The organism is Actinoplanes sp. NPDC004185, assembly GCF_053603475.1.
This window is the reverse complement of the sequence record NZ_JBSGFR010000034.1, coordinates 55012-102759: the sequence shown is the minus strand read 5'-3', so window position 1 is coordinate 102759 and position 47748 is coordinate 55012. Positions and strand designations below refer to the sequence as shown.

Genomic DNA, 47748 nt, shown 5'->3' with positions numbered 1-47748 from the left:
GCGGGCCGGGGTGTTGCGGTGGAGCCGGCGGCGGGCCGGCGTGCGCGCGTCGAGCAGGCGGCGGAGTATCCGCCGGCGAAGAAGAGCAGCCCCAGCGTCTGCAGCAGCCACGTCGCCGGCGCCGCCCCGGGCATCGCGGCCAGCGGGCTCGCGGTCGTCACGCCGTCCGGACCCGGGACCAGACCGGTGACCAGCCAATGCCCGGCGACCACCCCGACGATCGCGTACGCCCGGACCGCGTCGATGGTCCGGTCCCGCGGCGCCGCGCTCATGCCGCACCCGCCGTCGCGGAGTGCGAGGCGGCGGGGTGCAGCACGACGGAAGCCACCGCGGTCAGCGTCGCCGAGCCCGGGCACAGATACCCGTCGTGGCCGCTCACCCCGGCGGTCGGCAACGGCAGCGCGCCGAATGCGGGCGACGAGGGCCGCCGGCCGTGACCCAGGTGGCCCACCCGCAGCTGCGGTATCCGCCGGATCCAGTCGGTGTCCGCGAGCGCCGACCACACCCGGGCCCCGCCCAGTCCGGCCGCCGTGTTCGTGCCCATGCCCGGTGCGCCCAGCGCGACGACGTCGGCGACGCGCGGCAGGTGCGGCGCGGCCAGGCCCACGACCAGCGCGCCGTAGCTGTGGCCGATGAGTGTCACCGCGGCCCGGGCCGGCAGCGCCTGCACGAAGGCGGTCAGCTCCTCGGCGCCGGCCCGGGCGCGCAGATCGCGGGCCGAGTCCAGGGACAGTCCTTCCGGCGGGTCGTAGCCGAGCCAGGCGACGACGGCGACCCTTGTGCCGGGCGCGGTGGCCTTCAGTTCCGCGTACAGCGCGCGGGCCTGGACGGCCGGTGCTCGGCGGGAGACGCCACCCAGGCCGCGGTCGAAGTCGCGCAGCCGGGTGTCGACGCCGGGGACGAGCACCGCGATCCGTTCCGCGCTCGCCAGATCGCCGAGCACCTCGACGGCCCGTCCGTCGCCGCGCGGGTCGAGGGTGAGGAACTGGCGGCCCGAGCGGGCCCACGACGCGTACGGCTCGCCGGCCTGGACGGGTGCGGGGTCCGGCGGTGCCGCCTGCAGCGGCAGGGCCAGGGTCAACAGCAGGAGAGTCAGGGAGATCCGCATGACCTGCACCCTGCGGCGGTGGCCCGGTCCCGGGCGTCACCCCACGGAGCGCACTGCGAGGCCCTACCGGGGTGCTACTCGCCGGCGGCGATCAGACCTGACTCGTACGCGAGGACGACCGCCTGGGCCCGGTCGCGCAGGGTGAGCTTGGCCAGGATGCGGCCCACGTGGGTCTTCACGGTCTGCTCCGCGACCACGAGCTCCGCCGCTATCTCCTGGTTGGACCGGCCGCGGGCGATCAGCCGCAGCACGTCGGTCTCGCGCGGCGTCAGACCGGTCAGCGCCGTGGGCCGCGGTGGCCGGGCCTGGGGCCGGGCCGCGAACTCGGCGATGAGCCGGCGGGTCACTGAGGGCGCCAGCAGGGCCTCACCGGCCGCGACGACCCGGACGGCGTGCACGAGATCCGCCGCGGGGGCGTCCTTGAGCAGGAAGCCGCTGGCCCCGGCGCGCAGGGCCTCGTACACGTAGTCGTCGAGATCGAAGGTGGTCAGGATCAGCACCCGGACCGACGCGCCCGGGGTCAGCAGCCGGCGGGTCGCCTCCAGGCCGTCCATGACCGGCATGCGGACGTCCATGAGCACCACGTCCGGGTCGAGCCGGCGGGCTGCCGCGACCGCCGCGGCGCCGTCCGGGGCGCTGCCGACCACGAGCAGGTCGGGCTGGGCGGCCAGCAGCGCGCCGAAACCCTCGCGGACCATGGCCTGGTCGTCGGCGATCAGGACCCGGATCATTCAGACCTCCGTCAGGGGCAGCCGGGCCGCGACCCGGTAGCCGCCGTCCGGCCCGGGGCCGGCCTCGAGTGTGCCGCCGAGCAGGGCGGACCGTTCGCGCATCCCGACCAGCCCGTGCCCGGGACCGTCGGCCGCGGCGGTCGGCGCCGCGCCCGGGTCGTTGCCGACCTCCACCCACAGGGCGTCGGCGGTGCCGCGGACCGAGACCCGCACCGGGCCGCCGGGCGCGTGCCGGGCCGCGTTGGCCAGGGCTTCCTGGACGATCCTGTACGCCGCCAGCCCGACCGCCTCCGGCACCTCCGCGACGTCGTCCTCGGCCAGGGTGACCTCGACCCCGGCCCGCTGAGCGGTCTCCACCAGCGCCGCCACGTCGGACAGCCCGGGCTGCGGCGTGCGCAACGACTCGTCGGTCTCCGCGCGCAGCACGCCGAGCAGCCGCCGCATGTCGCCCAGCGCCTCCCGGGCGCCCGCCGCGATGGTGCCGAACTCGGCCAGGGCCGGCGCCGGCAGGCCGGTGATCCGGTACGGCGCGGTTTCCGCCTGGACGGCGATCATCGACATGTGGTGGGCCACCACGTCGTGCATCTCCCGGGCGATCCGGGCGCGTTCCTCCAGCACCGCCCGCCGGGCCTGCTCCAGCTCGGTCAGCTCGGCCTGCCGGCTCAGCTCGGCGCGGCTGCGCCGGCGCCGGGACACCAGGTCACCGGCGAGGCCCATCGCCACCAGGAGCATGACGACACTCCACACGTTGTCGCGCGGGGCGAACGCCACCACCGGCACGAGGGTCAGCGCGGTCACCAGGGCGATGACGGCGGACTCCTCGTGGCGCACCAGCGCGGCCAGCACGAACAGGAAGCCGAAGATCTGCACCGGCGACCAGGGCCACGGCTCCTGCGGGGTGGCGCCGAGGATGCCCAGGAACAGCAGGGGATAGGCCAGGCGCCAGGCCAGCAGCGGGCGGCGTACGGCGACCACCACCGGCAGCACCGCCCAGAGCGCCAGGGCGCCGGCGACGAACCGGTGGAGGTCACGGTGGTCGAGCAGGTAGGTGGCGTTCACCACGGCCAGGCCGACCAGGGCGAGCAGGGCCACCGGGACGCCGTACAGCCGGATCCAGGGCCGGCGCGGGGTCCGGGCCGGCGGCTGCCGGCGGTCCGGGCCCAGCAGCACGCGGCGCAGGGGACCGGTCAGTTCCATCCCGGCAGGCTACGGTGACCGGCCCCGGCCCGTCGTGCCCCTGCGGGATGATCTCTGTGTCGTCCTCAGGTATGACAAAGGGGTGGGCTTCGTCCTACCAGCAGGTAACGCCTAGTCTGCGAGCGGTCTGTTCCTCGAGCGAAGGAGTACGCGTGGCCCGCACCGTGTTGGTGACCGGAGGTAACCGCGGCATCGGCCTGGCCATCGCGCGGGCCTTCGCCGAGCAGGGCGACCGGGTCGCCGTCACGCACCGTGGCAGCGGCGCGCCCGAGGGGCTGTTCGGGGTCCAGTGCGACATCACCGACTCGGCCGCCGTCGACGCCGCCTTCACCACCGTGGAGCAGGAGCTGGGCCCGGTCGAGGTGGTGGTGGCCAACGCCGGCATCACCGACGACACGCTGCTGCTGCGGATGAGCGAGGAGCAGTTCAGCCGGGTGCTGGACACCAACCTCACCGGCTCGTTCCGGGTGGCCAAGCGGGCCAGCAGCAAGATGCTGCGGGCCAAGTGGGGCCGGATCATCTTCATCTCCTCGGTCGTCGGCCTGTACGGCGGGCCGGGCCAGGTCAACTACGCGGCCAGCAAGGCCGGGCTGGTCGGCATGGCCCGCTCGATCACCCGTGAGCTGGGCAGCCGTAACATCACGGCGAACGTGGTCGCGCCGGGCTTCATCGACACCGAGATGACCGACGTGCTGTCCGAGTCGCGCAAGGCGGAGATCCTCAAGGCGATCCCCGCCGGACGGCTCGCGGCGCCGGGAGAGGTCGCGCAGGCGGTGACCTTCCTCGCCGGCGACGGCGCGGCGTACATCTCGGGCGCGGTCATCCCGGTCGACGGCGGCCTCGGCATGGGTCACTGAGTTCACCCGCGGCGGAAAACCCAGGTCAAGGGCCACTGAGCTCACCCCGCTCTGCGAAACGGAGAAAACGAAGTGTCTGGACTGCTCGCCGGCAAGCGGCTGCTCATCACCGGCATCATCACCGACGCGTCGATCGCGTTCTCGGTGGCGAAGATCGCCCAGGAGAACGGCGCGACGGTCGTGCTGACCGGCTTCGGCCGCATGTCGCTGGTGGAGCGGATCGCCAAGCGCCTGCCCGAGCCGGCACCGGTCATCGAGCTGGACGTGACCAGCCCGGAGCAGCTCGCCGGCATCGCCGACAAGGTGCGTGAGCACGTCGACGGGCTCGACGGCGTCGTCCACTCGATCGGGTTCGCGCCGCAGAGCTGCCTGGGTGGCGGCTTCCTGGACGCCCCGTGGGAGGACGTCGCCACGGCGCTGCAGGTGTCGACGTACTCCTACAAGTCGCTGGCCACCGCCTGCCTGCCGCTGATGGGCCCGGGTGGCAGCATCGTCGGCCTGACCTTCGACGCGACCAAGGCGTGGCCGGTCTACGACTGGATGGGCGTGGCCAAGGCGGGCCTGGAGTCGGCCTCCCGCTACCTCGCCCTGCACCTGGGCAAGCAGGGCATCCGCAGCAACCTGGTGTCGGCCGGGCCGCTGCGCACGATGGCCGCCAAGTCGATCCCGGGCTTCGAGCAGTTCGAGGAGGCCTGGGCCGAACGCGCGCCGCTGGGCTGGGACCTGAGCGACCAGGAGCCGGCCGCGCGGGCGGTCTGTGCCCTGCTGTCCGACTGGTTCCCGGCCACTACGGGCGAGATCGTGCACGTCGACGGCGGGTACCACGCGCTCGGCGCCTGAGCAGGGGGCGGGGGTGGCTGTGGGCCACCCCGCCGGGCGAGGGAGTATGGAGCGGTGGCGTACGACGCGTTCCTTCTGCTGTCCTTCGGTGGCCCCGAGCACTCCGACGATGTGATGCCGTTCCTGCGCAACGTGACGCGCGGGCGGGGCATCCCCGAGGAACGTCTGGCCGAGGTGGCCGAGCACTACTACCACTTCGGCGGGGTCTCGCCGATCAACCAGCAGTGCCGTGACCTGCTCGCGGCGGTGACGGCGGACTTCCGCGCGCACGGCATCACGCTGCCGACGTACTGGGGCAACCGCAACTGGCAGCCGATGCTGGCCGACACCATGGCGCAGATGCGCGACGACGGCATCACGTCGGCGCTCGGCTTCGCCACCAGCGCGTACGGCGGCTACTCCTCCTGCAAGCAGTACTGGGAGGACATCGCCCAGGCCCGCGCGAAGGTCGGCCCGGGCGCGCCGGCCGTGGCCAAGCTGCGCCAGTTCCACGACCACCCGGGCTTCGTCGCGCCGCACGCCGACGCGGTCACCACCGCCCTGGCCCAGCTCGACCCGGCCCGCCGGGCCAGCACCCGGCTGGTCTTCACCGCCCACTCCATCCCGGCGTCGATGGCCAGGACCGCCGGTCCCGACGGCGGCCGCTACGAGGCCCAGCTGCACGAGACCGCCGCGCTGGTGCACGCCGCCGCCGCGCCGGACCTGCCCTGGGACCTGGTCTGGCAGAGCCGGTCCGGCCCGCCGCAGGTGCCCTGGCTGGAGCCGGACATCAACGACCACCTGACCGCGCTGGCCGCGAAGGACGTCACCGACGTGGTGGTCAGCCCGATCGGCTTCGTCTCGGACCACCTGGAAGTGCTCTGGGACCTGGACAACGAGGCCCGGGACACCGCCGCTGAGCTCGGCCTGGGCTACGCCCGCGCGGCCACTCCCGGCACCGACCCCCGGTTCGTCACGATGGTCCGTGAGCTGGTCGAGGAGCGGACCAACGGTGTCGCCCGGGAACGGCTCGGTACGCTGCCGGTCTGGGACCAGTGCCCGGCCGACTGCTGCCCGCCCCCGCAACGCCGAGGACTGTCATGACCGCCTGCACCGAACCTCGCCGAGCGTTCGTTGCCGACGGCCGTGACGGTGAGGGCCAGAAGGGCATGACGAAGGGAAGCACGGCATGACCGAGCGCAAGGCTGTCGAGAGCTGGCTCACCGACATGGACGGGGTCCTCGTCCACGAGGGCGAGCCGGTCCCGGGTGCGCCCGAGTTCGTCAACCGGATGAAGGAGTCCGGCAAGCCCTTCCTCATCCTCACCAACAACTCCATCTACACCCCTCGTGACCTGCAGGCCCGGCTGGCCCGGATGGGGTTCGACGTGCCCGAGCAGTCGATCTGGACGGCGGCGCTGGCCACCGCGCAGTTCCTGGCCGACCAGCGCCCGGGCGGCACGGCATACGTGATCGGCGAGGCCGGCCTGACCACGGCGATGCACGCCGTCGGTTACGTGCTGACCGACTACGCGCCGGACTACGTGGTGCTCGGCGAGACCCGCACGTACAGCTTCGAGGCGATCACCAAGGCGGTCCGCCTGATCAACGACGGTGCCCGGTTCATCTGCACCAATCCGGACCCGACCGGGCCGTCGAACGAGGGCGCCCTGCCGGCGGCCGGCTCGGTGGCCGCGATGATCTCCAAGGCGACCGGCGTCGACCCGTACTTCGTGGGCAAGCCGAACCCGATGATGATGCGCTCGGCGCTGAACGTGATCGGCGGGCACAGCGAGAGCACGGCGATGATCGGCGACCGGATGGACACCGATGTGCTGTGCGGCCTGGAGGCGGGGCTGGAGACGATCCTGGTGCTGACCGGGATCAGCACGCGGGCGGAGAGCGAGCGCTATCCGTACCGGCCGTCGCGGATCGTGGACAGCGTCGCCGATCTGATCGCCGAGATCTGAGGCTGGGCGCACGGCACGGCCGCTCCCGCGTACGGGAGCGGCCGCGGCCGGCGATCAGCAGGCCGTGGAAGACCGCATCCGGTAGGCCACGATCTTGACGATGCCGCTGGTGACGGCGTGGTTGCCGGCCGTCCAGTCGCTGCCGGCCCGGATCCACTTGCCCTGCGACTCGTTCCACGTCCACCGCTGGGCGCAGTAGCCCGAGCCGATGTAGACGCCGCCGGCGTGCGGCCAGCCGAGGCTGGTGGTGTACGCCCCGGACGGCAGGACCTCGTCGTATCCCGAGGAGCGGTAGTCGTAGAGCACGCCGATGCCGACACTGCTGCCGTTCAGGATGGCTTTGGCTGTGCTGGCCGCCTGCGCGGGCGCGGCGCCGGTCAGGGCGGCTGTGACCGCCAGCAGGGCGGCGATGATGATCTTTCGCATGGGTACGTCCTTGGGGTCGGTGGTGGGCGGTCAGCAGTGGTACGGGTAGATCTGCACGTAGTAGTTGCCGGCCAGCCGGAACCGGTTGGGTCCTCGGAAGTCACCGCCGGCCCGGTTCCAGGTGCCGGGCTCGCCGGTGGCTGAGGTGTACCGCTGGGCGCAGTAGCCGGAGCCGATGTAGACGCCGCCGGCGTGATCCCAGTCGAAGCTGACGTCGGTCCAGGCGCCCGAGGCCAGGATCCGGTCGTAGTTGGACCCGGTCGTCCGCCAGCTCTGCAGCACGCCGATGCCGACCGATCCCGAGTTGTAGATGCCGTAGACGCTGGTCGGGGCGGCCTGCGCGGGGGTCGCGCCGCTCAGGAGGAGCGGGATGGCCAGGGCCGCGGCGACAGCGGCGCCGACGAGACGTTTCACGAACACAGAGAGCTCCTCACGGTGGAAGGTTCCGGGCGCCCTCCATGCTGGACAGTCGGATCGCCGGGTGGAACGTCCATCTGTTCCTGACCAGCGCGTTTCTGTCCCCCGCAGACAGATAAGGGGCTGCTGGCACAATGAACGCCGTCGATTCCCGGGGGAGGACGTCCGTGCCGGAACCGCTGGCGCCATGGTGGAAAGAAGCTCACGACGCCGCTCGGCTGCTGGCCTCGAGCCTCGAGGCGGCAGCCGCGAACGCGACCCGCGACGGCGTGTACGCCCCGCCGCCGGGATCGCCACCGCCACGCCGCCGGCGCCGGCCGGGGTCCCTGCGCCACTTGGCCGAGGTGATCCGCACCGGGCGCCTGGCTCCCGGCGTCTCGGTGGACAAGGACATCGTCGCGGGCGTCCTCGCCGGAGACCTGCGCTACCTCACCCAACCGGTCCTCGTCACCGCGGTCGCGCGGGCGGCCCACCTCATCGCGCGGGTGCCCTTCGACGAGGCCGACGCCGAGCGGCTCACCGTCGCCTGCGCCCATGTCGGCGCTCTCGTGGAGGCCGCGGAGGAGGCCGACCGGCGGGCGCCGAGCCTGCTGCCCGCCTCGCGCGGTGCCGGCATCCCGCAGCGTGCCGAGCCGGCCCGGACCGCCGACGATCCGGAGCTCCGCGACGAGCCGGTCATCATCGACGCCACCTTCACCACCCGCCGTCCGGGGCGCCGCCGGGTCGTGCTGGCCGGCGTCGTCCTGCTGGTCCTGGCGCTCGCCGCGGCCGGGCTGGTCGTCGCCAACCGCGCCGACGAGCCGGCCGGGGAGGCCGCCTGCCGCGCGGACACCGTCGCCGACGACGTCATCGTCGACACACCCCGGTTCTTCGACGACGACCTCGCCACCCGGCTGAGCCCCACGCTGGACTTCGACCAGATGAACGGCTCGGCCCGCTACGCCCGCCACCAGGGCCGCACGTACTACTGGGGCCGGGCCGGCTCGGACGACCACGACCCGCACTCCGGCGGCGCCCGCATCCGCTGGCGGGCCGGGGACGGGCAGTGGCACAACTGCCCGGCGCCGCTGGCGGTGACCGAGCGGGGCTACGTGCACACCCCGGCGGTGGCCACCACCATCGGCGGGCAGCCGGTCACCGTGCAGACCTGCCTGTGGCGCGACACGCCCCGCCGGGAGAACTGCACCCCGGAAATCCGGAACGGCTGACCGGATCTAGGCCTGCGCCCACTGTGGCTCGCCGGCGGTACGGCGGGTCATGACGCGCTCGCGCGGATCCGGGTTGTGGGGATAGGGCTGGCTCTCATCGGTGGGCCGGAAGCCGTGCCGTCGGTAGAGGCGCTCAGCGGTCTCATTGTCAGGCCGCTTCGTCGTGGTCCCTCTCCTTGGCCGGCGAGGAGGCGAAGGCGAGGCGGCGCACCCGGGCCGAAATCCGACTCGGGCGGTGCTGGGCTTCCGCGGCCGGGCTGGGCACAATGCGGGCATGGTTTTGACTGTCGGTAGTGGACCTGTTCACGTTCTGGCGTTGCACGGCTGGTTCGGCTCGGCCCGGGGGTGGGGTGGCCTGCCCGAGCTGATCGACGGCTCGCGCTTCACGTACGCCTTCCCCGAGCTGCGTGGCTACGGCGAGCGCCGGGACGTCCCGGGCGCGTACACGATCGCGGAGGCCGCCGCCGATGTGCTGGCGGTGGCCGACGAGCTCGGCTGGGACCGGTTCTCGCTGGTCGGGCACTCGATGGGCGGCATCGTGGCGCAGCGGGTGCTGGCCGACGCGCCGGACCGGGTCGAGCGGCTGGTCGGCGTCAGCCCGGTGCCCGCGAGTGGCGTGCCCTTCGACGAGCAGGGCTGGGCGCTGTTCAGCGGGGCCGCCGAGTCGCCGGCCAACCGGCGGGCCATCATCGATCTCACCACCGGCAACCGGCTCGCGGGCAGCTGGCTGGACCGGATGGTGCGGGCCTCGCTGGACGGCTCCGACGCCAAGGCTTTCGCCGCGTACCTGCCGGCCTGGGCGCGGACCGACTTCAGCGCCGAGATCGCCGGCAGTCCGGTGCCGGTGCTGGTGATCGCCGGCGAGCACGACCCGGCTCTGGGCGAGGCGGCGATGCGGGGGACCTGGCTGGCCCACTACCCGAACGCCCGGCTGGAGGTGCTGGCCAACGCCGGGCACTACGCCATGGACGAGACCCCGGTGCGCCTGGTCACGCTGCTGGACGCATTCCTGTCAGCAGAGCGGTGAGCACCCGGGTCAGCCGCGGGCCGACCTCGACGACGGCGTGCGCCAGCCGCGGGTCCTCGCGGTAGAGGGCACTGACCTCGGGGCCGGGCGTGGCCATCTGCCACAGCGCCCCGGCCATGCTGGTCGCCGTCGCGATGACGTCGACGCTCTGCTCCTCGGTGAGCCCGAGCAGCGGGTGCAGCTCCGCGCGGATCGCCTCCACCTCGGTGAGGGTGACGAGCTTGAACGCGCGCACTGACTCGAGGGACACGTTGCGCTCCAGGTTGAGCGGGGCCTGGGCGAGCAGGTCGCAGAACATCGGCCGCTCCACCAGGCTGCCGGTCAGCACGCCGGCCACCGCGGCGGGCTGGGGCGGGCACTCCCGCAACGTCGCGCACAACGCCGGCGACCAGTCCCGCCAGCCGGCCGCGGTGAGCTTGAGGAAGATCTGCTCGCGGGTCTCGAAATAGCGCAGCAGGGCGGACTTGTGCATGCCCACCGCCTCGGCGATGTCGGTGAGCGTCACCTGGCGGATGCCGTGCCGGGCGCCGAGCTCGGTCGCGGCGGCCAGGATGGCCGCCTCGCGCTGCTCCTTGGCGGCGGTGGAGCGGGCTCGCTGGAATGAGGTGCTCATCACTGGCCAATCTTAACGCAACCGTGTTTTGTTAAAGCCATGACGCAGACATGGTTCATCACCGGATCCTCCCGCGGACTCGGCCGCGCCCTCGTCGTGGCCGCCCTGGAAGCCGGCGACCAGGTGGTCGCCACCGCCCGCCGGCCCGAGCAGCTGGCCGACCTCACCGACAAGTACGGCGACCGCATCCTCACCCTGCCCCTCGACGTCACCGACGCCGCTCAGGTGGACGCGGCCGTCGCCGCGGCGATCGCCCGCTACGGCCGCCTCGACGTGGTCGTCAACAACGCCGGCTACGCCAACGTGGCGCCCATCGAGACCGGCACCGAGGCCGACTTCCGCACCCAGTTCGAGACCAACTTCTGGGGTGTCTACCACGTCTCCCGGGCGGTCATCGCGCCGCTGCGGGCCCAGGGCGGCGGCACGGTCGTGCAGTTCTCCTCGATCGGCGGCCGGGTCGGCGGCTCGCCCGGCATCGCCAGCTACCAGGCGGCCAAGTTCGCCGTCGACGGCTTCAGCCGGGTGCTCGCCGCCGAGACCGCGCCGTTCGGCATCAAGGTGCTGGTCGTCGAGCCCAGCGGCTTCGCCACCGACTGGGCCGGTTCCTCGATGTCCGTCGACACCATCCCGGCCGGCTACGACGCCACCATCGGGGCCATGCACCGCCGGGTCCGGGCCGGTGCGAGTGGCGCGGCCGGCGATCCCGACCGGGCCGCGGAGATCATCGTGCGGACGGTCAAGAGCGGCGACGCCCCCACCCACCTGCCGCTCGGGGTGAACGCGAGCGAGATGGCGCTGGACTACTCCCGGCGCCAGATCGAGGAGGCGACCGCCTGGCAGGGCGTGAGCCGGTCGGCGGATTTCGGTCAGCCGTACCCGGCGGAGCTGCCGGCCACCCGCGGCTGACGCCGGCCGGTCGTGACGAGGCCCGGGGATATGGCCAATCCCCGGGCCTCTGTTTGCCACCGAATTGCACACACCGGCACTTTTAAGAGCAGGCATCATTCTCACAACAACGGGTTTTGCCTTTAAACTACCGCCGCTCGGAGCGCGGCGGACCGGACTTGAACCGGCATCCGCTGTCCTCGTCCCTGCCCGGTCGATCCGGTGATCGGTGGAGAATGCTGACATTGGAGCGAGAATCTGAGCTTCTGACCGGCTGCCTCTGCCAGTTGGGCTACCCTCGCGTGCTGGTGCGGGGGGCGGGACTCGAACCCGCACCGGGACCGGTGTGATCAGTTTCAGCCTCAGCTGTCAGCTTCACGCCGGAAACTCCGGCGCACCCCCGCGCTCCCACGGGGGAATCAAGGGCGGCTACCCGAACAGATAGCCGAAAACCGCCGCGCCGACCCGCTGGTCGGTCACCTCGGTGTTGTTGGCCTCCTCGCGCGCAAACTTGACCGCGGTCTGCAGTGTCAGCACGCGTTCGAGAATCTCGTTGACCCGCTTGGCCGGCAGCGCGCCCGAGAACTTCACCGTGGTCCAGTAGCCGACGGTGACATCCTCGTAGTACACCTCGACCTGCGCCGGATGCTTGTCGGTGGCCTCGGCCTTGACGTGGTTGCGCGGCACCTTCTTGGTGCGGTTGGTCCGCACCGGCTCGGTGCGCCAGCTGTCCGTGGAGTCGTCGCGCACCCAGGACTCGGCGGCGTCGAGCACCGGCAGCTTCTTGACGAACGTGTGCAGGTCGACGAGCTGCTTCTCCAGGAACAGCAGATACGTCACCGGCACCTGGGCGGCGATGGTCCGCCCGTCGACGACCACGTCGGCGCGCGCCACGCAGTTCGTCAGGTCCTTGGTCGCGGTGACGTCGAACAGCCGGGTCAGGGTGCCGGCGACGTCGCGCAGGATGTCCTCCGCCTTGATCTGCACCCGCGTCGACTCGGCGGGCAGCTGCTCGCCCTCCTCGTCCTTCGGCTGGTACGTCCGGGAGATGCCGGCGAGCGGTCCGGTCTTCTGCACGGCGTGGTGGGCGTCGCTCAGATCGGCGAACGCCTTGCTCTTGACGCCCTTCTCCACGGCGATGATCTGATTCAGCTTCGCCACGATGACCCCTTTCGGCGCCGGAAAGGTAGCACCGGGAGACCGGGCCCGCCGACCGGTTTCCGCCGGACCGCGTCTGGCAGGGTGGTCGCATGGCACTGTCATGGGACGAGTCCTACTTCGGGCAGCTGCGGGCCCTGGCCGGCAACGGCCGCACCCTGATCAGTGTCGGCTCCCGCTGCGTGCTGCGCGACGAGACCGGCCGGGTGCTGCTGGTCCGCCGGGCCGACAACGGGACCTGGGCGCTGCCCGCCGGGATGATGGAGCTCGGCGAGTCGCTGCGCGACTGCGCGGTGCGCGAGGTACGGGAGGAGACCGGCCTGGAGGTCCGCGAGCTCACCCCGTTCGCGGTCTACACCCGGTCCCCGGAGCGGGGTCCCGACATGTACGGGCACACGTACCAGCACATCACCATGACGGCGCGGATCGACGCGTACGAGGGGGAGCTGGTGCGGGCCACGGACGAGACCACGGACGCCGGCTGGTTCCCGCCCGGCGCGCTGCCCGAGCCGTTGCGTGAGGGTGTCCGGCGTACCCTGACCGACCTCGCGGCATTCGAGACTGCGGGCACCTTCACCTTGGAGTGACGACAGTGGGACTGTCCTGGGAAGAGTCGTACATCGGTGGCCTGCGCACGCTCGCGGGCGACGACCGCGTGCTGATCTCGATCGGCGCGCACGGCGTCGTCCGCGACCCGGACGGCCGGATCCTGCTGATCCAGCGCTCCGACGACCGCACCTGGGCCCTGCCCGGCGGCACGATGGAGCTGGGCGAGACCCTGCGCGAGTGCGCGGTCCGGGAGGTACGCGAGGAAGCCGGCCTGGTGGCGCGGGACGTCACCCCGTTCGGCCTCTACACCCGGGCCCGCGACTGGTACCCGAACCCGTACGGGCACAGCTACCAGTACATCTCCCTGATGTGCCGGGTCGACGGCTACGACGGCGAGCTGGAGCGGGTGACCGACGAGAGCGTGGACGCGGGCTGGTTCGCCCCGGAGGCGTTGCCGGAGGGCTCGGGCGGCCTGGTGATCCGGGCCCTGCACGACCTGGCGGCGTTCGAGACGAAGGGCACGTTCGCGCTGGACTGAGCCCGGCCGCTACATGCCCGCGGCGACCTGGGCGAAGTAGCGGTCGGCGACCTGCGTGTGCAGGTCGAAGCCCAGCGCCTGCGGGCTGTGCAGCACCTCCCGGCCCAGGGCCTCCTCGTTGGGCACCACGGGCGGCAGCTCGTCCTCCGAGGACAGCGCCGGGAGCAGGCCGAAGATCAACAGGGTGCCGTCCGGGGCGCTGATCGTGTCGTACAGGCGTACCGTCCCGGGGTCGGTCTGGAGGCCGGCCTCCTCGCGCAGCTCGCGCGACGCCGCCTGCTGCCAGGTCTCGCCCGTCTCGATGAAGCCGCCCGGCAGGGCCAGGGTGTCGCGGGCCGGCGGGATGCCCCGGCGCACGACCAGCAGGCCGCCGCCGACCGGCTGCACCGCGACGGCGACCGGTTTCGGATTCAGGTAGCTGGTCTCGCCGCAGGCGCCGCAGCGGCGCGGCCAGGGCTGCTCCGGCACGAAGCGCGCCCCGCAGAAGGTGCAGTGCGCGTATCTGTCAGGCATGCAGCGGGGCGTTGCAGGCCGCGACCAGCGCCTGCCGGCAGGCCGTGGTCAGCGGGCGCAGCGCCGCGTCGCGCTGCTGCGCCTCGTAGCCGTTCACCGCGCCGCCGGGGGCGTTGTGCTCGGCCAGCGCCAGGACCTGGTCGAGGATGCTGGCCCGGGCGAACAGCCGCCGCGAGCGCGGGTCGAAGCCCGGCGGCAGCGTCGCGGTGCTCTCCGGGCGGCGCAGGGCCTGCAGCGCGCCGGCCAGCTCGGGGCGCCATTGCGCGACATCGAGCCGGGTCAGCTGGGTCGTGGCCTCGGTCAGCGCCGCGGTCAGCTCGATCTCGGCCTCGGCCGAGCCCATCTGGAACGTCGGCTTGAACGCCGGCACCGGGTAGAAGCGCCACAGCACGGTCTCGAACTCCACGCCCGAGCCGGAGGTGTGCCGGCGCAGCTCGGGCACCACCCCGAACGACGGCGTCACCACGGCCTCGCCGGCCAGCAGCGCCGCGCCGGTGAGCTCGCCCGGGCCGGGCAGCCCGCGCGGGTCGCCCGGGGCCGGCAGCACCAGCCGGATGTCGTCGGGGTGCAGCTTGGCGAACGCGGGCAGCGCGTTGCTCAGCGGCACGTCGGTCCACGTGCCGGGGGCATCGGCGACGAGGTGCTCCTCGTCGCCGGCGATCTCGTCGGCCAGCTCGTCGAACGGGACGAGGCCGGCCCGCCAGGCGCGTACCCAGGCCACGAACCGGGTGGACCGGCGGGCCGTGAGTGTCGCCGCATCTGCTGCGGGGGACATGCGAGCAAGGGTACGTGCCGTCCGCCTGGCTTGTCTCGGCCGGAGCGTCGGAAGCGGCGTGTCCGTCCGCAGGGTTTAACGTGCCTGACATGTATGGGGAGGATGTGCTGTCCGGCAACTGGCGGCGCCGCAAGGTGGTGCCCGAGGTGGACGCCGAGCCTGACCTGGTCGTCGAGGACGTCGACTCCGGCTTCTGCGGTGCGGTCGTCGGCTTCGAGCTGGGTGCCGTCGTGCTGGAGGACCGGCGTGGCAAGCGTCGCAATTTTCCGCTGGAGCCGGCCGCGTTCCTGCTGGAGGGCCAGGTCGTGACCCTGCGCCGGCCGGCGGCCCGGGCGGCGCCCCCGGCCCGGCAGCGCACGGCCTCCGGATCGGTCGCGGTCGCGGGGGTACGCGCCCAGGTCGCCAAGGCCAGCCGGATCTGGGTCGAGGGCGTGCACGACGCCGCCCTGGTCGAGCGGATCTGGGGCGACGACCTGCGCATCGAGGGCGTGGTGGTGGAACCGCTGGACGGCATCGACGACCTGGCCGGCGCGGTCCGGGAGTTCCGGCCGGCCCGTGGCCGCCGGGTCGGTGTGCTGGTCGACCACCTCGTCGCCGGGTCCAAGGAGAGCCGGATCGTGGCCGCGGTCACGGACCCCAACGTGCTCATCACCGGGCATCCGTACATCGACGTGTGGCAGGCGGTGAAGCCGGAGCGGGTCGGGCTGAAGGCGTGGCCGGTGATCCCGCCCGGGCAGCCGTGGAAGGAGGGCGTCTGCCGGGCCGTCGGCATCGCCGAGCCGTACGAGATGTGGCGGCGCATCCTCAGCAGCGTGAACAGCTACAAGGACGTGGAGACGCCACTGATCAACGCGATGGAACGGCTCATCGACTTCGTCACCGAGCCGAGCTGAGCAGGGCCTCGGCCAGCGCCGTACGCACGTTGAGCACGCTGCGGCCCCGCCGGTGCGCGACGACCAGCCCGGCCGCCCGCAGGACGCTCAGGTGCTGGGAGACCCCACCGGCGGTCATGCCGGTGCGCCGGGCCAGCTCGGTGGTGGAGCTGGGCGCGTCCAGCTCGAGCAGCAGCCGGGTGCGGCCCCGGCCCAGCACCGCGCCCAGCGCGTCCGTGCTCGGCCGGCGTGGCTCCCACAGCGTGGCGACGCCCCGGGCCGGGTAGGCCAGCTGCGGATCTCGCCGTCCAGCAGCAGCTGGATCCGGGGCCAGTCGGGGGCGACGGCGGTGTGCCAGAACGCCTTTATATCGGTGCACAGGCGGGCCAGGCCGGTGGCGGGGTCGGCGTACAGCTCGCGCACGGCGGGCGGGCGGTGGCCGTACAGGTCGAGGTGCTCACGGACCGCCGCGGCGGGCGTCGCCCGCAGCCGGGCGAGCTCCGCGCCCAGCTCGGGGGTCAGGCCCGCGGGCGGGGGCGTCAGAAAATCCGGCAGGTACGCCGGTTCGCGCGGCACCAGCTCCCACAGCAGCGTTTCACGCGGCACGACGACCCGGCGCACCCAGGGCAGGTGGACCGCGTGGCTCCCCGGATCGCGCAGCACCCGGACCGCGGCGACGACCTCCCACAGGCAGGACACGGCGAAGCGGATGCGTGCCACGGCACCGGCCGACAGCCCGATCGCCACCATGCGGACCCCCGACGTTTCAGCTCCAGCTGAATCATTATCGCGGCCGGCCCGGCCCGCCGACACTGACCGCATGACCGACTTCCGTGACCGGCACGTGCCCGGCAGACCGCTGATCCTCGTCAACGCCTGGGACGCCGCGAGCGCCCGCCTGGTCGAGGCCGCCGGTGCGGCCGCCGTGGCCACCACCAGCGCCGGAGTGGCCTGGAGCCTGGGCGCGCCGGACGGCGACGCCCTGGACGCGTCCGCCGCCGTCGCGGCGGTCGCGCGGATCACCGCGGTGGTGTCGGTGCCGGTGACCGCCGACATCGAGAAGGGGTACGGCGACGTGGCGGAAACGGTACGGCGGATCCACGCCGCGGGTGCCGTGGGCGTCAACATCGAGGACGGCGCCACCGCCGAGCCCGACCGGATCGCCGCCGACGGGATCTTCGTGCCCGGGGTGACCGATCCGGCGACCGTCGCCGCCCTGGTCGACCGGATCGACGCCCCGGTCAACGTGATGGCCGGACCCGGCGCGCCCGGCCCGGCCGAGCTGGCCGCGCTCGGCGTGGCCCGGATCAGCCTGGGCTCGTCGGTCGCCCAGGCCGCGTACGGGCTGGTCGCCCGGGTGGCGGCGGCGGCCCTGGGCGACGGCGGCTACGGCGAGCTGACCGGCGCGGCCGACTACGGGACGCTCAACGCCCTGCTCACGCCAGGTGCATCGGGTCGCGGCTGAACACGAAGGTGGCGATGTCGAGCCGCTCGGCCGCGCCGTCCGGGCCGCGCAGCACGGTCAGCACCTCGCCGGTGTTCATGCCGGCCGTGCCCCGCCAGCGGTCCCGCGACTCCCGGACGAACCGCCACGGCTCCTTCTCCGGCGCGGTCACCTGTCGCATCACCAGAGCCGGGCCGTCGGCGAGCACCTCGTACTCGCGGCCCATCCACCACCAGCGGCCGCACACCTGGGCGACATCGGGATCGGCCGGGGGCGCGGGGCGCCACGGCTCGGCCGGCACCGGCTCGTGGTCCAGCACCGTGGTCAGCACCTCCAGGGCCAGCGCCCGGATGCTGGTGCCGCGCAGGCCGTACGAGTTGGCGAAGGCGATCACGCCGGTGCGGCTGGGCCGGTGCACGGCCAGCTGGGAGTTGTAGCCGGGCATCGAGCCGCCGTGGCCGACGTACACCCGCTCGCCGACGCGCATCAGCTCCGGGCCCAGGCCGTGCCCGGCGGTCCAGGTGTCGTCCTGCATGACCACCGGCGTGCACATCTCGTCGACGGTCTCCCGGCTCAGCACGGCCGGGGCGGGATCGGCCAGGAACGCCGCCCACTTGGCCATGTCGGTCACCGTCGACCAGAGCTGCCCGGCCGGGGCCATCGCGCCCGCGTCCAGCCGGGGCTCCTCGTGCAGGCTGTCGTCCAGCTCGTGCACGACGTAACCGCGGGCGTACGGCTCGACCGGCGCGTACGTGGTCCGCTTCATGCCCAGCGGGTCGAGCACCCGCTTGCCGACCAGGTCGGTCCAGGACTCCCCGGTGACGCGCTGCAGCACCGCACCGAGCAGCCCGTAGGCCAGGTTGGAGTAGTGGTAGGTCCGGAACGGCGGCCCGGCGACCTTGTCGGCCAGCTCGGCCAGCAACTGGTCGACGTCGCCGCCGGCGCTGCGCTCCCACCAGGGCCCGTCCGGCTCGCGTTGCAGGCCGGAGACGTGCCCGAGCAGCTGACGCAGCGTCAGCCCGCCCACCGAGGTGCCCGGCAGGTGCCGGTACAGCAGGTCGTCGAGGGCGAAGAAGCCCTCGTCGCGCAGCTGCATCACCATGGTGGCGGTCAGCGTCTTGGTGATCGAGCCGAGCCGGTACTGGGTCTTGGGGTCGGGCGGCGGGGTCTCCCCGGCGCCGGTGAAATGCAGCAGCGAGCGGTCGCGTACGACCGCCAGCGCCACGGACGGCGCGCGGCCCGCGGACTGCGCGCGGGCGACGATCCCGGTGACGCGTCGGCCGGTTTCCGGCAGCAGGGACACGGTGGGCCTCTCTCGGGCGGGGACGGTCCAAGGTTTAACTGAACGGCGCCGATCTGGCTACGGAAGAACCCGACGTGACGCGACGTCGCCGTGCGAGCGCGGACGTGTCACGATCTGGGTATGGAAAGCGTTCTCTGGATCGTCCTCGCCATCGCCCTCGCGATCGCCGAGGCCTTCACCGCGACTTTCCTCGTCATCTTCTTCGCCGTCGGCGCTCTCGCCGCGGCCGGTGCGGCGGCTCTCGGCGCCCCCGTGCTGCTGCAGGCCATCGTGTTCGCCATCGTCTCCGGTCTCTCCGTCGCCGCGATCCGGCCCATCATCATGCGGCACGCGAAATCCGCCTCGGAGACCGGCGACACGCCCTTCGGCATCGAGGCCATCGAGGGCTCGCAGGCGACGGTGCTCGAGGAGGTGACGGCCGACCACGGGCTCGTGAAGATCGACGGCGAGCTCTGGACGGCGCGCTCCTTCGACGGCGACGAGAAGTACGCGCCCGGCGACCGGGTCCGGGTCATCAAAGTGAAGGGCGCCACGGCGATCGTGTGGCGCGACGAACATCCGAATCTCTGAGCAGACGTCACACATACAAGAGAAAAGAGGACGCCATGGAAGTTGCTATCGGTGTACTCATCTTCGTGATCGCCCTTTTTGCGGTTATCACGCTGGTTCGGTCGGTCCGCATCGTCCCGCAGCAGCGGCACGATGTCGTGGAGCGGCTGGGTAAGTACAAGCGCACCCTGTCCCCGGGGCTCAACCTGCTGGTGCCGTTCATCGACACGGTCCGCACCAAGGTGGACATGCGGGAGAACGTCGTCAGCTTCCCGCCGCAGCCGGTGATCACCTCGGACAACCTGGTGGTCTCGATCGACACGGTGCTCTACTTCAAGGTCGTCGACCCGGTGCGGGCGACGTACGAGATCGCGAACTTCCTCCAGGCCATCGAGCAGCTGACCGTCACCACCCTGCGTAACGTCATCGGCTCGCTCGACCTGGAGCGGGCCCTGACCAGCCGCGAGGAGATCAACCGGCACCTGTCCGGAGTGCTCGACGAGACCACCGGCCGCTGGGGCGTCAAGGTCACCCGGGTCGAGATCAAGGCCATCGAGCCGCCGCCGAGCATCCGCGACTCCATGGAGAAGCAGATGCGCGCCGAGCGGGACCGCCGGGCCGCGATCCTGACCGCCGAGGGTGTCAAGCAGTCGCAGATCCTCACGGCCGAGGGTGACAAGCAGTCCGCGGTGCTGCGGGCCGACGGCGACCGGCAGGCCCGGATCCTGACCGCCGAGGGTCAGGCCAAGGCCATCCGGACGGTGTTCCACGCGATCCACGAGGCCAACCCGAGCCAGAAGGTGCTGGCCTACCAGTACCTGCAGGCCCTGCCGCAGATCGCCAACGGCTCGGCCAACAAGGTCTGGATCGTGCCGACCGAGCTGACCCGGGCCCTGGAGGGCATGGGCGGCGCGCTGGGCGGACTGGCCAACATGGTCGGCGACCTGCCGACGGGCAAGGTCGACGCGGCCGCGGTCGAACGGGAGGCCGCCGAGGCCGCCGAGGAGGCGGCCAAGGAGGCCGCCGCCGTGAACGCCCAGGTCCGTGCGGCCGAGGCGCAGGTCTCCGGCGACAACGGTCCGCGGGGCCTGCCGGCCCCGTCCACGATGCCGCCGTCGGCGGCGCTCGGCGGTGCCGACTACAACGGCGTGGGAGAGCCCGAACGCGCCTGAGGTCCGCCCCGGCGGTGCAAGATCGGAGCGAATAACGCAAAACCCCGCGCCTGTGCGCGGGGTTTTGCCATGCTGACCGAGGATTCCGACCGGTACCCCCGGGCCGCTCGGCTGTGAGCCCACCACGAGGCGGAGCCATGAGCCATGAGCATTAGTCAGAACCAGACTGCCAGTGGACGGCCGCTGCGAGTGGCGCCGGCCTGGGTCGGTGCCGCGGGGCCGGGTGCCGCCGCGGAGCATCACCTGCCGGTGCGCGAAGCCGTCTGGATCTGGTCGGTGCGCCGCTATTCGCGTGTCTCGCTCTGGGCCCTGCCGATCGGGGCGGCCCTCTACGGCTGGTCCACTCTGGGCATCTCCGCCGCGCCCGGACCGCTGCTGCTCAAGCTGGCGGCCGGTTGGTTCTGCGCCATCGCGATGATCGGCCTCGCCGGGCTGCTGGCCGGTTCCCGCACCCGCCGCTCGGCCGTCGCCGGGCTGCTCATCGCCATGGCCGGCTTCATCATGCTGCTGCCGCTGGCCGCGCTGCCGGCCGGCACCGGCCCGGACGGCATCGGCCTCAGCGCCGCCCAGGTGCACACCGCCTCGCTGGTCGCGGCGGCCGTGACCGGCACCGGCTGGCTGCTGCTGGGCTGGGCGGTCTTCCGCTCCAAGCTGGTCAACCCGGCCGACGGCGTGCTGCTGATGCTCGCGGCGGTGTCGATCGGTGCCGGTTCGCACGCGATGCGCCCGCTGCCCACCGTCGGAGCGCTGCTGCTGCTGGCCGCCGGCATGGGCCTGGCCTGGACCGGCTCCCGGCTCATCCCGCCGGCCTGATCCGTCGTACCCCGGTGGCATGCTCGGCTCGAAACCACGACGAGCCGGGGAGTGCACATGGGCAAGGTGGTCGCCGACATCTCGGTGTCGCTCGACGGATATGTGACCGGGCCGGACCCCGGCCCTGACAACGGCCTGGGCCTGGGCGGTGAGGGCCTGCACACCTGGGCCTTCAGCGCCGACCCGGTGGACCGCGAGGTGCTGGCGTCGGCCACCGACGCCACCGGCGCGGTGGTCATGGGCCGCCACCTGTTCGACGTCGTCGACGGCCCGCACGGCTGGAACGACGAGGTCGGCTACGGCGCGGGCCTGGCCGCGGTGCCGCCGGTCCTGGTGGTGACCCGCAGACCACCCGAAACGGTACGGCTGGCCGACCGGTTCACTTTCGTCGTGGACGGCGTGCGCAGCGCGATCAGCACGGCCCGCGCGATGGCCGAGGAACGCGACGTGGTGGTCATGGGCGGCGCCCAGGTCATCCGGGGTGCGCTGGCGGCCGACGCGGTCGACGAGCTGCGCCTGCACCTCTCACCCGTGCTGCTGGGCGGTGGCACGCCGCTGTTCGACGCCGGGGTCAGCCCGCGCACTCTGCGCCAGATCCACGTCCGGGTCTCGCCGCACGCCACCCACCTGACCTACCGGGTCGACTGACGGGCCCTCCCCGGACAGGGTGAACACCAGGCGAGCGCCCTGCTGGTAGGACGAGTCCAGGGTGATCTCACCGCCGTGATGCTCGACGATCTTCTTGCACATGGCCAGGCCGATGCCGGTGCCCGGGTAGCTGTCCCGCGGATGCAGCCGCTGGAAGATGACGAAGATCTTGCCGGCGAACTCGGGATCGATCCCGATGCCGTTGTCCTCGACGGCGAACGTCCAGACGCCGTCGTCGGCCCCGGCGGTGATGTGGATCAGTGGCGCCTGCCCCGGCCGGCGGAATTTGATCGCGTTCCCGATCAGGTTCTGCCAGAGCATGGTCAGGAGCGTGGCGTCGCCGGGGACGATGGGCAGGGTGGGCCGGACGACCCGGGCGCCGCACTCGGCGATGGCCAGAGCAAGGCTCTCCTCCGCCTGCGCGACGGTCTGATTCAGGTCGACCGGTTGGACGGCCTTGTGCACCCGGCCGATGCGGGAGAAGGCGAGCAGGTCGTTGATCAGGCTCTGCATGCGCGACGCGCCGTCGACCGCGAAGCCGATGTACTGCTGGGCCCGCTCGTCGAGCGCGCCGGCGTAGCGCCGCTGCAGCAGCTGACAGAACGAGGCGACCTTGCGGAGCGGCTCCTGCAGGTCGTGCGAGGCGACGTAGGCGAATTGTTCCAGGTCCGCGTTGGACCTCTGCAGTTCCCGTTGCTGCTGTTCGAGCTGTTCACGGGCGAGTTGGCTGGTGACCAGCCCGTCGACCAGGCGCCGCCGCATCGCCTCGACGTCCTGACCGAGCCGGGCCAGGTCGGCGGGGCCTGCGGGGGTGAGGTGGTGGTCGAAGTCTCCTCCGGCGACGCGTCGCACTGCCCGGCTCAGCTGGATCAGCGGCCGGAGCACCACCACGCGCAGCAGGACGGCGATCAGCACGAGGAAGGCGAGCAGGACGGCCGCGAGGAAGACGAAGACACCATTGCGGACCTGGCGTGACTGATCGAGGGCAGCCCGGCCGTCCTGCCTGATCTCGATCAGACGGCGGTCCAGGACGGCGACGCGGGCCCGGACTTCTTCGAAGGCGGTCCTGCTCTGCATCACCACCGTCATGGGCGCCGGCGCGGCGCTGTCCTGATGGCGGGCGATCAGCGGGTCGGCCACGGTGGTGCGCCATCGATGGGCCTGCTCCACGGCATCGGCCAGGTCGGCCAGCGCGCGCGGCTCGGTGCTCAACAGCTGCCGCATCCGGGCGACGGCCGCCTGCTCGGCGGCGATGCCCTGCTGATACGGCTCCAGAAACTGCCTTTGTCCACTCAACAGGTAGCCGCGGACGCCGATCTCCTGGTTGACCAGCGCCGCGCCGAACTCGACCACCGCGGTCCGCGCCGGGGACACCCGATCGCTCAGATGGTTCGAGACCGTCGCCGTGCGCGACAGTGCCTGCGCTCCGACGACCGCGCCGGCGAGCACCAGCACGACCATTGCCACCAGCACCGACGCGAACCATCGCTGGGTGGTCCAGCGCCGGCCGGGCGCTTGAGCGAGGGTCGCGCCGTCGTCGACGTCTGCCACGGCGGTCGGATTCACAGGCGCACGGTACGCGAGGCCCCGTCGTCGTGCCAGGGAGCAAGATCCTCCCGTCGCACCCCCGGCGCATCCGACAAGTTGCGTCGGTTGCTGCGTCGATTGATCGGCGGTATGGTCCGGAGAGTGTCTATGACGCCGCCCGGCGGGCAGCTCTCCGCGACGGACGAGTCGCCCGTGAACGAGGTCCTCAGCATCAGCGGAAGGACGACCATGAACGTGACAGCCGCCACCTCGATGACCGACATGCCCGAGGCCCCGACCGGCCCCGGCGGCCAGCGGGACGTCACCGACGCCGTGCAGCTGGTGCGGGCCATGGCCGTCCTGCCGGCGGACGATCCGGCCAAGGCCCGTCTCCGCGAGCGCGCCATCGAGGCGTGGCTGCCGCTGGCGCAGCATCTCGCCCACCGTTACTACGGCCGAGGCGAGCCCCAGGACGATCTGACGCAGACGGCGACGATCGGTCTGATCAAGGCGATCGACCGGTTCGACCCGGACCGGGGAGTCGACTTCGCCGGCTTCGCCATTCCCACCATTCTGGGCGAGATCAAGCGCCACTTCCGCGACCGCACCTGGTCCATCCGGGTGCCGCGGCGGCTGCAGGAGCTCCGGGCGGCTATCACGACGGCCAACAACACGCTCACCCACACCCTGGGTCGTTCACCGACGGTGGCGGACATCGCCGTCCACCTCGGGATCACCGAGGAATCGGTGTTGGAAGGGCTCGAGGGAGCCATGGCCTACAGCGCCACCAGCCTCGCCACTCCGATCGGCGCCGAGGGAGACCGGGAGCTGGGCGACACGCTCGGCGGCTATGACCACGATCTCGAACTCGTCGACATGCGCCTTGCCCTCGGGCCGGCCCTCGCGTCGCTCGACGCCCGGGATCAGAAGATCGTCGCTCTGCGGTTCTACGGCAACCTGACGCAGGCGCAGATCGCCGAGCAGCTCGGCATCTCGCAGATGCACGTCTCGAGGCTGCTCTCCCGGGCCCTTCTGACGCTCCGCGACCGGATCGACGCCGGCTGACGCGGTCCCCCGGAGAGCCCGCCGGCTCGATACAGGGCCTACAACCGGCGAAACCCCGGCGGGAGCCATGCCGCTCGGGCTGGCTCGACCCGCCGGGGCCGCTGGTCGATCAGGAGGCTCAGTGGTTGTGCGAGTCGGTACGCGGGTCGGTGTCGCTGCTGCGGCTGCCGGCCTTGGCCAGGCCGCGGCTGACCATGTAACCGATGGTGAGCAGAGTGATGTACCACCACGCCTTGTCGGCGGCGAAGATGTCTGTGCCGTCGTTGTTGGCGCGGTCGCCGACCACGTAGGAGGCGATCAGCACGCCCAGAACGGCGGCCACGTAGACGATCAGCTCGGTGGTCTTGAAGGAGGGCTTCGTCTCCTCGCCGTGCGTACGGGTGCGCGCAACGGTCTTGGTGTCATTGGTACCGCGGGTGGACGTCGTCATTGTGACCATTTCCTTAAGCTGTCAGCGTTGCTGTAGGGGGTACCGATGGCGTGATGCCGCCGGTGAACGTGGAGTGCCCCGGGCTCAGGAATTCACACAATAAGTTTTTCGAGCGGGTCCGGTTCGCGGTATCCGCGGGATACTTTTCCTGGTCAGGGCCGGTCACGTTTTGTGGGCCGGTGAATCGGTGCCGCGGTGATTCATTTCCCTTATTGACGTGCGGGTAAAACCGGCGGCCGGGGTGTGCCCCGGAATGGCCACCGCCAAACCACCGCGACCCCACCGACATTGGTCAGAGAAATCCCGGCAGCACGAAAGCAGTCACCGCGATGGCGAACAGGCAGGCGACGACGACAGTCTGACCGACTCGATAGCCGCAGTACTGGTCCGGTGCGGGCGTTGTTGTCTACCGCACTGCGGGAATGGCGGCGACGGCTGCGTGAGCGTCCGGCACCGTGATGGTGACCGTCCGGCCGGTGCGCAGGGTCAGCCGCAGGGCCGGCCCGGAGCGGACCGTGCAGGATGTGCGGCGCGGCGTCCACCAGAAGCCGTAGGCCACGGACCACGGCGACACGTCGATGACCTCGGCGCGGGTGATCTGCTCGATGCGATAGGTGCCGCGCGGCCAGCCGAAGACTCCGAAGCGGACGAAGACGCCGTTCGGTCCGGCCGCCGTCCGGACGCTTCCGGCCGTCAGCACGTTGACCAGTACGGCGGTGGCCGCGACGAGGAGCGGGACCGTCAGGCCGGGCCGGCTGCCGTCTCCGGCGTTGCCCAGGACGATCAGCGGCACCACCAGGGCGGCGCTCAGGATCACCATGGGCCAGTTGGTGACCCGTCCGGTGTAGAGGGAGAACGGGCCGGGCAGTGCGGATGCCGTCACGGGGCACCGTCCTTTCGGTGGGTCAGGTCAGCTGCTCGATGAGGCGGATCAGATCGTTGCGGCCGAGCCCGTGCCGGCGGGCCACCGCCACCAGTTCCTGGGCCGCCTCGGCGACCGGGGCCGGCTCGGTCATGGTCGACGCGACGCGCGCGCCCCGGCCCCGGCGGAACTCCAGCAGGCCGTCGTCCCGCAGCTGCCGGTACGCGGTCAGCACGGTGTTGCGATCCACGGACAGTGCCGACGCCAGCTCGGCCGCCGGTGGTAGCTGCTCACCCACCTTGAGCTCGCCCGAGGCCACGCCCTGGCGGACGCATCGGGCGATCTGGTGCTGCAGCAGCTCCCGCGACGAATGATCGATCAGCCACCTCATAGTGCTAGCATTATCAGCACCATTATTCGGGTGCGTCAAGCCGCTCGCGCACCCAGTCCAGCGTCGCCACACCTTGGGCCCGCTGGAAGTCGCGGACGGTCGGCAGGCCGGGCGGGTCCGGTTGGCGGGCGGCGTCGAGGAAGAAGCCCGCCATGCCGGCGAGGACCGCGGTCAGATCCTGCGGTGCGGCGCCGGAGGTGTGCTCGGCCAGTAACCGGTCCGCCGGCTGCCCGCCGTACAGCCGTACGTTGATCAGGAGCAGCACCGTGTCCACCCAGGCCGCGCCGCGGCAGGCCCAGGGCCAGTCGACCAGCGTGACCCGGCCGTCCGGGCCGAGCAGCAGGTTGTCGGCCCGCACGTCCAGGTGCACGAGCGTGTCCCCGGCGATCGCGGTCCGCGCCCGGTCGGCGAGCGCGCACAGCCGGTCGAGATTCTTCCCGGCCCAGGGATCGAGGCCGGCCGGCGGGTCGGCGGCGATCCGCTCCCAGCCGCCGAAGTCGTGGCCGAGGACCTCGGTGGCCGGCGGTACGTCGGTGACCGGCGACGGGGTCACCCGGCGAGCCAGATCCCGCAGCACGGCGAGTACGGTGGCCAGCTCACCGGCCTGCCACGGAGTGTGCGGATGCCGCCCGGGCACGTCCTCGAGGACGAGGGCGACCCACTCGCCGTCGTCGTAGGTGCCCAGCAGGCGCGGCGCTGCTATCTCCTTCGGCAGGCGTGCCGTGACGGCTGCCTCGCGGCGGTGCATGTCGACGCTGACCTGATTCTGGGCCGTGCCGACCGCTTTGACGAAGGCCCGGGTGCCGGCTGCGGTCCGTACCCGGTCGGCGGTGCCGGGGGAGAACCCACCCGGCTGCGACACGGCCTCCACCACGGGGGAGCCGAGCAGGTCCTCGATCGCCGCACGCACCTCGCCGGGAAGGTCCGTCCAGCCGATCCGTACGCCGGTTGCCTGGGTCGTCATGCCGGGATTGTGTCCGCCGGAGCGACCGTTCGGCGCCCCATTTATCCGGTCGCCGGGGCCGCCACGGGCGCCGGCCCGGTCACCGGCACCGGGCGGGGGATCCGCACGGCGCACAGCAGCGCCCCGAACAGGGCTGCCGCGAACACCAGCATGGCGATCGCGTACGACCGGGGGCTGGGCTGGCCCGACGCGTTCACCGACCAGGTCAGCACGGTGCCGCCGAGGGTGGCGCCCAGGCTGCCGCCGACCGTACGCATGACGGTGTTGACCGCCGCCGACACCCCGGTCCGCTCGGGTGGCACCGCCTCGACCACCAGGGCCCCGACGGCCGCGAACGCGAGCCCGACGCCCGCCCCCATCAGCAGGACAGCCAGGCACACCTGCGCGATGGTCCCGTGCAGCACCGCCAGCAGCAGGTACGCCGAACCGGCCGTGGCCGTGCCCACCGTGAGCGCTGCGCGTGGCCCGTGCCGCCGGACCAGCCGGCTCTGCAGGGGCATGACCAGCAGCGTGCCCAGCGCGGTCGGCAGCATCACCAGCCCGACCACGCTCGGGCTGGCCCCGAAACCGATCCCGCTGCTCGATGGCTGGGCCACGAGCAGCGGCACCAGCATCCACGAGCCGAACATGCCGACGCCGAGCAGCAGCGTCGCGGCGTTGGTGGCGCGGACCGTGGGCAGGGCCATGGTGCGCAGGTCGACCAGCGGGTGCCGGGCCCGGTGCTGCCGGACCAGCCACAGCGTCGCGACCGCGGGTGCGGCCAGGGCCGAACCCCACACCGGCGGGGCCGTCCAGCCGTACGAGCCGGAGAGGCTGATCGCCAGCAGGAGCAGGCCGAGCCAGGTGGCCAGCAGGACCGCGCCCGGCCAGTCGATCCCCCCGTCGTCGCGGCGGCGGATTCCGCGTGGGAGCAACGCCGCCACCGGGATCGCCGCCAGCACGGACACCAGCGCCGGGATGCCGAACAACCACCGGGACGACACCACGGTGAGCAGTGGCCCGGCGGCGACCGTGCCGGCAGCGCCGCCCACGCTCATCACAGTCGAGACGGCGACGAAGGCCCGGGGCCGGCGTACCGGTGGCACGTGGTCGCGTATCAGGGCGAAGCAGAGCGGGAAGACGGCCCCGCCGAGGCCCTGGACCGCCCGCCCGGCCACCATCAGGGCGAGCCCGTCGGCGAGCGCGGACAGCACCGAGCCGGCGCTCATCGCGGCGAGCGCGCCGAGCAGGACGCTGCGCTTGCCGTACAGGTCGGCGAGCCGGCCCAGCAGCGGGGTGGACACCGACGCGCTGAGCAGGAATCCGGTCAGGATCCACGCGGCGCCGGACGGGGTCGTGCCGAGCTCGTGCCGGAAGACGCCGAGCGCCGGGACGACCAGCGACTGCAGCACCGAGTAGGCGGCGGTGGCCAGGCAGAGCCCGGCGAGGACGGCGGCGACCCGGGCTTCCACCGGGCCGCCGCCGAGCCGTGGGCCTGCTGTCACGGCCGCGACGCCACGGCTGCCGGCGCCACGACGGTGTTGCGGTTGGCCGGGCGCGGCAGCCCGTAGTGCTCGCGCAGGGTCCGTCCGGTGTACTCGGTACGGAACCGGCCGCGTTCCTGCAGGATCGGTACCACCTCGTCGACGAACCGGGTCAGCGAGGACGGGAGCACCGGCGGCATGATGTTGAAGCCGTCGGCCGCGCCGTTGTCGTACCAGGACTCGATCTTGTCGGCGACCTGGTCGGCCGTACCGGTGAAGGTCAGGTGCCCGCGCCCGCCGCCCAGCCGGGCGATGATCTCGCGGACCGTGAGCCGCTCGCGGCGGCCGAGGTTGACCACCAGCGTGCGGCGGCTCTTCGCCCCCTCGATCTCCTCCTCGGCCGGCAGGTGCGCCGGCAGTTCCTGATCCAGGCGCAGCTCGCCGATGTCCACGCCGAGCAGCTCGGCCAGGCCGGGCAGCGCGAACTCGGCGCGGATCAGCCGGTTGAGCTCCGCGTCGAGCTCGCGGGCCTCGGCCTCGGTGGCGCCGATCAGCGGCACGATCCCCGGCAGGATCTTGATGTGGTAGGGGTCCCGGCCGTGCTCGGCCGCGCGCCGCTTGAGATCGTCGTAGAACTCCTGCGCATCCGCGAGCGTCTGGTGGGCGGTGAAGACCGCCTCGGCGTAGCGGGCGGCGAAGTTGCGGCCGTTGGCCGAGGAGCCGGCCTGCACCAGCAGCGGATGGCCCTGCGGGGTGCGCGGCACGTTGAGCGCGCCGGCCACCCGGAAGTGGGCGCCCACGTGGGCCGGCGGATAGATCCTGTCCTGGTCGCCCCACACCCCGCTCGCCTTGTCGGCGAGCACCACGTCGTCGTCCCAGGAGTCCCAGAGCTTGAGCGAGACGTCGACGAACTCGGCGGCCCGCTCGTAGCGCTCGCTGTGCGCCGGGAGCCGGTCCAGGTTGAAGTTGCGGGCGGCGTCGAGCCCGGCCGTGGTGACGATGTTCCAGCCGGCCCGGCCCCCGCTGACCAGGTCCAGCGAGGCGAACCGGCGGGCCAGGTTGTACGGCTCGTTGTAGGTGGTCGACGCCGTGGCGATCAGCCCGATCCGCTCGGTGGCCCCGGCGAGCGCGGTGAGCAGCACGGTCGGCTCCAGCGTGCCGGACGGGCGGCGCCCGACCTGGTCCCACAGCACCGGCCCGTCGGCGAGGAACAGGGAATCGAGCTTGCCGCGTTCGGCGATCCGGGCCAGGTTCTTGTAGTGCTCGACGTCGACATCGGCGCGCGGGTCGCTCTCGGGAAGCCGCCACGCGGCCTCGTGGTGCCCGACGCCCATCAGGAACGCGTTCAGGTGCAGCTGCCCGGGCCGGCTCATCGCGCTGCCTGCGGGGTGTAGTGGCTCGCCTCGTCGCCCTCGATGACGTAGCTGCTCGCGCCGTCCGCGCCCACCGGCACGGTCCCGGCGACGGTGACCCGGTGCAGCTTGCGGGGCAGGTCGCCGTAGTCGTCGGCGGCGTAGTGCTGGGTCGTGCGGTTGTCGAAGACCACGACGTCACCGACCGCCCAGTGATGGCGCAGCGTGTTCTCCGGCCGGGTCACGTAGGCCTGCAGCAGCCGCAGCAGATCCTTCGACTCGGTCCGGGACAGGCCGATGATCGTGTCGGCGAAACCGCCGATGAACAGGTTGGGGGTGCCCGACTCGGGATGGATGCGCACCACCGGGTGCGCGGTGCGGTACCGCTGGGCGGTGAAGACCTTGTGGTACGCCTCGACCTCCTCGGTACGGAACTGCGGGTGCTCGGCGTAGTCGTGGTCGTTGGTGTGCACGGCCCACAGCCGGTCGGCCAGCAGCCGCAGGTGTTCCGGCAGGTCGGTGTACGCGGCGGCGGTGTTGGCGAAGAGCGTGTCGCCCCCGTACGGCGGGATGACCAGGCTGCGCAGGGTCGTTGCTTTGGGCGGGGCGACAACGAACGTCACGTCGGTGTGCCACGAGTTGGCGCGGGCACCTTCCCCGCCCTGCACCGCGAGAATGTTGGCGTGTCCGTCGACCGAGGGGACGGTCGGGTGGGCGGTGGTCAGCGGCCCGAAGGTGCCGGCGAAACGCAGGTGGGCCTCGTCGTCGAGGTCCTGGCCACGGAAGATGAGCACCTTGTGCTCGACCAGCGCGCTGGTGAGCCGGGCCGCGAGTTCGGTGTCGATCGGCCGGGCGAGGTCCACGCCGATGACCTCGGCGCCGATCCGTCCGCCGATGCGGCGCACCTCGGTGGTGGTGGGAGCGATCGTCATGACGGTGCCTCCTAGCTGGTGGTGCGCCACGTGGAGAAGCGGCGCTCGGTGATGATCAGGACCTGGTTCACGACGAGGCCGATGGCGGAGATCGTGATGATTCCCGCGTACATGTCGGGCACGGCGAAGTTGTACTGGGCGTAGTTGATGAGGTAGCCGAGGCCGGCCTTGGCCCCGACCATCTCGGCGGCGATCAGGATCAGGATCGAGTAGGCGCCGGCCAGCCGGATCCCGGTGAAGATGGTCGGCACGGCGGCCGGCAGCACGACCTTCTGGAACAACCGCAGCGGACCGAGCCCCAGCGAGCGGGCCGACTTGATCAGCAACGGGTCGACGGTCCGCACGCCGCTGACCGTGTTCAGCAGGATCGGCCACGAGCAGGCGTAGAAGATGATCGCCACTTTGGACGTCTCACCCAGCCCGAGGATGAGAACGAACACCGGCAGCAGCGCCAGCGCGGCGGTGTTGCGGAACACCTCCAGTAGCGGCGTGAGCAGCGTCGCCGCCGGTTTGGACCAGCCGATCAGCAGACCCAGCGGGATGGCCGCCACGACGGCCAGGCCAAACCCGGCCAGCGAGCGACCCAGGCTGGCCTGGGCGTGGTCGATCAGCTCCCCGGACTGCACCAGCTGCCACCAGGCGACCAGCACGTCCGACAGCGGCGGCAGGAAGGTGGCGTCGACCAGCCCGAGCCGGGGGAAGACCTCCCAGACGGCGGCCAGGGCCGCCACGGCGACCACCCGGGTGCCGACCGCGCCGGCTCCGCGCAGAAAACGACGGATCCCGGGGTACGCGACCACAGGCGCCGGCCGGGCGACAGCTGCCGGCGCCGGCCGGGACTCGATGAGGCTAGACACTCGCGTTCTCCTTCTCGTGCAGGCCCAGCTCCTCGCGGCGGGCCTGGCGCACCTCGTCGCGCAGCAGAGTCCAGATCTCATGGCGGTAGCGGGCGAACTCGGGGTCGGAGCGCAGGTCCTCGGTGGCCGACCGGGCGGTGATGGGCACGTCCACGACCTGCTTGATCCGGCCGGGCCGGGACGTCATGACCGCCACCCGCTGTCCGAGGTAGACGGCCTCCTCGATGCCGTGGGTGATGAACACGACGGTCTTGCCGGTCTTCTCCCAGATCCGCAGCAGCTCGTCCTGCAGCCCGTCACGGGTCTGCGCGTCCAGCGCGGCGAACGGCTCGTCCATGAGCAGCACGTCCGGGTCGAAGGCGAGGCTGCGCGCGATCGCCACGCGCTGCTTCATGCCGCCGGAGAGCTCGTGCGGGTAGCGGTCGTGGAAGCCGGACAGCCCCACGAGGTCCAGGTATTCACGGGCCTGGGCGGCGCGTTCGCGGCGGGGCACGTGCTTGGCCTCGAGACCGAACTGGACGTTGCCCAGCGCGGTCCGCCAGGGCAGCAGGGCGTACTGCTGGAACACGACGCCGCGGTCCAGGCCCGGCCCGGTGACCGGCCGGTCGTCGACCAGGATCCGGCCGCTGGACGGGGTGGCCAGCCCACCGAGCAGGTCGAGCAGGGTGGACTTGCCGCAGCCGCTGGGCCCGACCAGGACCAGGAACTCACCGGCGCGGACGTCCAGGTTGATGTCCTGCAGGGCGGTGACGCTGGTGCCCCGGGCCTGGAAGACCTTGCCGACGTGGTCGAAGCGGATCTTCGGCGTGCTCATCGGGCACCGCCCGAGGCGACGTCGTTGTACTCGTTGGTGTAGATGTCGGCCGGCTTCAGGCTGTCGTCCTTGAGCTCGCCGATGCTGTCCAGCCACTCGATCCAGGTGCTGAAGTCGGCGTCGGTGATCGTGCCGCCCTTGCCGGCCACGCCGTAGCTCTTCCAGAACTTGAGCTGGCTGTCGTCCTCGTTACGGGCCCGCTTGGTCAGGATGGAACGGAAGCGGGCGATGACCGTGTCGCGCGGCTGGGTGCGGCTCCAGTCAATCGCCTTGGCCGTGCCGGTCACGAACGCGCGTACCGTGTCGGGGTTCTTCTTGAGGAAGTCGTTGCGCACCACGTAGCTGCCGCCGGTGAACGGCCCGAGCAGCTCGAAGTCGGTGTAGAGCGGGCGCAGCCCGCCGCGCTCCAGCGCCTTGTCCCGCAGCGCGCCGCTGAGCGAGGCGACGTCGATCTGGCCCTGCCGCAGCGACTGCTCGGTGTTGACCGGCGGCACGACGACCAGCTCGACCTGCTTGATCTCCGCGGGCGTCAGGCCGTTGCGCTTGAGGTAGGTCTTGGTGATCGCCTCGGCGTGCGCACCCAGCGTGTTGACGCCGATCTTCTTGCCGACCAGGTCCCGCGCGGTCCTGATCGGACTGTCCTCGGGCACGAAGAAGCCGTTGTAGCTGTCCTTGTCGGCGCCGTAGTAGCCGATGACCGCGGTGATCGGGGCCTTGGACGCCTTGAGCTTGACGATCGCGCCGTTGAAGGCGCCGCCGAAGTCGACGTCCCCGGTGGTCGCGGCCTGGATGTCCTGCGGACCGCTGATGGTGTTGCCGATCCACTTGAGCTTCACGTCGCCGAGATAGCCGAGATCCTCGGCCAGCTCCGCCGGGGTCACCTGGCCGACCCAGCCCTGGTAGCGCAGCTCCTTGGTCTGGGCGCCGCCACCACCGGCGGCGGCACTGCCGCAGGCGCTGAGCGCGGAGGTGGCCAGCAGTGCGCCGGCCAGCGCGGCAGCCACGGCGAATCTGGGTGTCTTCATGGGATCGCTCCTAGCGATGGGTGCGGGTCAGCGACCGGCCGGCGCAGGTCCGGTCGGTGAGGAGGGCAGGCGTCATCGCGCCACGTGCGTCAGCGCAGGTGGCGGTGTCAGGTGCTGATGGCGGCGGTCGGTCAGATAGCTGGGTAGCTGTGCGCGGCCGTCGGACTCAACAGGTGCAGGAGCACACCCGGAGGAAGTCGACGAAGCGGCGCCGCGTGAGACGCTTGCTCCGGTTCATGTGAGCAACGTAAATGTCCGGGCCGGTCGGCGTCAGCCACTTTGTGACTCAGGACACATACATTTCCCATAGGTTGGATGGGATATCTAAACCGGTGTGGCGGCGGTGCGGCCGAGCTCCCAGAAGGCGATGGCGGCGGCGGTCGCGACGTTCAGTGAGTCCACATTGTTGTGCATCGGGATGACGACGCGGACGTCGCTGGCCTCCAGCGCCTGGCGGGTGAGCCCGGGACCCTCGGCGCCCAGCAACAGCGCGGGCCGTTCCCGCTGGGCGGCGGTGAGGTGCTGCAGCGCCACGGCGTCGGGCGCCGGCGTCATTGCGAGCAGGGTGAAACCGGCGGCCCGGACGGCGGCGAGGGTCTGCGGCCAGTCGTCGGCTTTCGCGTACGGGATGGCGAAGACCTCGCCCATGCTGACCCGCACGGCCCGCCGGTACAGCGGGTCCGCGCAGGTGGGGGAGAGCACCACCGCGTCGATGCCGAGCGCCGCCGCGCTGCGGAAGAGCGCGCCGAGATTCGTGTGGGTGTTCAGCCCCTCCAGCACGGCCAGCCGACGCGCCCCGGCAAGAAGCTGGTCCAGCGGCGTCAGCGCCCGCCGGTGGAAGGACGCCAGGATGCCCCGGTGGACGTGGAAGCCGGTGACCGACTCCAGCACGTGCGGGGCGGCCGCGTAGAGCGGCGCGTCGGCGGGCAGCTCACCGAGCTGGTCGACCCGCTTCTCGTCGACCAGGGCGGACCGCAGCCGGTACCCGGCCCGCAGCGCACGGTGGATCACCAGTTCGCCCTCGGCGATGAAGAGCCCGTTGGGCGGCTCCCACTTGGTCCGCAGCTCGACATCGGTCAGCGCCCGGTAGTCGGCGATCCGCGGGTCGTCGGGGTCGGTGATGCTCAGTGCTGGCACAACCGGCATTCTGCCTGCCGTCGCCGGGCCACCCACGACCGACCGGTACGCGGCAGGATGGGGGGATGTTCGTCGATTCGCTGGAGACCCTGCGCAAGCGCCGCAGTGCCAAGTGGCGCACGTACCCCGATGATGTTCTGCCGATGGGCGTCGCCGAGATGGACTGCTCGCTGGCCCCGGCCGTGACCGCCGCCCTGCGGGCGGCCGTCGACGCTTCCGACACCGGCTACTCGGCGGCGGAGCCGGAGCTCGGCGAGGCGGTCGCCGGCTTCGCGGCCCGGCGCTGGGGGTGGCAGGTGGACCCGGCCGCGGTCACCGCGGTCACCGACGTGGGCGTCGGCGCGGTCGAGCTGCTGCGGATGCTCACCCGCCCGGGCGACACCGTGGCGATCAGCCCGCCGGTCTACCCGCCGTTCTTCGACTGGCCGCCGGAGGCCGGCGTGCACCTGCGGGAGGTGCCGCTCACCGCCGGATACCGCTTGGACCTGCCGGCCATCGAGGCGGCCTTCGCCGCCCACCCCGCGGTCTATATCCTGTGCAATCCGCACAATCCGGTCGGCCGCGTGCACACCCACGACGAGCTCGCGGCCCTGGTCCGGCTGGCCCGACTGTACGGCGTGACGATCATCAGCGACGAGATCCACTCCCCGCTGGTGCTGCCGGGCGCCGACTTCACGCCCGCCCTGACCGTCCCCGGCGCGGGGGAGGTCACGGTGAGCCTGGTGTCGGCGAGCAAGGCCTTCAACCTGACCGGCCTCAAATGCGCTGCCATCGTGACCGCGGGCCCGGCCATGGCGGCCCTGGTCAAGCGCCTCCCACCGGACATCCGCTGGCGTACGGGCCACTTCGGCGTGGTGGCCACGGTGGCGGCCTTCACCGAGGGCGACGCCTGGCTGGACAACGTGCTCACCGAACTGGCCGCCCGCCGCACCGAACTGGGTGAGCAGCTCCGCACCCGCCTCCCGATGATCAACTGGATCCCGCCGGAAGCGACTTACCTGGCCTGGCTGGATTGCCGAGCGCTGGGCGACGACAACGAACCCCGGGAGCTGTTCCTGTCCCGCGCCCGGGTAGGCCTCGAACCAGGCACCCGCTTCGGCGCCCGCGGCGCAGGCTTCGTTCGGCTGAACTTCGGCACAAACGCGGATATCCTCAACGAGGCGACCGCACGTATGGCGAGCGCCACCGACAGGTAGCGGCGGCGGCCCGGACGCTGCGGCAGTACGGTTGTACTGTTCGCGTTGTTCTGCCGTCGGGGGTGTGCTGGTGTCGTCCGGTCCCGGGTCCGACCCTCATATGCTGGCGCTGCTGCGAGCCATCCGGCTCCGGCTCGCCGCACCGGACGCGGCTGCCGCGGGGGCGGCTGATGCGACGGCTGCTCTGGGTGGTGCGGAGGCCGAGGAATCGCCCGCCGCCGAGCCGGTCCATCCCGACTGGATGATGCATCCCGACTGGCCGGCTGCGTCGCCTCCAGGTCAGGGCTCTCCGCCCGCGCAGGCGCCTTCTTTCGCCAGCGAGAGTCAGGCGGGGCCGGTTGGTGCTTTGCCTCCGGCGAATCCACCTGGGCTGCCTGCGGCGGGTCTGCCCGGCCTGCCTACGGCGGATCCCTCCGGGCTGCCTGCGGCTGATTTGACCGGCCTGTCTGCGGCGAGCTCGCCGGACCTGCCTGCGGCGCATCCCCTGCGGGACATTTCGGCCGGCGGAGTGCCGCGCGTGGAACGGGAGACGGCCGGGAACGACGGCCGGTCCTGGCAAGCGAGTGTCGGGCCGATGCCTCGTGGGCCGCGGCCGCCCTATCAAGCGCCTTCCCCGCCCGGCACCGTTCCCTCGTCACCGGGTGGCCCGACTCCTTCCGCGCCTCCGCCCGGGACCGGGTCCGGGCCCGGCTATGTAGTTCCGGATGCCGGCGGGTCTGTGCCGCTTCCGGGGAGTGACTCCGGCGAACCGGTAGTTCCCGGGAGCGTCGACTCGCCCGGATGGGCTCCCGGCCGGTCCGGCACGACGCCGGTGCCGGGCGGTGTGCCGATGCGGCCGGGCTCGGTGCCGGCCGTGCCCGACCTCGACGACTTCCTGCCGGATTCCGGCGCAGGCGACGGTGGACGGGTGCTGCCGAATCCGATCGGATCGGGATCGTCCGGCTCCGGCTTCCCGCTTCTGCGTGGCGGCAATCGGGCCCTTCCGTCGGCGTTCAGCACGACTCCGGTGCCCGGCGCGACGCCGCTGCCCGGCGCGGTGCCTGCGCCAGGCGGCGGCGCGGGATCCACTCCGGGAACATCCGGCGAGGGCACGACCCCCGGTGCGGGAACCGGAGTCGGCTCGGGCGGGGCCCCGGGCGCCGGTTCCGGCTCGGGAGCGGGTTCTGGTTCAGGAGGAGGGCCGGGTTCCGGTTCGGGGACGGCCTCGGGCGCGGGTCCGCGCCCAGGAACGACCCCGGGCGCCGGTCCTGGTTCCGGCACAGGGGCGGGTGCCGGGTGGAGGTCGGCTGCCGGCGCGGGCCGAGCCTTCGGTGCAGGCATGGCCCCGGGAGGCCTCGGCACATCGCCGGTTCCCGGCGCGTCTGCTCCCGGCGGGTCCACCCCCGGCGCGACCGTTCCCGGAGGCGTAGCCCCGGGGAGCGGACTCCCTGGCGGGGCGACCCCCGGTGCGGCGGTGCCTGGTGGGGCTGTGCCTGGTGGGGCGGTGCCTGGTGGGGCGGTCCCGGGTGGAACGGTCCCGGGTGGGGCGGTGCCTGGTGGGGCGGTCCCGGGTGGGGCGGTGCCTGGCGGGGCGGTCCCGGGCGGAGCGAGTCCTGGCGGGGCAACCCCGGGCGGCGCGGTTCCGGGTGGAGCGAGTCCTGGCGGGGCGGTCGCTGGCGGCGCGTTTCCGGGTGGAGCGGTTCCGGGCGGAGCGATCCCTGGCGGAACGATCCCTGGCGGAGCGGTCCCGGGCGGAGCGGTCCCGGGCGGAGCGGTCCCGGGCGGCGCCGGTCCTGGTGGCGCCGGTCCTGGTGGCGGGATTCCAGTCGGCAATGGCCTGGTGCCCGGCGGCACCATCCCCGGCCGCCTTGTCCCCCCGACCAGCTCAGGCGGCGGCCAAGGCCCCGCCCAACCCCCCACCCCAGCCGCAGACACCACGCCCGGCACGTCCATCGTCCCCGCGGTTCCTCCCGGCGCCGTCGTTCCCACCCGGCCCGGTGCCGTCACCCCGCCCGTGCGGGGCGGGCTGCGTCCCGGGGCCACCACCCCGTACCCGCCGGGGGCTGGGCCTTGGGCCGGCGGCGTACCGCTCATCCCGGCCACCGGGTCGTCGACCGAGCCCATCAGTGGCATTCCCGGCATCGGCGGCCCGCGGCCGGCCGGGCCGCAGTGGCCCGGGGATCCGGTTCAGGCCGTGGGTTCCTTCGGACCGGTACGCATGCCCGGCATCGTCCCGCCCGTCGGCGCCCGTCCTGCCCTCCCCGCCGACGGTATGGATCCCGCCGATGACGCCGCCCTGCGGGAGATGGCGCGGCTGCTCGGCAACAGCTTGTCGCTGGCCGGCGGGCCTGAGGAGGTCGCCGAGCGGTTGCGGGCTGCTCTGGCGCAGGCCCAGCCCGCGTTGTTCGCCAAACTGCCCGGTGGGCCGGCCGTTCAGGTCGCGCAGCTCGCCGACGCCTTGACCTGGCTGGTGCATCACCTGGACCAGCCGCCGGTGCTGGTCGCCGCGTGTGGCCGGCTCGGTGCCTCGCTGGCCGAGTGCGGAGTCCTGCCTCAGCAGTTGCAGCTGGCCGGGGCCGCGCTGGCCGAGGCGATGCGGGCGGGCATGGCCCCCGGTGGCTGGCGGCAGGATTTCGACCAGGCCTGGCGGTCGACGTGGCAGCACGCGTACGAGTGGATCGCCCACGGGATGGCTGCCGCCGCCTATCAGCCGACCGTGTGGACCGCGGTCGTGGTCGGGCACGAGCGGCGCCGTGACGACCTGGCCGTGTTGTGGTTGCGACCGTATCTGCCCATGCCCTACCGGCCCGGTCAGTACGCCCGGATCGAGCTGCCCGACCAGCCTGGCGTGTGGCGGCCGTATTCGCTGGCCGGGAACCCGCGCCGGGACACCATCGTCGAGCTGCATGTGCGGGCCAAGAGCCACAACGGGATCAGCGGCGCGCTGGTCTACCGGACGGCCATCGGCGACACCGTGCGGATCGCTCGGGCCGAGGGGGAGATGGGGCTGCCCGAGTCCGGCCGGGATCTGCTGATGATCGCCGGGGACACCGGGGTCGTGCCGCTCAAGGCCCTGCTCACCGAGCTGGCCGCGTCCGGCGATCCGCGGTCGGCGGTGCTCTTCTGGGGCGTGCGCAGCCTGAGCGAGCTGTACGACATCGACGACCTCACCGACATCGCCCGGGCCTGCCGCCGGGCCACCGTGATCCCGGTGATCTCCGAGGGGGAGGCCGGACCGTTCCCGAGCGGCCTGGTCACCGACGCGGTCGCCGCCTACGGCGAATGGTCGGCCCACGAGGTGTATCTGGCCGGGCCACCGCTGATGCTGGCCGCGACGAGCCTGGCCCTGCAGGCGCTGGGCGTGGCCCCCGACCGCATCCACCACGACAAGCCGGACTGACCGGCGAGCCGGTCAGGCGAGGGCGGCAGCCAGGATCTTGGCGTAGGCCGGCGGCACGAAGGTCGGCCCGCCCGGCGTCAGCACCTCGTCCCGGGAGGCCGCCGCCCACGCCTCAGCCGGCACCGCCGCCCGCAGCGCCGTGATCACCGGTGCGTCCGCCCACTGCGGGTCGTCGCCCAGCATCGTCAGCGCCACCAGCGATTCCTCCACCTCGCCGACGCATTCGAACGGCTTGTGCGCGTCGATGCCCAGCAGTTCCAGGTAGCCCGGCACCTGCGCCGGGTCGGCGAAGAGGTCCCGGCCGAAGATGTGGGTCAGCCGGGCCCGGGACATCGACGGCGCCATGGCCAGCGCCACGAAGCGGCACTTGGGGCAGTCGCCGCACCAGCGGGCCGTCGGGTCGTGCAGCTTGAACGCCTTGTTGCAGCTCGTCACCACGTCGTCGTACGCGGTGTACCGGGCGAAGAGCTGGGCGATGTGCAGCTCCGACAGTGAGCGCAGCAGCGAGAAGTACGGCTCGGTCAGGCCGGTGTGGGCCGTGACCGCCGCCCGCAGCAGGCCCTCGGCGACCACGCCCTTGGACCACTGATGGTTGATCTCGTGACCGTTCCAGATCAGGTTGGGGTCGGAGGCCGAGCGTTCGTTGGACATCACCACCGGGCCCAGCCCGTGCAGGGCCGCGGTCGCGATCGCGATCAGGGAGTTGATCGCGGTCACCGGGATGTGGCCGTTGAGGGCCCCGGCCTTGTTGAGCGCGAACAGCCGCGGGTCGAGCTGGCGGCGGGCGGCCAGGGCGGTCAGGCCGGAGGCGGCGTTCACGTTGACGATCACCGGGTTGGGGTTGACCGAGAACGGCACCGGGTCCAGCCCGGCGGCCCGCAGGATCTCCAGGGTGACGATGGAGTCCTTGCCTCCGCCCACGGCCGACAGCGGCCGGCCGTCCGCGTTGTCGATGGGAGGGGCCGGGGGAGCCGACGAAGCCGGCGAGGTGACCGACAGCTGGAGCACGTGCGGGAGCTTGTTGACGTAGGCGTACTCCCCGAGACCGTGCGTGTAGACGGCCGTGAAGAACGCGGTGACCGCGGCCGGCACGGCGACCGGCGCCTCGATCCGGGCCGGCGCGCCGACCTTGTAGTAGCTCACGCCGGCCACGACGTGCAGCAGGTCGAGCACCTTGAAGAAGTGGGCCGGCGGCTCGCCCCCGCCGAGCGGGAAGGTGATGGTCTCGGTGAACTCCAGCGGGTCCGGGCCGTCGAGCAGGTAGTCGAACTCCGCGACCCCCGTCGCCGCATCGAACCTGTATGCGGGGAACCGCATGACCTCGTACTGCGCACGCACCCGGCACTCCCAACGTAGGACCAGCGAGCCATACTAGTGCGACTCGACCGAGGGAGACGATTGTGCGCCTGGCAGACCTGCGCGGCCGTTCCGTTGCCGTCTGGGGGACCGGCCGGGAGGGCCGGGCCGCCGTCACGGCCGTCGCCGCCCACGGTCCCTCGCGCCTGATCGCGGTGGACGACAGCGCCAACTTCCTCTCGGTGCCGTGGGAGGGCGAGCTGGCCGCGCTGGCCCCGCTGGCCGGTGGTGATCACGCCCAGGCCGCGCTGATGGCCGCCGACGTGGTGGTGCGTTCGCCGGGCGTGCCGCAGACCCATCCCTGGATGGCCGATCTGCGGGCCCGGGGTGTCACCGTGACCGGTGGCAGCGCCCTGTGGATGGCCGATCACGCCAACCGCACCATCGGGGTGACCGGCAGCAAGGGCAAGAGCACCACGGCCAGCCTGATCAGTCACCTGCTGGCGGCGGTGGGCCGGCCCACCGTCTTCGGCGGCAACATCGGCGTGCCGCTGCTCGACCTGCCTCCGGCCGAGCAGTACGTTCTGGAGCTCTCCAGCTACCAGTGCAGTGACCTGACCGACTCGCCGCGCGTCGCGGTGGTGACCTCGCTGTTCCCCGAGCACCTGGACGCCCACGGCGGCGAGCGGGAGTACTACCGCGACAAGCTCAACCTGCTGGCCCACGGCCCCGAGCTCATCGTGATCAACGGGGCCGACGACCGGCTGGTCGCCGAGACCGTGGCGGTCAAGGACGCGAACGGCTTCGCGGCGATCCCGGCCGCCGGGGGTGACTCGCGGTTCCGGGTCGAGGCCGACGCCCAGGTGTACTGCAGCGACGAGGCCCTGTTCCCGCGGGACACGCTCAAGCTGCGCGGCCGGCACAACGAGCGCAATCTCTGTGTCGCCCTGGCCGTGCTGGACGGCATGGGCATCGACGTCGTCGGTGAGCGGGAGGCCCTGCGCGCGGCGGTGGCGTCCTTCCAGGGGCTGCCGCACCGGCTGGCCGAGATCGAGGACCCGTCGGGGCTGACGTTCGTGGACGACACGCTGTCCACGAGTCCGTATTCGGCGATGCACGCGATCGACGCGTACGAGGGCCGGCCGTTGACCGTGCTCGTCGGCGGCACCGACCGCGGCCTGGACTACAGCCCCCTGCGGGAGCACCTCAAGGACCGGGAGATCACCGTGATCGGCCTGCCGGACAGCGGGCCGCGCATCCTGGCGGAGCTGGCCGGCCTGGCCGGCGTGCGCACGGAGGCGGCGGAAGATCTGCCTTCGGCGGTACGGCTGGCCCGCAAGCTCACGCCGTCCGAGGGTGTGGTGCTGCTGTCCCCGGCGGCCCCCAGTTACGGCCGTTTCCGCAACTTCGAGCACCGTTCCGAGGTCTTCGCCCAGGCGGTCCGCGACAGCGCTTAACCGGTTCTGGGCAGAATTATTGCCGGACCTCCTCCTCTTAAGAGACGCCCTCGCGGATTGCGAGGGCGTTTCGCGTTGCCCGCAGGGTCCCCCGACCGGGCCATGCCGCCGCGCCGTTTGATGCCGTTGGCGACCCATAAAGCCGATGAGCAAAACGGGTGAAACGGGTGCATGTGATGGCGGTCACGCCCTAACGGCCATATGCGGATCGACGTACGTCAACCGTCTGCCGGGTCACAGGCATTCATCGACGTGCTCCAGGTAACGGTTTGAAAACTTCACCCACGGTCTTGACACGGGGGGTCAGAAAGTAAGAACTTTTACCGCGACAGTTAACACTCCTTCCTGAGGGGACGGCCCATGATCGAGCCAGACGTAGACGGCACCGCAGCGACCGCGGTCGTCGACTCTCTGGTGCGCGATCAGGCCGCCGCGCAGCACTCGATGAACAACTCGGACGGCGTGCTGGTCCGGGTGCGTACCCTGCTGCCGGAGTTCACCGGCGCCCTGCAGCGCGTCGCCGAGCAGGTCCTGACCGACCCGGCGGCGGCCTCCCGGGCCACCATCGTCGAGCTGGCCGAGCGCAGCGGCACCTCGCCGGCCACCGTGACCCGGTTCTGCCGGGCGCTGGGCTTCGACGGCTACGCCGACCTGCGCCTGGGCATCGCGGCGGAGACCGGCCGGGCCCGCGCCTCCGGCTGGACCGTGGACATCGGCCGCGAGATCCAGCCCAGCGACCCGCTGGAGCGGGTGCTCGGCCAGATCATGGCGGCCGACACCCGGGCCATGCACGACACCGCCTCACTGCTGGACCTGGCCGAGGTCGAGCGGGCCGCGGTGGCCATCGCCGCCGCGCCGCGGGTCAACATCTTCGGCGCCAGCGGCAGCGCGCTGGTCGGCGAGGAGATGCAGTTCAGTCTGCACCGCATCGGCGTGGCCGCCTGGGCCTGGACCGACGTGCACAACGGCCTGGCCAGCGCCGCGCTGTCCCGGGCCGGCGACGTCGCCCTCGGCATCTCGCACAGCGGCGAGACCGGCGAGACCATAGAGCTCCTCGCCGAGGCCAGCAGCCGCGGCGCCACCACCATCGCACTGACCAGCTTCCCCCGCTCGCCGCTGGCCGAGCTGGCGGACATCGTGCTGCTCACCGCCACCCAGGCCACGACCTTCCGGCCGGACGCGCTCTCCGCGCGGCACCCGCAGCTGGTCGTGCTCGATCTGCTCTACGTAGCCGTCGCCCAGCGGACCCACGAACGTTCGCACGCGGCCTTTCAACGCACCGCCCAAGCCGTCCACGGCCACAAAGCCGTCAAGGACGGGAGCTCCGCCCCATGAATTCGAGATCCCCTCTCACCCGCATAACTCATTCGTCCAGGAGGACTAGCGTGAAGCGCAGAATCGCGGTTGCGGCGACCCTCGCCGCGACGCTGCTCGGTGCCGCCGCGTGCGGCTCGAACAGTGACAGCAGCGACACCCCCAATGCCGCCGCTTCCGTCAACGGTGCCGGCAAGACCATCAAGGTCTGGCTGATGGTCGACGCCCAGTCGGGCTGGCCGGAGGTCGTCAAGCAGGCCAACGAACGCTTCACCCAGGCGACCGGCGCCCAGGTGCAGGTCGACTACCAGCAGTGGACCGACCACCTGGCCAAGCTGGACACCACCTTGGCCGGCAGCGACGTGCCCGACGTGGTGGAGCTGGGCAACACCGAGATGCCGAAGTACGTCTTCAACGGCGCCTTCGCCCCGCTCGACAAGGGCCAGTTCGAGAACTCGGCGCAGTGGCTGACCGGCCTCTCCGCCCCGTGTGAGCTCGAGGGCAAGACCTACTGCGTGCCGTACTACGCCGGCGCCCGGGTGCTGCTGTACCGCACCGACCTGTTCGACAAGGCCGGCCTGAAGGCCCCGAAGACCTACGACGAGCTGGTCGCCGCGGCCAAGACCCTCAAGGAGAAGAACGGCAGCGACAAGCAGTTCTCCGCCTTCTACATGCCGGGCAAGTACTGGTACGCCGCGATGGCGTGGGTGCACGGCAACGGCGGCGAGATCGCCAAGAAGGACGGCGACAAGTGGGTCGGCGCCCTGTCCGAGCCGGGTGCGCAGGCCGGCCTGACCAAGTGGGCCGAGATCGCCAAGACCTACTCCAGCGGTGACCCGACCAAGGACGAGAACGACCAGGACGCGGTCTACGCGCAGGGCAAGTCCGGCATGATCTACGGCAACGGCTGGGAGCTGGGCGCGGTCCAGGAGCAGCCCAAGGACCCCAACGACCCCGCCTCGGCCAAGGTCAAGACCAAGGTGAACGGCAAGGTCGCCACGGCGCCGCTGCCCGGTATCCCGTCCTTCCTCGGTGGCTCGGACGTCGCCGTGACGGCCAAGAGCAAGAACGCCGACCTGGCCGCCAAGTGGGCGCAGATCTTCACCGACGCCAAGTCGCAGGAGGGCCTGATCGCCAAGGGCGTGCTGCCCAACGCGACCTCCCTGCTGGACAAGGCCGCCGCGGTCAAGGGCAACGAGGCGACCGCGCAGGCCGCCAAGGAGACCTGGTTCGTGCCGATGGCGCCGAAGTGGTCGGACGTCGAGTCGGCCAACGTCCTGCAGAACATGCTGGTCAGCATCGCCACCGGTAAGGCCACCGTGCCGGCCGCGGCGAAGGACGCCGACGCGAAGATCAACGAGATCCTCAACGCCAGCTGACCGTGTCCGGGCCGCCCGCCCTCCCCGGGCGGGCGGCCCGGCCCGGCACCGCATCCCCGCAGAGAGGTATGGGACCGATGTCCGTCGTCGACTCCCCGTCCGCCCCACCGGCCGCGCAGCCACCGGCACCGGCGCCGGCGGGTGGGCGCGCCCGGAGCAAGCGTCGTTCGGCCACGAGCGGCGGCTTCGCCCCCCTCGCGCTCACGCTGCCCGCACTCCTGCTGCTGGCCGGCCTGCTCGGTTATCCGCTCATCCGGATGATCGTGCTGTCGTTCCAGAGCATCGGGTTGCGCCAGCTGTTCGCCAACCTGGCCCCGGAGAACGTCGGGTTCGCCAACTACGTCAAGATCTTCACGAACACGACGTTCTACCAGGTCGTCGGCCGTACGATCGGCTTCACCGTGGTCTCGGTCGTGCTCACCCTCGTGCTCGGGCTCGCGGTCGCCCTGCTGATGCGCCGGGTGGCGCCGAGCGTGCGGATCGCCATGATCGTCGCGATGATGTTCGTCTGGGCCATGCCCCAGCTGGTCGCCACCCAGACCTTCCGCTGGCTGGTCGACTCCGACTTCGGCGTGCTCAACTACCTGATCGACCTGCTGCCCGGCGTCGACTTCGCCAACCACAGCTGGTTCGCCGATCCGATCCAGGGCTGGACGGTGATCACGGCGATCGTGGTCTGGGCCGGCATCCCGTTCATCGCGATCACGCTGAACGCGGGCCTGACCCAGGTGCCCAAGGAACTGCTCGAGGCGGCCGTGGTGGACGGCGCCTCGGCCTGGGCCGTGCTGCGCTCGGTCACCCTGCCGATCCTCAAGCCGCTGCTGGTCATCGTCACGACGCTCTCGGTGATCTGGAACTTCGGTCTCTTCACCCAGGTCTACGTCGTGCGCAACGGCCGGCCCGAGGAGGAGTACCAGGTCCTGGCGACGTGGGCGTACAGCACCGCGTTCAAGAACAACAACTACGGGCTGGGTTCCGCGATCGCCGTCGTGACCGTGCTCCTGCTGCTCGGCGTCATGGCCTTCTACATGCGGCAGATGTTCAAGATCGGAGACGTGGACTGATGGTCGCCACCGCACCGCAGACCGCCGTACGCAAGCGGCGTCGCCCGGTCCGTGAGTCCGACACCCCCACGGTCGGCCGGAGCCGGACCGGGACGGTCGTCGCGAACACCGTCGGCGTGCTCTTCGCGATCGTGATGTTCTTCCCGGTCTACTGGGTCATCAACACCGCGTTCAAGCCGGCGCCGGAGATCCTGCAGTTCGAGCCCACGTTCTTCCCTGACACGTTCACGCTGGACAACTTCAAGTCGGCGTTCAACGCGCCGTTCTTCCAGCAGGACCTGCTCAACGGCGTCCTCGTGACCTCGGGGGCGGTGTTCGGGGCCCTGCTCGTCGGCTTCCTGGCGGCGCTGGCCATCGCCCGGTTCCGGTTCTACGGCCGCAAGGCGATCATCCTCGTCGTCCTGTCGGTGCAGATGGTGCCGTTCGTCGCGATCCTGATCCCGCTCTTCCTGATGCTGCAGAAGGCCAATCTCACCAACAGCCTGCTGGGCATCACGCTCGTCTACATCGTGCTGATCCTGCCGTACACGGTGTGGACGTTGCGTGGTTTCATCCAGGCCATCCCGCGCGAGCTCGACGAGGCCGCGTCGATCGACGGGGCCAGCCGGTTCCAGGTCTTCTGGAAGATCATCCTGCCGCTGACGGGTCCCGGTCTGGTTGCGACCTCGGTCTACGGCTTCATCCAGGCCTGGAACGAGTTCATCATCATCAACACGCTCAACGACCAGGCCCACCAGAATCTGATGGCCTGGCTCCTGCAGAACCAGACGAATCGTGGGACCTTCTGGGGCCCGCTCATGGCAGGGTCGATCTTGACCGCCCTCCCGGTGGTCATCTTCTTCCTGATCGTCCAGCGCAACATCGCAACCGGCCTGACGGCTGGCGCCGTCAAGGGCTGACCCGGCACCGCATCACCACCTGAGGAGAAAGTTTCATGACCGACATCTTGAAGCCCGAGGTCGACCGCCGGACGCTGCTGCGCCGCGCTGCCGCCGTGGGCCTGCTGGCCACCCCCGCCGTCACGATGCTGAGCGCCTGCGTGGGCGGCGGCAGCGACGACAAGGACGACGCCGCGGACAAGCCCGCCGGTACGGTCTCCGCGACCAACCCGCTGGGCATCAAGGAGGACGAGCCGCTGGAGGTCCTGATCTTCAACGGTGGCCTCGGCACCAAGTACGCCACCGACGTGGACATCCCGTCGTACAACAAGCTCTTCCCGAACTCCAAGGTCACGTTCAACCAGGCCGAGGAGATCTCGACCGTGGTGCAGCCGCGGTTCACCGCGGGCAACCCGCCGGACATGATCAACAACTCCGGCTCGAAGCTGATGGACCAGGGCGCGCTCGTCCAGGCCGGCCAGGTGCAGGAGCTGACCGACCTGTACGCGGCCCCGTCGGTGGACATCGCCGGCAAGACCGTCAAGGACACCCTGATCCCGGGCACGATCGAGCAGGGCACCTTCAACGGCAAGCCGTACGTGCTCAACTACGCCTTCACCGTCTTCGGCCTCTGGTACAGCGGCAAGCTGTTCAAGGACAACGGCTGGACCGTGCCGACCACGTGGAGCGACTTCACCGCGCTGCTCGACAAGATGAAGGCCAAGGGCATCACGCCGTTCGGCTACGCGGGCGCGAACGCGCCGTACTACATGTACACGCTGCTGCTGACCAGCGCCGCCAAGATCGGTGGCGCCGACATCCTCAAGAACATCGACAACCTCGAGGACGGTGCCTGGACGAACGACGCCGTCAAGCAGGCCGCCGCCGCGTGGGCCGAGGTCGGCGCCAAGTACTCCAACAAGGCGTTCCTCGGTCTCAAGCACACCGAGGTCCAGCTGCAGCAGAACCAGTACAAGGTGGGCCTCTACCCGTCCGGCTCCTGGCTCGAGAACGAGCAGGCCAAGGACACCCCCGCGGGCTTCGACTACCAGCTCATGCCGGTGCCGAGCGTGACCTCGGCCGACAAGCTGCCCGTCACCGCCCTCTACGCCGCGGCCGGCGAGCAGTACTTCGTCGCCAGCAAGGGCAAGAACCCGCGCGGTGGCATGGAGTTCCTGCGCCACATGCTGAGCAAGGCCGGCGCCGTGGGCTTCACCCAGCTCACCAAGACGCTGACCGTCGTGGCCGGCGCCACCGACGGCATGGAGATCAGTGCCGGTCTCACCTCGGGCAACAAGGCCCTGGGCGCGGCGGGCGCGGACACCTTCAGCTTCCGTTTCGACACCTGGTACAAGAAGCTGGACGACGAGCTGCG

General features: G+C 71.7%; 48 protein-coding genes and 3 pseudogenes (1 of these 51 only partly in view). 24 read left to right on the top strand and 27 right to left on the bottom strand.

Annotated features, from left to right (window positions below; translation table 11 throughout):
* The 4 genes and pseudogenes from ACWEOZ_RS30500 to ACWEOZ_RS30485 all read right to left on the bottom strand — a co-directional run.
* Positions 1 to 272, bottom strand: a pseudogene (locus ACWEOZ_RS30500) (hypothetical protein); the annotation flags it as partial.
* A complete protein-coding gene (locus ACWEOZ_RS30495) occupies positions 269 to 1108 on the bottom strand; it encodes an alpha/beta hydrolase (protein WP_451914103.1) in 840 nt (279 codons plus the stop codon). The gene ACWEOZ_RS30495 and the pseudogene ACWEOZ_RS30500, both read right to left, overlap by 4 nt.
* Before the next feature lie 74 nt (positions 1109 to 1182).
* Positions 1183 to 1839 (bottom strand): response regulator, encoded by a 657-nt coding sequence (locus ACWEOZ_RS30490; RefSeq protein WP_451914102.1) that lies wholly within the window; start codon positions 1837 to 1839, stop codon positions 1183 to 1185.
* A complete protein-coding gene (locus ACWEOZ_RS30485) occupies positions 1840 to 3036 on the bottom strand; it encodes a histidine kinase (RefSeq protein ID WP_451914101.1) in 1197 nt (398 codons plus the stop codon).
* Between the two features lie 152 nt (positions 3037 to 3188).
* On the opposite strand from ACWEOZ_RS30485, the gene ACWEOZ_RS30480 reads away from it, so the two are divergent.
* The 4 genes from ACWEOZ_RS30480 (at position 3189) to ACWEOZ_RS30465 (ending at position 6681) form a co-directional block, all read left to right on the top strand.
* Positions 3189 to 3893, top strand: a complete 705-nt coding sequence (locus ACWEOZ_RS30480) for a beta-ketoacyl-ACP reductase (RefSeq protein WP_451914100.1) — start codon at positions 3189 to 3191, stop codon at positions 3891 to 3893.
* 72 nt (positions 3894 to 3965) lie between these two features.
* Positions 3966 to 4733, top strand: a complete 768-nt coding sequence (fabI, locus tag ACWEOZ_RS30475) for an enoyl-ACP reductase FabI (RefSeq protein ID WP_451914099.1) — start codon at positions 3966 to 3968, stop codon at positions 4731 to 4733.
* 54 nt (positions 4734 to 4787) lie between these two features.
* Positions 4788 to 5816: a ferrochelatase gene (locus ACWEOZ_RS30470; protein WP_451914098.1), complete on the top strand. Its 1029-nt coding sequence runs from the start codon at positions 4788 to 4790 to the stop codon at positions 5814 to 5816.
* Between the two features lie 85 nt (positions 5817 to 5901).
* Complete coding sequence (locus ACWEOZ_RS30465) at positions 5902 to 6681, top strand: HAD-IIA family hydrolase (RefSeq protein WP_451914097.1); 780 nt, start codon at positions 5902 to 5904, stop codon at positions 6679 to 6681.
* Positions 6682 to 6735: 54 nt separating this feature from the next.
* Here ACWEOZ_RS30465 and ACWEOZ_RS30460 read toward each other — a convergent pair whose 3' ends face one another.
* Positions 6736 to 7107 carry a hypothetical protein gene (locus ACWEOZ_RS30460; RefSeq protein WP_451914096.1) on the bottom strand — a complete coding sequence of 124 codons (372 nt, stop codon included), beginning with the start codon at positions 7105 to 7107 and terminating at the stop codon, positions 6736 to 6738.
* A 30-nt stretch (positions 7108 to 7137) separates the two neighbouring features.
* Entirely contained in the window at positions 7138 to 7527 is a 390-nt protein-coding gene (locus tag ACWEOZ_RS30455) for a hypothetical protein (protein WP_451914095.1), read from the bottom strand.
* A gap of 164 nt (positions 7528 to 7691) precedes the next feature.
* Here ACWEOZ_RS30455 and ACWEOZ_RS30450 point away from each other — a divergent pair, with 164 nt between their 5' ends.
* Together ACWEOZ_RS30450 and ACWEOZ_RS30445 are read left to right on the top strand one after the other, a co-directional pair.
* Entirely contained in the window at positions 7692 to 8732 is a 1041-nt protein-coding gene (locus ACWEOZ_RS30450) for a hypothetical protein (protein WP_451914094.1), read from the top strand.
* 274 nt (positions 8733 to 9006) lie between these two features.
* Positions 9007 to 9759 carry an alpha/beta fold hydrolase gene (locus tag ACWEOZ_RS30445; protein ID WP_451914093.1) on the top strand — a complete coding sequence of 251 codons (753 nt, stop codon included), beginning with the start codon at positions 9007 to 9009 and terminating at the stop codon, positions 9757 to 9759.
* On the opposite strand, the gene ACWEOZ_RS30440 is transcribed toward ACWEOZ_RS30445, so the two are convergent.
* Positions 9722 to 10372 carry a TetR family transcriptional regulator gene (locus tag ACWEOZ_RS30440; RefSeq protein ID WP_451914092.1) on the bottom strand — a complete coding sequence of 217 codons (651 nt, stop codon included), beginning with the start codon at positions 10370 to 10372 and terminating at the stop codon, positions 9722 to 9724. The genes ACWEOZ_RS30445 and ACWEOZ_RS30440 overlap by 38 nt on opposite strands.
* A gap of 39 nt (positions 10373 to 10411) precedes the next feature.
* Between ACWEOZ_RS30440 and ACWEOZ_RS30435 the strand changes: the two genes are divergently transcribed.
* The gene (locus ACWEOZ_RS30435) at positions 10412 to 11278 is read left to right on the top strand and encodes an SDR family NAD(P)-dependent oxidoreductase (protein WP_451914091.1); all 867 of its coding nucleotides are present in this window, start codon (positions 10412 to 10414) and stop codon (positions 11276 to 11278) included.
* Positions 11279 to 11563: 285 nt separating this feature from the next.
* On the opposite strand, the pseudogene ACWEOZ_RS30430 reads toward ACWEOZ_RS30435, so the two are convergent.
* Positions 11564 to 11661, bottom strand: a pseudogene (locus ACWEOZ_RS30430).
* A gap of 25 nt (positions 11662 to 11686) precedes the next feature.
* Entirely contained in the window at positions 11687 to 12418 is a 732-nt protein-coding gene (locus ACWEOZ_RS30425) for a DUF7873 family protein (protein ID WP_451914090.1), read from the bottom strand.
* Between the two features lie 89 nt (positions 12419 to 12507).
* Between ACWEOZ_RS30425 and ACWEOZ_RS30420 the strand changes: the two genes are divergently transcribed.
* Positions 12508 to 13002, top strand: coding sequence for an NUDIX domain-containing protein (locus ACWEOZ_RS30420; RefSeq protein ID WP_451914089.1), 495 nt, complete (start codon positions 12508 to 12510; stop codon positions 13000 to 13002).
* Between the two features lie 5 nt (positions 13003 to 13007).
* A complete protein-coding gene (locus tag ACWEOZ_RS30415; protein ID WP_451914106.1) occupies positions 13008 to 13502 on the top strand; it encodes an NUDIX domain-containing protein in 495 nt (164 codons plus the stop codon).
* A 9-nt stretch (positions 13503 to 13511) separates the two neighbouring features.
* Here the strand turns inward: ACWEOZ_RS30415 and ACWEOZ_RS30410 are convergent, their stop codons facing one another.
* Positions 13512 to 14015, bottom strand: a complete 504-nt coding sequence (locus ACWEOZ_RS30410; RefSeq protein ID WP_451914088.1) for an NUDIX domain-containing protein — start codon at positions 14013 to 14015, stop codon at positions 13512 to 13514.
* On the bottom strand, positions 14008 to 14790 hold the full coding sequence (locus ACWEOZ_RS30405; protein ID WP_451914087.1) for a hypothetical protein: 783 nt from the start codon (positions 14788 to 14790) through the stop codon (positions 14008 to 14010). Before ACWEOZ_RS30405 ends, ACWEOZ_RS30410 begins: the two co-directional genes overlap by 8 nt.
* An 89-nt stretch (positions 14791 to 14879) precedes the next feature.
* On the opposite strand from ACWEOZ_RS30405, the gene ACWEOZ_RS30400 reads away from it, so the two are divergent.
* Positions 14880 to 15683 (top strand): DUF3097 domain-containing protein, encoded by an 804-nt coding sequence (locus ACWEOZ_RS30400; RefSeq protein WP_451914086.1) that lies wholly within the window; start codon positions 14880 to 14882, stop codon positions 15681 to 15683.
* On the opposite strand, the gene ACWEOZ_RS30395 is transcribed toward ACWEOZ_RS30400, so the two are convergent.
* Both ACWEOZ_RS30395 and ACWEOZ_RS30390 read right to left on the bottom strand, forming a co-directional pair.
* Positions 15667 to 15882, bottom strand: a complete 216-nt coding sequence (locus ACWEOZ_RS30395; protein WP_451914085.1) for an ArsR/SmtB family transcription factor — start codon at positions 15880 to 15882, stop codon at positions 15667 to 15669. The genes ACWEOZ_RS30400 and ACWEOZ_RS30395 overlap by 17 nt on opposite strands.
* Complete coding sequence (locus ACWEOZ_RS30390; RefSeq protein ID WP_451914084.1) at positions 15798 to 16412, bottom strand: hypothetical protein; 615 nt, start codon at positions 16410 to 16412, stop codon at positions 15798 to 15800. Before ACWEOZ_RS30390 ends, ACWEOZ_RS30395 begins: the two co-directional genes overlap by 85 nt.
* A gap of 70 nt (positions 16413 to 16482) precedes the next feature.
* Here ACWEOZ_RS30390 and ACWEOZ_RS30385 point away from each other — a divergent pair, with 70 nt between their 5' ends.
* A complete protein-coding gene (locus ACWEOZ_RS30385) occupies positions 16483 to 17127 on the top strand; it encodes an isocitrate lyase/phosphoenolpyruvate mutase family protein (RefSeq protein ID WP_451914083.1) in 645 nt (214 codons plus the stop codon).
* On the opposite strand, the gene ACWEOZ_RS30380 is transcribed toward ACWEOZ_RS30385, so the two are convergent.
* A complete protein-coding gene (locus ACWEOZ_RS30380) occupies positions 17099 to 18409 on the bottom strand; it encodes a serine hydrolase domain-containing protein (protein ID WP_451914082.1) in 1311 nt (436 codons plus the stop codon). The genes ACWEOZ_RS30385 and ACWEOZ_RS30380 overlap by 29 nt on opposite strands.
* 120 nt (positions 18410 to 18529) lie before the next feature.
* Here ACWEOZ_RS30380 and ACWEOZ_RS30375 point away from each other — a divergent pair, with 120 nt between their 5' ends.
* The 4 genes from ACWEOZ_RS30375 (at position 18530) to ACWEOZ_RS30360 (ending at position 21591) form a co-directional block, all read left to right on the top strand.
* On the top strand, positions 18530 to 18979 hold the full coding sequence (locus ACWEOZ_RS30375) for an NfeD family protein (RefSeq protein ID WP_451914081.1): 450 nt from the start codon (positions 18530 to 18532) through the stop codon (positions 18977 to 18979).
* A 35-nt stretch (positions 18980 to 19014) separates the two neighbouring features.
* On the top strand, positions 19015 to 20130 hold the full coding sequence (locus ACWEOZ_RS30370) for an SPFH domain-containing protein (RefSeq protein ID WP_451914080.1): 1116 nt from the start codon (positions 19015 to 19017) through the stop codon (positions 20128 to 20130).
* A gap of 144 nt (positions 20131 to 20274) precedes the next feature.
* A complete protein-coding gene (locus ACWEOZ_RS30365; protein ID WP_451914079.1) occupies positions 20275 to 20943 on the top strand; it encodes a hypothetical protein in 669 nt (222 codons plus the stop codon).
* A gap of 57 nt (positions 20944 to 21000) precedes the next feature.
* Complete coding sequence (locus ACWEOZ_RS30360) at positions 21001 to 21591, top strand: dihydrofolate reductase family protein (protein ID WP_451914078.1); 591 nt, start codon at positions 21001 to 21003, stop codon at positions 21589 to 21591.
* A gap of 27 nt (positions 21592 to 21618) precedes the next feature.
* Here ACWEOZ_RS30360 and ACWEOZ_RS30355 read toward each other — a convergent pair.
* A pseudogene (locus tag ACWEOZ_RS30355) lies at positions 21619 to 23052 on the bottom strand (sensor histidine kinase); the annotation flags it as partial.
* A 348-nt stretch (positions 23053 to 23400) separates the two neighbouring features.
* Here ACWEOZ_RS30355 and ACWEOZ_RS30350 point away from each other — a divergent pair.
* Positions 23401 to 24183 (top strand): RNA polymerase sigma factor SigF, encoded by a 783-nt coding sequence (locus ACWEOZ_RS30350; protein WP_451914105.1) that lies wholly within the window; start codon positions 23401 to 23403, stop codon positions 24181 to 24183.
* A gap of 118 nt (positions 24184 to 24301) precedes the next feature.
* Here ACWEOZ_RS30350 and ACWEOZ_RS30345 read toward each other — a convergent pair whose 3' ends face one another.
* From ACWEOZ_RS30345 to ACWEOZ_RS30295, 11 genes are all read right to left on the bottom strand, one after another.
* Positions 24302 to 24613, bottom strand: coding sequence for a hypothetical protein (locus ACWEOZ_RS30345; RefSeq protein ID WP_451914077.1), 312 nt, complete (start codon positions 24611 to 24613; stop codon positions 24302 to 24304).
* A 406-nt stretch (positions 24614 to 25019) separates the two neighbouring features.
* Complete coding sequence (locus tag ACWEOZ_RS30340) at positions 25020 to 25496, bottom strand: hypothetical protein (protein WP_451914076.1); 477 nt, start codon at positions 25494 to 25496, stop codon at positions 25020 to 25022.
* Between the two features lie 22 nt (positions 25497 to 25518).
* Complete coding sequence (locus ACWEOZ_RS30335; RefSeq protein ID WP_451914075.1) at positions 25519 to 25866, bottom strand: GntR family transcriptional regulator; 348 nt, start codon at positions 25864 to 25866, stop codon at positions 25519 to 25521.
* Between the two features lie 22 nt (positions 25867 to 25888).
* A complete protein-coding gene (locus ACWEOZ_RS30330) occupies positions 25889 to 26830 on the bottom strand; it encodes a phosphotransferase family protein (RefSeq protein ID WP_451914074.1) in 942 nt (313 codons plus the stop codon).
* Positions 26831 to 26871: 41 nt separating this feature from the next.
* Positions 26872 to 28314: an MFS transporter gene (locus ACWEOZ_RS30325; protein ID WP_451914073.1), complete on the bottom strand. Its 1443-nt coding sequence runs from the start codon at positions 28312 to 28314 to the stop codon at positions 26872 to 26874.
* Entirely contained in the window at positions 28311 to 29666 is a 1356-nt protein-coding gene (locus tag ACWEOZ_RS30320) for an LLM class flavin-dependent oxidoreductase (protein WP_451914072.1), read from the bottom strand. The genes ACWEOZ_RS30325 and ACWEOZ_RS30320 overlap by 4 nt, the downstream gene beginning before the upstream one ends.
* Positions 29663 to 30577: a TauD/TfdA dioxygenase family protein gene (locus tag ACWEOZ_RS30315; protein WP_451914071.1), complete on the bottom strand. Its 915-nt coding sequence runs from the start codon at positions 30575 to 30577 to the stop codon at positions 29663 to 29665. The genes ACWEOZ_RS30320 and ACWEOZ_RS30315 overlap by 4 nt, the downstream gene beginning before the upstream one ends.
* A gap of 11 nt (positions 30578 to 30588) precedes the next feature.
* Positions 30589 to 31434 (bottom strand): ABC transporter permease, encoded by an 846-nt coding sequence (locus ACWEOZ_RS30310; protein WP_451914070.1) that lies wholly within the window; start codon positions 31432 to 31434, stop codon positions 30589 to 30591.
* Positions 31427 to 32248, bottom strand: a complete 822-nt coding sequence (locus tag ACWEOZ_RS30305) for an ABC transporter ATP-binding protein (RefSeq protein WP_451914069.1) — start codon at positions 32246 to 32248, stop codon at positions 31427 to 31429. Before ACWEOZ_RS30305 ends, ACWEOZ_RS30310 begins: the two co-directional genes overlap by 8 nt.
* A complete protein-coding gene (locus tag ACWEOZ_RS30300) occupies positions 32245 to 33273 on the bottom strand; it encodes an ABC transporter substrate-binding protein (RefSeq protein WP_451914068.1) in 1029 nt (342 codons plus the stop codon). The genes ACWEOZ_RS30305 and ACWEOZ_RS30300 overlap by 4 nt, the downstream gene beginning before the upstream one ends.
* Before the next feature lie 324 nt (positions 33274 to 33597).
* A complete protein-coding gene (locus ACWEOZ_RS30295; RefSeq protein WP_451914067.1) occupies positions 33598 to 34410 on the bottom strand; it encodes a TrmH family RNA methyltransferase in 813 nt (270 codons plus the stop codon).
* Positions 34411 to 34475: 65 nt separating this feature from the next.
* Between ACWEOZ_RS30295 and ACWEOZ_RS30290 the strand changes: the two genes are divergently transcribed.
* Positions 34476 to 35606, top strand: coding sequence for a MalY/PatB family protein (locus tag ACWEOZ_RS30290; protein ID WP_451914066.1), 1131 nt, complete (start codon positions 34476 to 34478; stop codon positions 35604 to 35606).
* Between the two features lie 2251 nt (positions 35607 to 37857).
* Entirely contained in the window at positions 37858 to 38985 is a 1128-nt protein-coding gene (locus ACWEOZ_RS30285; RefSeq protein WP_451914065.1) for an FAD-binding oxidoreductase, read from the top strand.
* 12 nt (positions 38986 to 38997) lie between these two features.
* Here ACWEOZ_RS30285 and ACWEOZ_RS30280 read toward each other — a convergent pair whose 3' ends face one another.
* Complete coding sequence (locus ACWEOZ_RS30280; RefSeq protein WP_451914104.1) at positions 38998 to 40302, bottom strand: hypothetical protein; 1305 nt, start codon at positions 40300 to 40302, stop codon at positions 38998 to 39000.
* 83 nt (positions 40303 to 40385) lie between these two features.
* Here ACWEOZ_RS30280 and murD point away from each other — a divergent pair, with 83 nt between their 5' ends.
* The 6 genes from murD to ngcE all read left to right on the top strand — a co-directional run.
* Positions 40386 to 41738 carry a UDP-N-acetylmuramoyl-L-alanine--D-glutamate ligase gene (gene murD, locus ACWEOZ_RS30275; RefSeq protein ID WP_451914064.1) on the top strand — a complete coding sequence of 451 codons (1353 nt, stop codon included), beginning with the start codon at positions 40386 to 40388 and terminating at the stop codon, positions 41736 to 41738.
* A 360-nt stretch (positions 41739 to 42098) separates the two neighbouring features.
* Positions 42099 to 43073 (top strand): MurR/RpiR family transcriptional regulator, encoded by a 975-nt coding sequence (locus ACWEOZ_RS30270; RefSeq protein WP_451914063.1) that lies wholly within the window; start codon positions 42099 to 42101, stop codon positions 43071 to 43073.
* A gap of 50 nt (positions 43074 to 43123) precedes the next feature.
* Entirely contained in the window at positions 43124 to 44431 is a 1308-nt protein-coding gene (locus tag ACWEOZ_RS30265) for an extracellular solute-binding protein (RefSeq protein WP_451914062.1), read from the top strand.
* Between the two features lie 77 nt (positions 44432 to 44508).
* Positions 44509 to 45495 (top strand): carbohydrate ABC transporter permease, encoded by a 987-nt coding sequence (locus ACWEOZ_RS30260; RefSeq protein ID WP_451914061.1) that lies wholly within the window; start codon positions 44509 to 44511, stop codon positions 45493 to 45495.
* Positions 45495 to 46394 (top strand): carbohydrate ABC transporter permease, encoded by a 900-nt coding sequence (locus ACWEOZ_RS30255; protein ID WP_451914060.1) that lies wholly within the window; start codon positions 45495 to 45497, stop codon positions 46392 to 46394. Before ACWEOZ_RS30260 ends, ACWEOZ_RS30255 begins: the two co-directional genes overlap by 1 nt.
* A 35-nt stretch (positions 46395 to 46429) precedes the next feature.
* Positions 46430 to 47748: the 5' portion of an N-acetylglucosamine/diacetylchitobiose ABC transporter substrate-binding protein gene (gene ngcE, locus ACWEOZ_RS30250; protein WP_451914059.1), read on the top strand. 118 nt of this gene lie beyond the right edge of the window; only the first 1319 of its 1437 coding nucleotides appear in the window; it begins with the start codon at positions 46430 to 46432; the stop codon falls past the right edge of the window.

Excerpts from the sequence above, each read along its gene's own strand:
- ACWEOZ_RS30495 (WP_451914103.1), bottom strand. The coding sequence starts at position 1,108 with ATGCGGATCTCCCTGACTCTCCTGCTGTTGACCCTGGCCCTGCCGCTG.
- ACWEOZ_RS30490 (WP_451914102.1), bottom strand. The coding sequence starts at position 1,839 with ATGATCCGGGTCCTGATCGCCGACGACCAGGCCATGGTCCGCGAGGGT.
- ACWEOZ_RS30485 (WP_451914101.1), bottom strand. The coding sequence starts at position 3,036 with ATGGAACTGACCGGTCCCCTGCGCCGCGTGCTGCTGGGCCCGGACCGC.
- ACWEOZ_RS30465 (WP_451914097.1), top strand. The coding sequence starts at position 5,902 with ATGACCGAGCGCAAGGCTGTCGAGAGCTGGCTCACCGACATGGACGGG.
- ACWEOZ_RS30460 (WP_451914096.1), bottom strand. The coding sequence starts at position 7,107 with ATGCGAAAGATCATCATCGCCGCCCTGCTGGCGGTCACAGCCGCCCTG.
- ACWEOZ_RS30445 (WP_451914093.1), top strand. The coding sequence starts at position 9,007 with ATGGTTTTGACTGTCGGTAGTGGACCTGTTCACGTTCTGGCGTTGCAC.
- ACWEOZ_RS30440 (WP_451914092.1), bottom strand. The coding sequence starts at position 10,372 with ATGAGCACCTCATTCCAGCGAGCCCGCTCCACCGCCGCCAAGGAGCAG.
- ACWEOZ_RS30435 (WP_451914091.1), top strand. The coding sequence starts at position 10,412 with ATGACGCAGACATGGTTCATCACCGGATCCTCCCGCGGACTCGGCCGC.
- ACWEOZ_RS30420 (WP_451914089.1), top strand. The coding sequence starts at position 12,508 with ATGGCACTGTCATGGGACGAGTCCTACTTCGGGCAGCTGCGGGCCCTG.
- ACWEOZ_RS30410 (WP_451914088.1), bottom strand. The coding sequence starts at position 14,015 with ATGCCTGACAGATACGCGCACTGCACCTTCTGCGGGGCGCGCTTCGTG.
- ACWEOZ_RS30405 (WP_451914087.1), bottom strand. The coding sequence starts at position 14,790 with ATGTCCCCCGCAGCAGATGCGGCGACACTCACGGCCCGCCGGTCCACC.
- ACWEOZ_RS30400 (WP_451914086.1), top strand. The coding sequence starts at position 14,880 with ATGTATGGGGAGGATGTGCTGTCCGGCAACTGGCGGCGCCGCAAGGTG.
- ACWEOZ_RS30390 (WP_451914084.1), bottom strand. The coding sequence starts at position 16,412 with ATGGTGGCGATCGGGCTGTCGGCCGGTGCCGTGGCACGCATCCGCTTC.
- ACWEOZ_RS30385 (WP_451914083.1), top strand. The coding sequence starts at position 16,483 with ATGACCGACTTCCGTGACCGGCACGTGCCCGGCAGACCGCTGATCCTC.
- ACWEOZ_RS30375 (WP_451914081.1), top strand. The coding sequence starts at position 18,530 with ATGGAAAGCGTTCTCTGGATCGTCCTCGCCATCGCCCTCGCGATCGCC.
- ACWEOZ_RS30370 (WP_451914080.1), top strand. The coding sequence starts at position 19,015 with ATGGAAGTTGCTATCGGTGTACTCATCTTCGTGATCGCCCTTTTTGCG.
- ACWEOZ_RS30365 (WP_451914079.1), top strand. The coding sequence starts at position 20,275 with ATGAGCATTAGTCAGAACCAGACTGCCAGTGGACGGCCGCTGCGAGTG.
- ACWEOZ_RS30360 (WP_451914078.1), top strand. The coding sequence starts at position 21,001 with ATGGGCAAGGTGGTCGCCGACATCTCGGTGTCGCTCGACGGATATGTG.
- ACWEOZ_RS30350 (WP_451914105.1), top strand. The coding sequence starts at position 23,401 with ATGCCCGAGGCCCCGACCGGCCCCGGCGGCCAGCGGGACGTCACCGAC.
- ACWEOZ_RS30345 (WP_451914077.1), bottom strand. The coding sequence starts at position 24,613 with ATGACGACGTCCACCCGCGGTACCAATGACACCAAGACCGTTGCGCGC.
- ACWEOZ_RS30335 (WP_451914075.1), bottom strand. The coding sequence starts at position 25,866 with ATGAGGTGGCTGATCGATCATTCGTCGCGGGAGCTGCTGCAGCACCAG.
- ACWEOZ_RS30330 (WP_451914074.1), bottom strand. The coding sequence starts at position 26,830 with ATGACGACCCAGGCAACCGGCGTACGGATCGGCTGGACGGACCTTCCC.
- ACWEOZ_RS30320 (WP_451914072.1), bottom strand. The coding sequence starts at position 29,666 with ATGAGCCGGCCCGGGCAGCTGCACCTGAACGCGTTCCTGATGGGCGTC.
- ACWEOZ_RS30315 (WP_451914071.1), bottom strand. The coding sequence starts at position 30,577 with ATGACGATCGCTCCCACCACCACCGAGGTGCGCCGCATCGGCGGACGG.
- ACWEOZ_RS30305 (WP_451914069.1), bottom strand. The coding sequence starts at position 32,248 with ATGAGCACGCCGAAGATCCGCTTCGACCACGTCGGCAAGGTCTTCCAG.
- ACWEOZ_RS30300 (WP_451914068.1), bottom strand. The coding sequence starts at position 33,273 with ATGAAGACACCCAGATTCGCCGTGGCTGCCGCGCTGGCCGGCGCACTG.
- ACWEOZ_RS30290 (WP_451914066.1), top strand. The coding sequence starts at position 34,476 with ATGTTCGTCGATTCGCTGGAGACCCTGCGCAAGCGCCGCAGTGCCAAG.
- ACWEOZ_RS30285 (WP_451914065.1), top strand. The coding sequence starts at position 37,858 with ATGGATCCCGCCGATGACGCCGCCCTGCGGGAGATGGCGCGGCTGCTC.
- ACWEOZ_RS30280 (WP_451914104.1), bottom strand. The coding sequence starts at position 40,302 with ATGCGGTTCCCCGCATACAGGTTCGATGCGGCGACGGGGGTCGCGGAG.
- ACWEOZ_RS30270 (WP_451914063.1), top strand. The coding sequence starts at position 42,099 with ATGATCGAGCCAGACGTAGACGGCACCGCAGCGACCGCGGTCGTCGAC.
- ACWEOZ_RS30260 (WP_451914061.1), top strand. The coding sequence starts at position 44,509 with ATGTCCGTCGTCGACTCCCCGTCCGCCCCACCGGCCGCGCAGCCACCG.
- ACWEOZ_RS30255 (WP_451914060.1), top strand. The coding sequence starts at position 45,495 with ATGGTCGCCACCGCACCGCAGACCGCCGTACGCAAGCGGCGTCGCCCG.